Genomic DNA, 50,313 nt, shown 5'->3' with positions numbered 1-50,313 from the left:
CGAAGCCCACGCGGCAGCGTCAATCGCTACCGGGGCTTCCTCAACCGCCGCGGGTCACCCGGTGACCGGCGGGACCAAACCGTCTCAGGCGGTCCGAAGACGGACGAACATGTAGACCATAATGCGACACTACCAGCACCAACAGGGCGAGTTGATCACTCCGCCCTCCCGGCACATCATTCGCCTCGCCGTGGCCACGCGGGTTCGGCGGTCATGGGCGGCGGACGCGGTAGCGCAGGTGCATGACCTGCTGCGCGGGGTTCTCGGTCTCCGGAGTGGTCAGCCGGCGGATCAGGTCGAGCTCGACGTGCTCCGCCGGCAGGTCGTCGAACAGCCGCCGTCCCTGCCCGAGCAGGACCGGTACGACATGGAGTTCCATCTCGTCGAGTTGTCCGGCCCGTAGCAGTGCCTGCGCCGCCCCGGCGCCGTGCACCATGACCTCGCCGTCCCCGGCCGAAGCGCGGGCCCGCGAGGCGCATTCGCGCACATCGGTGACGTAGCGGACGCTGCCGGGCGGTGGGTCGTCCGGGACGTCGTGGGTCAGGACGAAGATCGGTACGCCGTCGTGGTGGTCACCCTGCCAGCGGCCGGCCAGTTCGTAGGTGCGGCGACCGGAGATCACGGCGCGGGTGGCCATCGCCTCGGCGAACACCTGGCCGCTCGGGCCCGGATCGTTGCGCCGGTCAAGCCAGTTGAAGAGGCGGAACCCGTCGATGCCCAGTGGGGCGTCGGCGTCGTCCTGTGGCCCGGTGACGTAGCCGTCCAGGGACATGGTCATGTAGAGCCGGATGATCGCCATCGGTCAGCCCTCCGACCGCGCGCGGTAGCGAAGGTGCTGCACGCCCGGAGCGTCCAGCGCACGGATCAGTTCGAGTTCGATGTGGTCGGGCGGCATGTTCTCGAACAGGCGGCGGCCCTGCCCGAGCAGGACGGGCACCAACTGCAGTTCCATTTCGTCCAGCAGGCCGGCGCGAAGGCACTCCTGCGCGGTCGCGGCGCCGTGCAACAGGATGTCGCGGCCACTGGCGGCGGCCTTGGCCTGCGCGACGCAGGACTCGATGCCGTCGGTGACGTAGCGCGCATGCCCCGGTGCGGGCTCGTCGGGTGCGGCATGAGTCAGCACGAAGATCGGGACGCCATCGTGGTGATCGCCGGCCCAGCCGCCCGCGAAGTCGAAGGTGCGCCGACCGGTGATCACCGCTCCCGTGGCCATCGCCTCGTCGAACACCGTCGCGCTCGGCCCGTCGGCGGGACGGTGCGAGCGCGGGTCCACGTCGCCGGCGCGCAGCCAGTCGTGCAGCCGCTCTCCGTCGACTCCGAGCCCATGCTCCATCCCGTCGTCCGGACCGGTGATGAATCCGTCCACCGACATCGACATGTACAGCACGACCTTGCTCATCGCGGGTCCGATCCGCCGGTGGTGAGGGCAGTAGCGGTCATCATGGAACGCGTTTCCTTTCGTGACGGACTACGAGGCGAATGCTTCGCCTCTTGTACGAGGTTCTTCCCGGCCCGCGCCGGGCATTGACCTGCTCATTCAGCATGCAAGATCGTGAGCCGGGGTTGTATCCCAGATTTCTGGGGGAACGCGCAATGCGATTCGCGTACATTTCGGTGCATGGCGAACGCAGCCGCACACGCACGCGTTCGCGACGACATCGCGCGGCTGGTTCACCGAGGCATGCCGGTACCGGAGTTCTCGCGGGCCGTCGGCGACGCGCTGAGCCGCGCCGTGCCCGCCGAGGGCACCTGCCTGATGACGATCGACCCGGCGACCATGCTTCCGACCGCGGAGTTCGTCGAGAACGGCCTGCCCGCCGCCGAGATGCTCCGGCTCGTCGAGATCGAGGTACGCGAGCCGGACTTCAACAAGTGGGTCCACCTGTCCCACGCGGACCGTCCGGCGGCCAGCCTGAGCGAGGTCACCGCCGGTGATCTCGACCGCAGCCTGCGCCAGCGGGAGATCCGCCGGCCCGGCGGCTTCGCCGACGAGTTGCGGGTGGTCCTCGCGGGCGGCACGGCGACCTGGGGCGCATTGACCGTGTTCCGGGAGGCGAAACGCCCCTACTTCTCGGCGGCCGAGGTGCGGTTCGTGTCGTCGCTGGCCGGGTTGATCGCCGACGGACTGCGGCGAGGACTCCTGCTCGATGCCGCGCGGGACGGTGACGCCGACACCGGCCTGTTGATCCTCGACGCCGACGACGGCGTACAGATGACGAACCAGGCTGCGCAACGTTGGCTGAACGAGCTGGGCACCGGCGACCGGGCCGGTGTCGAACTGCCGCTGGTCATCCCCGCCGTCGCCCGCCAGGCCCGTGCCGTGTGCGACGCCGCGGCGACCGCGGCACGTGCGCCGGGCGATATCCGACCGGCCAGAGCCCGAGCGCTCACCCGATCCGGTCAGTGGCTCATCGTCCGGGGCTCGCTGATGGGCGACGGCCCGGAATCGCCGGTCGCGGTGATGCTCGAAGCGGCCCGTCCCGCCGAAATGGCGCCGCTGATGGCCGACGCCTACGGCTTCACCAACAGCGAGCGGCGCGTCACCGAACTGGTGGCGCAGGGCTTGTCCACCAGGCAGATCGCCGACCGGCTGCAGGTGTCGTCGTACACCGTGCAGGATCACCTGAAGTCGATCTTCGCCAAGTCCGGCACCGGCTCACGCGGCGACCTGATCGCCCAGCTGTTCTTCGATCACTACGCCGCTCCCCTGACGCTGGGAGCCGCGGCGCACCCGTGAGGCCGCGGTATTCGCCCACCGATCACCGCGATCCAGAACTGCCCCAGAAACGCGACCCACAAAAGACGGCACGGCCGGTGACCCGCCAGGTGCCGAGTGGAGGTGTTCAGCGTAGTTCGACTGCGATGCCGTGTGCGGTGAGCATTTCCAGGAGAGTGTCGAGGATTACCGCCGGCAAATGTCGGTGGCGGTCGTGGCCGGCGATGAGGTGCCGGCGGGCCACCGTCGAGTTGTGCCAGACCAGTCGGAAGGGAGCGGCAGCGCCCCACTCCCCGCTCAGGCAGTCGTCGAGGGCGTCCAGGTTCCAGCCGAAATAGCCGCCCGGGCCGTTGATCGCCTCACCTATGCCGCAGTAGAAGCCCTCGATGTCGGTGACGAAGCGGCCGTCGAGGTGAAAGGCGGTTCCTGCCTGCTGGTCGGGGGTGCTGTGGCGGTGATGGGCCAGTGCCACGCCGGCCCACTCGTGTCGCAGCGTCCGGTCATAACGCGCCCACAGGTTGCGCTTGGTGGGCCGACCGGTGAACCACAGATCCAGGATGTCGCGGGTCGCCGCAGGGCGCGGTTCACGTGCGTCGCTGGCGATGGTGACGTCCAGGACGTCGGAGCCGAGCGTGGACGGGACGCTCGACAGGACTGTGCCAGACACGATGCCATCGACCAGGCGAACCGTTGAACCGTCGGCGGCGACGGCTCCCACGTCCGCCGACACCCGGCGGCGGCGCAGGCCGGCCTTGGTCGTCTGGTGTGCCGCGGCGATCGCGGTCATCAGCGGCGGCTCGGGCCGGCAACCGACCAGGGTGATGTGCGGTACCGGCGGCCCGGCGGGTTCACGGAACAGGCCGGTGATGTCCGCGCAGACACCGCATGGCGCGTCGTCCGGGCCGCTCAACACCAATCCGGTGATGTCATCGGGACGGGTGACTCCGTCGGTACGGTCGTGCACATCGACCAGGCCCTCCAGGTCGATGTCGAGATGTTGCGGGGAGGTCCGCGACGGCCGGTGGTCCAGGACGGTCACGTCCAGCAACTGCTCGCCGATCCAGCCGCGCCGTGCCGCAGGGTCATCGGGTCTGGCCGACAGCCACAGGTTGCCCAGCCACGCCCGTCCGGGACCTGCGGTGTTGGAGGGCATGGAGTTGAGTACCGAAGCAAGTACGCCGTCCGGCATGCAGCCCAGGAGGGTGAAGCGTTCCCGGGGCCGGGGCGGCAGATCGACGAACAACCCGTCGATGCCGGCACACAACGCCAGGGCATCATCGCCGGGAAACTGCGGTGTGCCGGTGAATCCGACGAGCAGCCAACGCGGCGGAAACCGCCGGTCCCATGTCCACCGCCGCTGCCACGGATCGTCGGCTCGGCCCAGGCGGTCGGTCACAACCCCCGACCGTACCGGCCGCCAACACGCGGACCCTGACGATCCGGCAGGGGCCGTCCGACCGGTTGCTACCGCCAATATCAGGGCTGGTCCTCCTCACCGGCCGCTCACAGCCTCGGAGCGGAGCAGCAACTCGGCGACCTGCCGATGTTTCCTGTGCTCAGGCTTCTTGCGGGTCGGGGCGGCGGGCTGCCCAGACGGTGCGCTCGGTGCGTACCGTCAGGTCGTCGCGGCGCAGGATGCTGTGCGGGCTGCTGGTGTCGAGGAGCTGGTCTAGCGCGGTGAGGTCCTCTAGGGAGATCCTTTCGGCGATGGCGCTGCGGATGCGCTGCAGGACGCGGAGGGCGTAGAGGCCGATCGCCTCGCTACGCGAACCTTCGATGTTCACGGCGATGGCGCGTTCGCCCTCGATCGTGAAGCCGGCGGCGGTCAGCATCGGGCCCCAGTCGGCGCCGCGGTGGGGCATGTGTTCGGCTTGGAGGCGGTCGGCGGCGGCGTGGACGCGTTCTTCCAGGCCGGGCCGGTCCTTGGGAGCGTTTTCGGGCAGGAAGCGGGGATGGCCGGCCAGTTCGACGACGGCGAACAGGCCGCCGGGCGCGAGCGCGTCGTGGACGGTCCGCAGGGCGTGGTCGGGGTGGGCCATGTGGTGCATCGAGGCCGACGCCCATACCAGGTCCGGTGAGCCGAGGTCGGGCCAGGCGGCTTCATCGAGGTCGGCCTGCACTGTGCGCACGCGATCCTGGACGCCGCGGGCGCATGCCTTGGTGTGCAGGCGCTGAAGGTGTTCGGCGGACGCGTCGACGGCGGTGACGTGCGCGTCGGGGAAGCGGTCGAGGAGGGCGAAAGTGCCCGCGCCCGTCCCACAGCCCAGGTCCACGATGTGGTGTGGGCCGGTATGCAGTGGCAGCCATGCGGTGATGGAGGCGGTGTGTTCGGCGAGGACCTCGGCGTCCAGGTCGAGGATCTCCGCCTGGCCGTCGGGTCCGTGGTGGTGACCGTGCGAAGCGTCGTGGCGGGTGGTGTGCGTGTGGGTTTGGTTCATGCTCTTCACACTAAGACGGCCATGCGTATATGGCATGAGCCCTTCCAGTTTACGCAAGGAAGTGGTCGGGAGTGCTGCCCGAGGCGCAAGAGGTCGCCGCTGCGCAGACCGTTGCGCGGCCCTGCGCCATTATTCGGGAGCGTCCTGAGCGTTGCCGCCGTCGCCGTCGCGCTGGTGGCTGCGGCGGGCGTCGCGGTCGAAGATGCCCAGGACCTCGCACGGGCCTGAGTCCGCTCCAATGGCGTGCGGCATCATCGTGGGGAACTCGGCCGCCTGGTTGGTCTCGAGGCGGATGCGGTTGTGGCCGAGCATGAGGATCGCCGTGCCGGACAGGACGACGAGCCATTCGTGCCCCGGGTGCGCGCGCATGCGCGCCGGGTTCTCTGGGGGCGGTTCGGTTATGCGCTGGCGCACCACGCTCATCCCGGGTTCGGCCTTGACGGTCCAGCGCATTTGACCGCGGGTGTTGTCGATCATCGGGCTGGTGACCACGTCGTCGGTGGCGGTCTCCACCAGCTGATCCAGCGTGGTGTCCAGGGCGCGGGCGAGGACGACCAGTTGGTCCAGTGCGAGGCGGCGCTGGCCGTTCTCGATGCGGCTCAGCGAGGACTGGCTGAGGTGGGCGCGGGTGGCCAGCTCCTCCAGGGACCACCCCTGCGCCACCCGCAAGGCGCGGATGCGTTTGCGTACGAGGCTGTCCAGCTCTCCATCTCCTTGCGTCATGGGCAACATCGTATGCCTCGAATGCAAGACCGGCTTAGCGTCGTCTGCAGATGCTCCGCAATACTGGCGTCCTGTTCGTCTACATCGCCCTCCGCGGTCCCAAGAACACACCCGCCGCGGTGTAATGCACGGTGCTACTCCGAACTGCTTGGCTTGCGGACGTGGTCAGTCAGAACGGTGAGGACGAGCTTGCCGCGGGTGCGGCCGGCCTCGCCGCGGACGTGGGCCGCGCTGGCCTGCTCAAGGGGGAAGGTCTCCTCCACCCCGACGGCGACATGACCGGCGTCGATCAGGCCTGCGATCGTGGTCAGCGCGGCGCCGTCCGGCTCGACCAGGTACGGAGCGACGTGCGTGCCGGCCGCCTCGGCGGCCTTGGCCAGTTCCGGGGAGACGCCGGCCGGGACGGCGACCAGCAGGCCACCGGGACGCAGGACCTTGAGCGAGCGGGTGCTGGTCTGGTCATGAGCGTCGCCCACCAGATCGACGACGACGTCGACGGCGTCGGCGGCGTCGGCGGCGTCCTCAAAGCAGGTGGTGGTGTAGTCGATGGTCTCGTCGGCGCCGAGCTCCTTGAGCCAGGAGTGGCGGGCTGCGCTTGCGGTGGCGATCACGTGGGCGCCCAGGTGCCGGGCGAACTGGACCGCGAAGTGACCCACTCCGCCGGCGGCGGCCGTGATCAGGACGCGTCGGCCGGCCCGCACGCGGGCGGTGTCGACCACGGTCTGCCAGGCGGTCAGGGCAGCCAGCGGCACGGCGGCCGCGTGCACATGGTCAAGGGCGGCCGGCTTGCGGGCCCACTGGCGGGCCGGCGCGGTCACGTACTCGGCGAAGCCGCCGACGGCACGCGGGAACCAGGGCATGCCGTACACCTCGTCGCCGGGCGCCAGCGTGGTGACGCCGAAGCCGACCTCCTCGACGACACCGGAGACGTCCCAGCCCAGGATCAGCGGGGACGTCTGCAGCCCCGCCATGCCCTGGCCTTCGTGGGTCTTCCAGTCCACCGGGTTGACGCCGGCGGCGTGCACGCGCACCAGCACCTCGGTCGGCAGCCCGGCCATGCCGCATCGCGTTGCCGTTCTCGCCCTGGACGGAGTCCTGCCGCTGGACCTGGGCATCCCGGCCCGGGTGTTCAAGGAGGCCTGCTCCCTCGGCGGGCGGCCGGTGCGCACGCACGAGGACTACCGGATCGTCGTCGATCACGACGAGTCGGTGCTGGAGACCGCGGACACCGTCGTGCTCGCGGCGGCCGGTCTGCTGGACGGTCTACGGGCCACCACGCACTGGGCGCTGTGCGACGCGATGGCACGGCTGTTCCCCGGCGTAGAGGTCGATCCGGACGTGCTGTTCGTCGACAACGGACGCATCCTGACGTCCGCCGGCGGAGCGGCCGGCATCGACCTGTGCCTGCACCTCGTCCGTCTGGACCACGGGGCGGCGGTGGCCTCGGCCGCCGCGCGGCGCTGCGTGGTGGCGCCGTGGCGAGGGCGGGGCAGGCGCAGTTCATCGAGCACCCGGTTCCGCAGGACACCGGCCGTTCCACTTCGACGACCCGGCAGTGGGCGCTGGACCGGCTGGCTGAGCTGATCACACTGGAGGACATGGCCCGGCACGCCCACATGAGCGTGCGCACGTTCACCCGGCGGTTCCGCAGCGAGGTGGGCAGTAGCCCGCTGAAGTGGCTGGCGCAGCGGCGGCTTGCGCACGCGCGCATGCTGCTGGAGTCCACCGACCTGACCGTCGCACGGATCGCCACCGCCTACGGCTTCGGCGACCCCGTTGCCCTGCGCAAGCACTTCCACACGTACTTGGGCCTGTCACCACTGGCCTACCGTCGCGCCCACAACGCACCGGAGCCGATGACGGCGCGGTGACCGACCACCCAGCCGCGACAACGTTCCGCCCGCCATCGAATGACCCGTTGACGTGTGGCCGCCGTATCAGGCGATGGACTCTCCGCGTTCGAGTTGGTCGTCGTATGCGCGCTGTCGCGACTGGATGACGTCCATGTTCCGCACCGTCCAGTCGTAGAACTGGCCTAGCGGTTCCTGGAGAGAACGACCCAACGGCGTCAGGGCGTATTCCACTCCAAGCGTTCGTCCGGACAGCACACGACGCGTGATCATCCCGTTGCGTTCGAGGCGGCGCAGGTTCTGGGTCAGCACCCGTTGGGTGATGCCTTCGAGACGTCGTTTGATGTCGTTGAACCGGCGAGGTTCGTCGAGCAGCACCGCCAGGATCAGGATCGACCACTTGTTCGCGATCTGGTCGATGATCGCGCGGCTCGGACAGTCGGTCCGGAAGACGAGCTCATCGTTCATGGTGGTATCCCCGAGCATACCTAGGATGGTGAAAGTGCGTAATTGACGCTGTATTTCGGCTCGCCATAGCTTAGGTATACATCAGGAACCTGTAGCACTCAACCGCTAGCCGCGACATGCGCAGGCGGGAGCGCAATGCGATCAAGGAGTAGGCGTGGCCGAATATTCCCTTCCGGCGGAGGAGTACTCGACTCTGCGGGTCTCGGTCGACCAAGGGGTCGCGAACGTAGTCATCGACAACCCGCCGGTCAACGTGCTCAGCGTCGAACTCATGACGGAATTGCTGCACTTCCTCAGAACGGTGCGCGACGTCCCTTCGGTTAAGGTCATCGTATTCAGCAGTGCCATCCCGGACTTCTTCATCGCGCATGTCGATATGGCACTGGATCCGCAGTCGACGGCGTTCGTCGAGCTGATGAATGCCGCACCGAAAGGTCTCAACGTCTTCCAGGCGATCTCTGAGGCCGTGCGGAACCAGCCTCAGGTCACCATCGTGAAACTCGCGGGCATCGCCCGTGGTGGCGGAGCCGAGTTCGTCACGGCGGCCGACATGACTTTCGCGGCGATCGAGACGGCAGGACTCGCCCAGTGCGAAGCACTGATGGGCATAACTCCCGGTGGCTCCGGTACGCAGTACCTCACGCACCGCCTGGGCCGGAACCGTGCGCTCGAGATCCTGCTCGGCGCGGACCTGCTCGACGCACCGACCGCTGAACGCTACGGCTGGATAAACCGGGGCCTGCCCGCCGCCGAAGTCGATGCCTTCGTCGACCGGCTCTCCCGCAACATCGCGGCACTGCCCGGCGGTGTCATCGAGGCCGCCAAGCTGGCCGTACCGCCGAAGGATCTCACCGAGGGTTTTGTACGCGAACACGACGCATGGGCAAGCCTTATCGCGCGCCCCGCGGCCGGAAAGCTCATCCAGGGCGGTCTGGAGCGCGGCGCCCAGACGCCAGAAGGCGAACTCCGTCTCGAAGGCCTGCTCCGGGACCTATGGGAAGACGTGAAGGAGCCGGCGGCAGGCTGACCGAAGCGAACATCATGTTCACTCGAGTCCGGTTGCACCGGCAGCGCGCCGGATGGCGCGCAGCCAGGCGGGCACAGGGCCGCGGTGCCGCCGAGTTGGCCTGAATCCAACTCGCGCCTCCCCCGCGCCTGGATCAGCCGCGGGGAAAGGCGGCCCATTCGGTAATGCCGAAGCCGTCACCGTTCTTGCGGATCTCGGCGGCTCCGTGTCCCGGCCAGTGGGCGGGGATGATGAGCTCTCGCAGCTCGGCCGCGCGGGAGAGGTAGGCGCGGCGGGTCTTGGCCGCGAGCTGGAGGTCGTCGCAGAAACAGCTGTTCCATCCGGGTTCAAGGACTTGGACGGGGCTGTGCAGCATGTCCCCGACGAAAACGGCGCGGTCGGTGCCCGAGCGGAGAGTGAGGACGGACGAACCGGGGGTGTGGCCCGGTGCGGCCTCCAGCAACAGGTTGCCGTCGATGCGGTGGGCGTCCTCCCACAGGACGACCTGTCCGGCTTGGTGGATGGGGGCGATGCTGTCGTTGAACACCAGCTTGCTGCCCTCCCAGCGGATGCGCTCGTGCTCGTCGCGCGGCGCCCGGCTGCGACGGGCGCTTTCCGGGTCGAAGTAGAGGTTGTCGGCGCGGGGTATCAGGTAGGTGGCGCTGGGGAAAGTGGGTAGCCATTGCCCGTCGCGCAGTTCGGTGTTCCAGCCGACGTGGTCGTAGTGGATGTGGGTGTTGACGACCATGTCGACGTCCTCGGGCGCGACGCCGGCCTCGCGCAGGCGGGCGAGGTAGTCGGTTTTCAGCCCGGCGAACTGCGGGACCTGCGGGCGCTCCCGGTCGTTGCCGACCCCGGTGTCCACCAGGATGGTTTTTCCCTCGCTGCGCAGGACCCAGGTCTGGATGTGGCAGCGGTAGGCGTCGTCGGCCGGGGTCCAGAAGTCCGGCGCCAGCCAATCCTGATTGTCCCGCCAGGTCTCCTCATTGCTGTCAGGGATGATGAAGCGGGCGGTACGGATGGGGCCGGACCATTCGACGACGCGCGTGATCTCGACATCGCCGAAAGAAATGGTGTCTGCAGGCATGACGGGTACTCCGGAGAGAGCCGGGGGCAGATCGGATACGGATGTGGTGGGCGGCTCAGGCAGGCCGCACCGGGCCGGCGGACGCGGGGGCGTAGCGGGCCAGGAAGCTGAGGACGGCTTGCTCGATCACCACGTCCGCGGAGGGCTGAACGACGACCTCCTCCTCGAAGGCCATGACCCCCGGCCAGACGAGGAACTCCTGGACGAGGCCCATGAACTGGCGCGCCGCGAGGTAGGTGTCCGGGCATCGCAGACGGCCGCTGCGGACCAGACCGTCGAGGCAGCCGACGAACGCGTCCACGACGGGCCCTTTGCCCACCCGGTAGAACTCGTCCGCGATCCATGGCAGGCGCCCGGATTCGGCCACCACGAGCCGGGCGAAACGGATCTGGTCCGTCTCGGTGGCGAAGCGTTGGAGCGATCTGGCGAAAGCACGGAGAACCTCCTCGGCGCTCGCGCCCACGTCGCACTCGACGAGCCGCCGGTCCGGGCCGGCGAACGCCGACCAGTGGTAGCGGACCATCTCCCGGAAGACCGTCTCCTTCGAGCCGAAGCGGTTGTAGACGGTCTGCCGTGACACTCCGGCGTGCTCGGCGATCCGCTCCAGACTGACCCCGTCGTAGCGGTCGGCCAGGAAGAGTTCCTTCGCCGCTGCGAGGATCTTCTCGTCGGAGGCCGACCTGCGGCGTCCGGGCTCTTTCCGCCGAGCCGACGGCCGGTCCACGTTCGACTGTTCGTTCACGCTGCTCCGCTCCCCGCTCGCATGCTGGTTCCCGAGTCGGCAGGAGACGTCATCGCGGTGCCGCCGAAGCCCATGTGGTGCTCGGACAGCCCGCACCACACGGACGGCGCCACCACGACGGGTCGGCCGCGTTCGGCCATCAGCACGGCGGTGCGGCGGCACACCTCGGCGGCAAGGAAGTCGTCCACCCCGGTCGGCAGGTGAAGGCCGTGCTGCTCGGTGACTCCGACCGGAAGCAGTACCGGAGCCCCCGGACGCTGCCCGCTGCCGAAGCGCGACAGCACTCATGCGGCTCCACATGTGGGCATCCATGCAGGTCCCTTCCTCGTCCCAAGTTAGACTTTACAGTACAGTCCAACTTTGGGTCGACCGAGCCCTCGCCCCATCCAGTTGGCGCTCGAGAACTAGGCGGCGTCGACGTCGTCGACGAAGCCGAGGACGGCCTTCGCCAGTTCCTCGGGGGCCTCCATCGCGGCGTAGTGGCCGACGCCGTCGAGTCGGACGGAACTGATCTCCGACGACGCGACCTGGGACATGGTCCTGGCCGTGAACGGGCCGCCGCCGGCCCCGACCGCGAGCACCGGCACGGTCAGCCCGGAGGACTCGGCGAGGGCCTTGAGTTCGGGCCCCTCCCGAAGCAGCGAACGGTAGAGGCCGGTCGCGCCGCGCCAGCCGTCCGGGCGTGCGTAGGTGCGGACGAAGTCGTCGATGTCGGCATCGGTGACCGCACCCGGGACGGCGGTCATGGACGGGAACGCGTACTGCCCGAGGAACTCGCGCTCGCGGCCGGCCAGGAGCATCTCGGGAATGCCGGACGCGGCCAGGACCCCGATGTGCCAGGCGCCGCCGTGCGCGACGTCGGCCAGCTTCTCCCAGCCGAAGCCGGGCAGGCTCGTCTCGATGGCGGTGAGGCTGAGCACGTCTTCGGGGTGAGTGGCGGCCAGCCGGAAGACCGTCGCCCCGCTGATGTCCTGCCCGGTCAGGTGGACCGGGCCGAGGCCGAGATGCGCGATCAGCTGGCGCAGGTCCTCGGCCGAGGCCTTGCTGTCGTGGTCGCGTGGCGCGATGTCAGAGTCACCGAAGCCGCGCAGGTCCACGGCGAAGACCCGGTGGCCGGCGGCGAGCAGGGGGATGAGCTTGCGGAAGGCCCGCCAGGTCTCGGGGAACCCGTGGACCAGCAGGATCGGGGACCCGGCGGTCCCGGCGGCGACGTAATGCAGGGTCGTTCCGTTGACGTGGGCGCGGTGGTGGGTGATCTCGGGGACGGTCACGCTCGCTGGTGCGGTGGTCATGTCTCTCTCCGTATTTAGACAGCCTGGCTGACCAAACAATAGACAGCCCGCCTGTCTTTTGTCGAGGGCCGTATCCTTCTCCCATGTCTCGCTCTGGCGCAGATCTCGCGCTGCTGCTGCTCGGGGGCTTCCGCACGCTGGTGGACGCCGCGACCGCCGAGCTGGCCGATCGCGGCTACGAGGACGTGCGTCCGGTTCACGACTTCGCCATACGCGCCATCGCCGCCGGAGCCGACAGCGCCTCAGAGCTGGCCCGCCGCCTGTCGATCACCAAGCAGTCGGCCGCGAGGACCATCGCGGTGCTGCAGGAGCGCGGGTACGTCGCCCGCGACACCGACCCGCGCGACGCCCGCCGCAAACGCCTCCAGGTGACCGATCTCGGCTTCGAGGTGCTGCGCCAGGGCGAGACGATCTTTGAGGAGCTCCGCGATCAGTGGGCGCAGCGAATCGGCGCCGCCGAGCTGGAGAGCATCGAAGAACACCTCACGGCGCTGGTGGGCGCGCAGCCAGTGCGCTTCGACACGCCCGCGTGGATCGCCCGCGACATCGGCGAGCCGGCCTGAGCCAGGCGGCGGACCACCGCGACAGCACTGCCCGACGAACCATGGCTTCGATCTGGGCATCGACGATGTCGGAGCGGCTGAGAGGAATGTCGTAGGAGCTGCGGGCGGCCGTGACGAGCCGCCGGTTCGGCGCCGCCTCGGCGAACTGAGCCTGGCCGTCCAGATCCGAGAGGGCGTTCTGGACCTTCCACGGGCGGGGACCGGGTCGCTGGCGCCCATCCCCTCCCGGTCGTAGGTGATGATCTCCGAACCGGTCTCCCTCGCCAGGGCCGGGACGATGTTCTTCCAGTAGGAGGAGTCGAGCCCGCCGCCGGCGTCCAGGACGAGCGCGGGCAGGCGGCCGGGGGTGACGTGGAAGGCCAGCCTGCGTCCCTTGTTCAGTAGCGGGTGATCGGCGCCCAGCCCTTGACCGCAAAGGCGCCGCCACGGGACTCGATCTCCAGGGCGCTGTGGCCGCTGAAGTGGGCGGGCAACACCAAGGCGCCTTCGTCCGCGGCCCAGCCGAGCAGTCTGCGGCGAGTAGTGCGGGCCTCCGCCGCGTCCTGGCAGAAGCAACTGCTGTGGTCCGGGTGCATCAGCTGCAGCGGGGTGTGCAGGATGTCGCCGGCGAACAGGGCCCGGTCGCCGCCGGACTCCAGCTTGATCACGCTGGATCCGGGAGTGTGGCCGGGGGCCGCTTCCAGGCGCAGGTTCGCGTCGATGGTGTGGCCCCGCTCCCACAGCCGCACCTGGCCGGCGGCGTGTACGGGGGCGACGCTGGCTTCGAAGACGTTCTCGTTGAGGCCGCCGGCGATCGCCGGGTTGTTCGTGGGGTCGAAGTACTCGAAGTCGGCCTTGGGCATCAGGTAGGCGGCGTTGGGGAAGGTGGGCACCCATGCGCCGTCGGCCAGGCGCGTGTTCCAACCGACGTGGTCGACGTGCAGGTGGGTGTTGACCACCAGGTCGACGTCCTCGGGCCGGACCCCGGCGGCCGCGAGGTTGCCCAGGTAGTCGAGTTGCAGGTGGTCCCAGAACGCGGCGCCCGGGAGGGTCTTGTCGTTGCCGATGCCGGTGTCGATCAGGATGACCCTGCCCTCGCTGCGCAGCAGCCAGGTCTGGAAGGCGCCGTGGACCACGGCGTCCTCGGCGCCCAGGTGGTCGGGCACCAGGCTTGCGCGGTGCTCCTGCCAGGCCTCGGCGGGCAGATCGGGAAAGAACTGGTCGGTGGGCATCACCGGACCGTGCATCTCCTCGATCCGGGTGATGGTGACATCGCCGAGCTTGAGCTCGTTCATGAGCGGTTCCTTCTTGTTTTCGGGCACGCCAAAGGCGCGCGTGCCGTGTGCGGGAAACGGGTGGGTGGGGCCGGCTACTCCGGAAGCACCGGGAGCTGCGGTTCCTCGACCGGTGCTTGAGCGCTGTGCGGGCGGGTGGCCGCGGTGTGCACCAGCAGTGTCATCGCGGCCTGCGACGGCGAGCCGGCCTCGGTGGTCGCGATGACGAGCACCTGGCCGGTTTCGGTGAGCAGCGTCTGCTGGGTGACGGTCATCGCTCCCACCAGCGGGTGGCGCATCCGGTAGACCGCGGCGCCGCCGGACTTGACCTTGTGGTCGGCCCACAGCCTGGCGAACTCGGAACTGTGCATCGAGAGTTCGCCGATTAGCGCGGCGAGCGCCGAATCATGGGGGAACCGCCCGGAGGCGGCCCGTAGCGTGCCCACCACGGCGCGGGCCTTGGCCGGCCAGTCCTCGTACAGCTCGCGTGTGTGCTCGTCCAGGAACACCAGGCGCGCCATGTTCGGGCGCTGCCCCGGGCGGTCGGGGCCGTCGAAGTCCAGATGCCCGGCGAACAGCGCGTGCCCGGCGGGGCTCCACGCGAGCACGTCGCTGCGTCGGCCGAGTACCACGGCCGGTACGTCCGCGAGGGCCTGCATCAGTTGCCGTGCCGCCTCGCCCACCCGTTCGGGTGCCGCCCGCCGCCCGGCCGGTCGGCCCTTGGAACCGGCGGCCAGGGCGTAAAGGTGCCGGCGTTCGGCCTCGTTCAGCCGCAGCGCGGTCGCGATCGCGTCCAGGACCTGCGGCGAGGCGTTGGACGACAGCCCCTGCTCCAGCCGCGCATAGTACGACGCGCTCACCCCGGCCAGCATGGCCAGTTCCTCACGCCGCAGCCCCGGAACCCGGCGCAGGTCACCGTACGTCTCCACGCCGAGTTCCTCGGGCCTCACCTGCGCACGCCGAGTCCGCAGGAACTCACCGAGCTGCCGTCGTCCGTCCATGGCCCCAGTATTCGCCGCCGCCCCCTAGCCAACCACACCCTGCCAGTGACAGGCAGCTGCGGGAGAGCCGCAGGGGAATACCGGTGACCAGGAATCAGCAGGTGTTCTTGGCGGGCTCCCCGGCGAAGCGGTTCGTCAGGAAGGTCATGGCGTCACCGTTCCTGGTCAGCATCTCCAGCGCGTGCTCGCCGACCGCGTCGCGGACGGTCTGCACGGTGGCGCCCTTGGCACACCAGTCCTTGGCGAGCTTGTCGGCCTGCCCGACCGGGACGATCTCGTCCGTGTTCGCGTGGTAGTTGAAGACCGGCGTCTTCGGCGCGGCCCCGCCCATCGTGTTGGCCTTCAGGACGGCTTGGACGCGCTGCACCGACAGCGGGTCCGGCACCGTGCTGTACTGCGACAGCTTCTTGAAGGCGAACCGGGTCAGCAGGTCCGTCAGGCACTTGCCCTTCGCGTCCTGGAGCGCCTTTTTGCCCTCGTCGTTCATCAGCGGGCCGATGTCCATCTCCGGGAACTCGGTGGCAAGGCTCGTGGCGGCGGCCGCCTCGAAACCGGAGAAGACCCCGCCATCAAGGGACCGCGCAACCGCCTCCGGGTCCGCCGGGGTGCCGCCCATTGCGGCGCCCTTCAGCTCGATTTCCGGTGCGTAGGACGGCTGCATTTGCGCGGCCCAACCGGTGGCCTGCGCGCCGCCGGAGTAACCGTTGAGCGCCCACGGATTGTCCTTGCCGACGCCGGAGATCCCGGTGAGGCTCTTCACCGCGCGGATGCCGTCGAGCACGGCGTACGCGGTCTGCGGGCCGGCCATGAACACCGACTTGGGGCCTTCGTGGTCGGGCATCGCGACCGCCCAGCCCTTGTCGAGCATCGACCCGGAGAGCAGGGCGCCCATGCCGGCGACGGCGTCCCCGGAGGCCAGCCCGTAGGAGGGGCTGCACTGCGTCCCGGTGGAGTCCTCGGGGGCCTGCACCGACACCATCGGCCGGGCGCCCGTCCCCGTCCACGCCTTCTTCGGGACGATCAGGCTGGTCACGTCCAGTTGCGGCGCCATGTGCGAGTCGTTGCTCCGGTAGGACACCTGCCACGCGTCGGCCTTGCCGTCCAGGTCGGCGATCTTCGGGGTGATCTTGCGGGTGCCGACGACCTGGCCCGGCGCGTACGTGCCGATGTTCGCGGGCGCGGCGTAGAACGGGTCCTGGTCGGGCGGGACGGACCCCGGCGCGGGATCGGCGGCGTGGGCGGGCGCGGCGAGCACGATGGCGGTGAATGCGGACGCCAGCGGCAGCGCCGAAGCGGCGACGAGCGCCCTCCGGGCGGCGGACGAGACGGGATGCATCGGCTCTCCTGGGGGTGGGAGACGGAATCGATGTCCCGAACTTTGTCCTGTGGTCCTTATCTTCAGATAGGTAGTCGACCGCAAATTCCGCGGCACCGGTAGGCAACTCGGTGACAACCGCGCGGCCAACCGGCGCGGTCACTCCGCGCCTGCCAAGGGAGGCCGGGAGGAACCGCAGGGACGACCGGCGAATGATCTGAGCGGTTGACCAGGGCGGCGATCCCATTCGGACCCACCAAGGCGCACACGGTCATCGGGGTCACCGTCCCGTTCCAGTATTACGCGCAGGTGGGGCCTTTCCACAAGCCCCTATGCGAGGTCCATAATTGCCGCCCGCAGGCAGGTGCGTTGAGCCGAGACCAGGGGGTACGGATGCGTGTTCTGCTGTCCACGATCGGGTCGCGAGGTGAGGCCCAGCCGGTCCTCGCGCTGGCCGTCCGTCTGCAAGACCTGGGACATGAGGCGGTGGTCTGCGCACCGCCGGATTTCCAGAAATGGGGGGAATCGCTCGGCGTGGAATATGTGCCGGTCGGCCCGTGGCTGCAGAACACGGGCAAGCCCGAAGCGGCCAGAATTCCCACGGCCGAGGAACGTCAGGCGATGATCGACGGGACGGTGGCCGAGCAGTTCGGCAAGGTGGTGCCCGCCGCCGGCGGCTGCGACGCCGTGGTGGGCGGCGGCGCTCTTGCGATCGCGGCGCACTCGGCGGCCGAACATGAGCGGGTGCCGTACGTGTACGCGGCCTTCGCGCCGATCACGCTGCCCTCTCCGCACCATGCACCACCGGCCTTCGGCATGCTCGGCCGCCGGCCCGATGGCCATGAGCCCGACATCACGACACTCTGGCGCGAGGAGCGGGAGCGGTGGAACACGATGTGGCGGCGGCCCCTGAACGTCCAACGCGCCGACCTCGGGCTCTCGCCCGTCGACGAGGTACGGCCGCACCTGTTCACCGCGCAGCCGTGGCTGGCGGCGGATCCGGCACTCGCCCCGTGGCCCGGCGGCGCCGGCCTGGAGGTCTTCCAGACCGGCGCATGGCTGCTCACCGACGACCGACCGCTCGACCCGGCCGTTGAGGAGTTCCTGGCGGCAGGGTCGGCGCCGATCTACTGCGGATTCGGCAGCGGCCGCGCACCACAGGGCATCGCCGCTGCGGCGATCTCGGCCGCCCGGTCGCTGGGCCGGCGCCTGATCCTCGCAGCCGGCTGGGCCGGCCTCGACCTATCGGAGCCCGACTGCCTGGTCATTGGCGAGGTGAACCAGCAGGCGCTGTTCCCGCACCTGGCCGCGGTCATCCACCACGGCGGCGCCGGCACCACCACCACCGCGGCTGCCGCCGGCGTACCGCAAGTGATCGTCCCGCAGGCGTTCGACCAGCATTACTACGCCGCCAGAGTCACCGACCTCGGGATCGGAACAGCGCTCACCGACACGCCCGCCCAACTACTGGGCGAAGCCCTGGCCACCGCCCTGACCGAAGGCACCGCCCGCCAGGCCCGATCCGTCGCCGCCACCATCGACACCAGCGGCGCACTGCACGCCGCCCAAGCCCTTCTCGATCTCTCATGACAGCCGCTTGGGTGTGGATCGGGCAGCGTGCCGGGCCGCGATCAGGTTTCGGTACCAGTGCGGCGAGCCTGACCGCAGCACAGGGCCGCCGGGCGGGCGCGTTGCCCGAACGGTGAACCGCTTCGCGTTGACGGGGTTCCGGCCGGCGTCCCAAAAGGTGCCGTCCACGGCTATCAGCCGCAGTCGGCGGCAGAACCCGGCATGTAGTTGATTTACTAAATCAACTACATTAGAGTGCGGCCATGCCACCACGCGAAGCCGGAGTCACACGTCTGATCGGGGCCCTGTTCGCGGTGCTGGACAACATGCAGCGCGCGCGTAAGGCGATCCCCGACGCCGCGGCGCTCGCCGTCCTGCAGGTCATCGGCGCGGCCCAGCGGGACGATCCCCGCGAGGGCGTCCGCCCTTCGCAGATCGCCGACCACCTCGAGGTGCACCGTTCGGCCGTCACCCACCACCTGCAGGCGCTGACCCAGGCCGGGTACATCACCGCGGCCCCCGATCCCGCCGATCGGCGGGCGTCGATCCTGACCCTCACCGATGCCGGGCGGGAGACGGTCGACCGGCTCACCCGGCAGGGCAGGGCCCGCTTCGCCTCCTTCGTCGCGGACTGGACCGACGAGGAGGTCACGGAACTGGCCCGCCTGCTGGAGAAGTTCCGCGCCTCCGCGCAGGCCGTCAACGAGACAGAACCCCCTCCCAGCGCACCTGGCTGGAAAAGTCGCTAAGGAACACCCTTGAAGCGTCTCGCCACCCTCCTCCCCCTCCTGCTGGACCTGGTGGTCCCGACCGCCGGCTACTTCCTGCTCCACGCCCTCGGCATGGACGACGTCTGGGCGCTCACCGTCGCCGGCTCGGCCGCCGGTGTCACCACGGTCGTCAACAGCGTCCGCAGGCGCCGTGTCGACCTGCTGGGCGCCCTGGTCTGCGCGGAACTGGTCCTGTCGGTCGTGCTCGCCCTGGCCACCGACAACCCGCGGCTCGTCCTGGCCCGCGCCGCGTTCTACCTCGCCATCGGCGGAGCGGCGCTGCTGGCCTCCAGCGCGGCCGGCCGTCCGATCACCTACCCCGCGGCCGAGCCGATGGCCACCAAGGGCGACCCCGTCCGCGCCCGCGCCTACGCGGCGACCTGGGACCGCTCCGCCGAGTTCCGGCGCATCCACACGCGCCTCAGCTCCTTCGTGGGGATCGGAATGCTGGCCTACGCGGCGCTGCGGCTGGTCATCATCTTCACCGCTTCGTCGGTCGCCGACGCGGTCTGGGCCCAGGAGGTGCCCGGGATCATCCTGCTCGCCGGAGCGCTGATCCTGATCCGCCTCCAGGTGCCCAAGCTGAGGCGCATCGTCGACGCCCAACAAGCCGCCCTCGCCTCCGGCGACCAAGACCCCCACGCGGCCGACACGGATGGCCAGGCGCGTCTCGCCAGGAATGGGGACAACAGATAGGCGGACCGTTGACCACCAGCAGCCCCGCACCCGACGGGCCTCCAGCGGTTACTGGGCGGCGGACAGAGGACAGTACAGGTCGACGCCGTTGCCGTCGGGATCGGCGACGGTGGCGTACCGCATCCCCCAGAACGCGTCCCAGGGCTCCTGGATCCCGTGGTGGCCGGCGCCGGTCAGCTCGGCGTACTTGGCGTCGACGTCGGCCGGCGCAGGGAACTCGAAGGCCAGGAAGGTACGGGGATCGCCCTCAGGACGCGTCCAGCCCGCGGTCTGGGCGGAGCCGCGGAACTTATCGGTGTCCAGCATGAGGTGCAGCCCGTTCGGCAGGTCGCAGCCCGCATGATCCGGAAAGGCGGGGTCGACGGTGAAGTCCAGGCCGAGGCGGCGGTAGAAGGCGATCGCCGCGTCGATGTCGGACACGATGACGTCGATCGTCTTCAGTGTCGGGGTCATCTCCGGCTCCTTTGCGTAGGCGGAACTCGTCACGGCCGACCCGGGAGCCGATGGGCGTCCGGGCCGTACCGCTTGTCACCACCAAGACGAACAGCGACTCCCCCGATCCGACACCTCGCGGAAGAGAGCGGAAATCTCTTCGGGCGAGCCATGAGGCGGCCGGTGGAGGGTTCGCGGCCAAGGCGGTCGGCGAGGTGACCGGCAGGGACCTGGCGATCCCCACAGCAGGGGGTAGAGGCCCTTGATCAGGCTGTCGGCGGTGCCCTGACCCGCTGAAGCCCGTACCGCTGCGGACCGGGCACTGCTCACAGCGCTGCGGCGGATGCCGCTCCTGGTGCAGCCGGACACGGTGCTGCAAACGTTCGGAGAGCGTCGGTGCAACAGCGGCACTGCGCTACAGCTGCTGTGTCGGTGAGGACCGCTAACACCCTTCAAATGTGCTGTGGGTGCCCGGCATGGCTGCCGGGCACCCACAAGGGACAGACAAGTGGATCGGATCCCACTGCCAGCTTGAGGATAGTGGCCGATGACCGGCCGGGTTGGGATGAGCGCGCGGGACAAAGCCGCATTCTTCGTCGCGATCGGCCAGGTGATCAAGGAAGGGCCGGCCGAGCGGGACGGTAACGGACGCTATGCCGCCGTCGTCCTGGTCGAGCTGGATCTCTGGCCCGGGTTTCCCGTTGTGGATCTTGCACGGTTTTTGGGAGCCGCCGGGCGTAGGCCGGCGCCGGTAGCGGCCAGAGCAGCTCGCCTGGGTCAGGCGCGTGGGACCGAAGCGGCTGCGCGCCCAGGACCATCGAACGCGGCTGACAGTTGCTCCGCCAAGGCGCGTAGACGGCGCGGCGGGGCGGCTGATGCGCCGGCACGGTCTGCAGGGTGTGGACCAGTAAAGCCCACCGGGCTCGGTGAAATCGGGGTATATCAGATGCGTCGACACCGGGGCCTGTTGTCGGCCATTCCCGTTCCTCCAGGTGAACCCATCCTTGTCAGTGGAGATGCCCCGGTACCGCCCAGCACGGGAACGGCATGATGCGTCCGGACAATTCCATCGAATCGCCGCCAGGCCCGCTGCTTGGCCACTGTGAGTCACGTCTGCTATACGTATAGCGACCTCACCTGATTCGAGGTGGGGAGGGGACATCCGGTGTCCTCATCGGGGGGATCCGGGCGTGACAAGAAGAAAAGGGAATCACATGAAGTCCTTCAGCTACACCGAGCTGGACAAGCTGGCCGGCGAGGTTCTGCCGGAGCGCGCCGTGCTGTCCACCCTTCTCGTCGGTGGCGGCGACAGCGACAACGACAACCTCAACCTCAACCACGGCGGCGGCGACCACGACGGCGGCACCACCGCGGTCGTCCCGAACTGCCAGAGCAACATCAACCACTCGCAGGGCGGCCTCGTGGGCGCGCTGGGTCTCAGCTCCGAGAACCCCAACACGTCCTTCACCTGCGCCGGCAGCTCGGTGGTCTCGGGTCACTGATCCGATTCGACGTGCTCGCGGGCTCCGGCCCGCATGGGAAGGGCCGACGTTCTCTCGTCGGCCCTTCCCCCTTTTCGTGGGGGGGCGCTTCCCTTCTTTTTGGTCAGCCGCTTTCGGCAGCTTGGAATTCGATTCCATCTGCAGCATTTTGGGGACTGAGATCAGCCGGTAGCGAATGGTGAAATCGCCGTCAAGGGCCGCCATGCCGACCGAAATGGTTGGGGCTGCCGATACGCCGGCCGTGCTGCCCGGCGGTGGCGTGGGTGCGTTGATCGGCGCGCACGCCGTTGGCCTGTCGTCCGCCGGTCACCACCGTCCGCCGGGGTCGCTGCTCGCCTGGTTCACTGCTTCCTTGAGGACGCCGGCGCCCAGCACCGGGTGCGGTCGACCACACCGCACCGGGAACACCGCTCTGTCCACGCCGTCGCTGGGCCTCGCTTCGACAGGCGCAGGTCGGAGCCGCTGGGAGAACCACACCATCTTCCCCGGCGCCGTCCGGTACCACCCGCAGGCGTCCGACAGCGCCGCGATCAGTACCAGGCCGCGCCCCCCTTCAGCGTCCTGGCCCGCGCGCACGGGCCGGGGCGGGAAGGGGCTTGCGTCGGCGACTCCGCACACCCCTTCGCTCCCGGCCTCGCCGAGGCCCAGGCATAACAGCACCCGGCCGGCGTCGCCTTCCGGCCCGGACGCGACGCCGTGCAGTACCGCGTTGGTGACCAGCTCACTGACCATCACCATGCCGACCTCGGCCAGCGGGTCCAGCCCCCACTCCAGCCAGGTCCGGTGCACCAGCTCCCGTGCCTGCGCCGCGGCGGCCGTGCCGGTCAACCGCCACCGCATCAGCCGTGCCCCATCGGGCACGCTCACCGAAACGGCCTCGGCCGCTGCGGCGTGCTGCCGGGCTGCTCCCTCCACAGCGGCGGTCATCACCCCGCCCGCCGGTTTCCCGATCAACGCGCCCGCCAGGCTCTGGCGGCCTTCCTCCTGGACGTGGGCGCGATCGCGTTCGGCGCGGTCGACCGCCGCCCGCCGCACGTACTCGGTCACGTTCACCCCGGCCAGCGCGGCGGCCTGCGACAGGACCTGCCGCTGATCGACGGTCACCGCCAGCGCCCCCACCTCCTCCGACGCCGCCAGCCCCGGACGGTCCACAACGGCGCGACCGGGGGCGGCAGGGGAGGGTGGATCGGTGCTTGCTTCAGCCGCGGCACTTCCGGCCGGACCGGCGGTCTCGGACGACGACGGCGGCAGGGCCGTCCGCGGACGATCCATCACGGCCTCACCTGATCTGAGAATTCACAGGCCAGGGCAAGACCGGGGTCTGGGGTCATCACCCCACGGGCACCCAACCGACGCGAACGACCTCGCCATCAGGCGCCCGAACACCCCCCGCCCTACCCTCCACCGCCCCGCCCCAACCACAGCGCAGCACCCGAGCCGTTCCGCGGCCCGATCGGTGCAGCACAGCGCCGGAAACCCGCACGAAAATCGTCACAACAGCTGCCGCGACGAGGCCTTCGCATGGGAAGTCGTCGGGTTCACGCCGGGGAGGTCGGATCGGGGGTGAATCTCAGGTGCCGGTGTACCACTCGCTGAGCCACTTGGGTGAGGGGGGCGTCGTGGGTGAAGGCGTAAGCGCGCAGTCGGACCAGTGCCTCCTCGACGTCGCAGTCGAGTTGCACCGACACCATTCCTGCGGCCTGGTGGATTTCCGGTCCCAGTGCCAGTGACTGGGCCGGCACGGCCCGACCGCCGTCGCCTGCGCGTTCGTTGAGCAGCAGCGTCAGAATCGCGTCGGCGAACAGCAGCGCGTCGGTGTGCTCCCCGGATTCCAGCACGCCGGGCCGGTCGCGGCCCAGCACCAGCGCGCCCACCCGCACGGCACCGATGGCCAGCGGGAAGGCGAACACCGCCCGGAGCCTGGCGGTGTGGGCGGTGACGGTGAACAAGGGCCACCGGCGGCCGGAGGCCGCGTCGGCCAGATCAGCCACCAGGACGGGCCCGCCGGTGGCCATCGCGTCCGTGCACGGCCCGTCCCCGCTGGTCAGTTCGGCCTCCAGCAGATCGCGACCGAGCTCGCCGGCCGCGTACAGCGGTTCCAGCCGGCCACCGTTGAGCAGTGAGACACCGACTCCGCCGAGAGTCAGCGCGGCCACGGCCGCCTCGCAGGCGTCCTGGGCCGAAAGGGGGGCGGCCCGCCGCCGCGCGCATGCGGCGATCAGCTCCCAGACCCGTCTCTCACCCTTGCCCAGCACCGCGACGACCGCCTACCGAATTGAGAGGACACTCCTCAACCTACGCCCGCGGCAGTCGGCCGAAGTCCGCAGCGGGCGGCCGGAGGCCGGGTCGTGAGCACCCCCGTGGTGTCGGCCGCGCGGGCGTAGGCTGCGGTTGTGGACACACCTCCGGCGCTCCCCCGGCCCCAGCGGGTGGCACAGGCCTTCGTCGCGCTGGCCGACACGCTGGTGACCGGGTTCGACGTCATCGAGTTCCTGCAGCAACTGGCGGAGCAGTGCGTGGAGCTGCTGCAGGTCGACACGACCGGGATCATGGTGACCGATCAGCGCGGTCACCTGCGGCTGATGGCGGCGTCCAGCGAGCAGACCCGGCTGCTGGAGCTGTTCCAGCTCCAGAACGAGCAGGGCCCGTGCCTGGACTGCTTCCACTCCGGCCGCCCGGTGCACTGCGCCGACCTGTCCGGCCCCGAGGCCGCCCGGTGGCCGCGGTTCGCCTCCCGCGCCCGGAACAGCGGGTTCGCCGCCGTCACCGGCCTGCCGATGCGGCTGCGCGCCGAGGTGATCGGCGCGATCAACCTGTTCCGCGCCGAGCCCGGCTCCCTGAGTGACCAGCACCTCGCGCTGGGGCAGGCGATCGCCGATATCGCCACCATCGGGCTGCTGCAGGAACGCGCGATCCGCCAGGGCGAGGTGCTCAACGAGCAGCTGCAGACCGCGCTCAACAGCCGCGTCGTCATCGAACAGGCCAAGGGCGTGCTGGCCGAACGGCACGACTGTTCCATGGACGAGGCCTTCGCCCTGCTGCGCCGGTACGCCCGCGCCCACGACCGGCTGCTGACCGACCTGGCCCACGCGGTGGTCTCGCGCTCGGTGGACGCCGACGAACTCGGCCGGCCCGGCCCCGCCTGACACCGCCCGTCCGGCCGACAACACCACCCGCAACCGACCCCCCGGCGGACGAGCCGAGGACGGCCGTGCCGGTGCCGTTCCGCCGTGTACGTCAGAGGCTCGGGCCCGGCTCCTGATCGCTGTCCAGCGTGAGGCGGCGTCCCAGAATCTGCCGGGCCAGATCGCTGAGCGGCTCGTCCTGCAGGAACGCATGGGCGCGCAACCGCAACAGCGCCTCGCCGACCTCCAGCCCCAGTTGGGCGGCCAGCATCCCGGCGGCCTGGTGCACCACCGGCGGGAAACCGTACGGCGGCTCACCACCCACCGCCGCGGGCAGCGCTCCCGGCGCCGGATGCGACCGAAAGGCCACGCCCGCGGCCACCGCCGCGAACGCGACCCCGTCCGCCACCTGGTCTTCGGTCAGCGGACCCGCCCGGCGGCGATAGAAGTCCACCACCCCCAGCCGCACCCCGGCCACCTGCAACGCAAAGGCGAACACGGCCCGCGCACCCCGTCCCGCCACCACCGGCGCGAACCCCGGCCAGCGGCCGGCCGCAGTCTCCAGGTCCGCAATCAACACCGGGACCAGACCGGCGTAGGCGTCGGTGCACGGCCCCTGTCCACAGGCCAACTGCACCTCTTCGACCAGCACACCCAACGGATCTGAGGCGCAGTGCAGCTCCCGCACCCCCGGCGCCGCCACCAACGTCACCCCGTACCCGTCGGCGCCCATCACCTCCGCACCCGCCCCGCACACCGTTTCCAACGTCACCGGCCCGCCCGCCGCTGCCCCGTGCTCCGCCGCCCGCTGCCAAGCCCATTCCTGCCGATCCATATCCGCACCGTAACCCCGTCCAGCCTCCACATGCCCGAATCCCGCCCACCGACGATCAGGGCCGCCGCCGGTAAGGCAGGCGGAGCACCCGGCCGGTGCAATGCAGAGGGGCCGGATCCGGCCATACCGTGGATGAGCTGGGCGAGTAAACGTACGTTTTGGTTATCCAAACGATCGATTGGACGCCCCGTGGCCGACGGTACCCGTGAACGGATCATCACCGAGGCGCTGCGCCTGTTCGCCGAGAAAGGATACGCCGCGACATCGGTCGGGGCGATCGAGGAGGCGGCCGGGCTGTCCCCGAGGTCGGGGGCCCTCTACACCCACTTCGGATCCAAGGAAGAAGTGATGGCCGCGGCGGTGGACGATGCCGTGCGGCTGGCCGAAACCGGTTTCGCCCTGGCGCCGATGCTGCCGCTGGGCGATCTGAAGGCCGAGTTGACGCTGGTGGCCCGCGGTTCGCTGGTGCTGATGAACAACTGGCGCAACCTCATCCGGGTCATGACGAAAGAGCGCGACCATTTCCCGGCCGTCATGGCCGACGCGCGGACCCGCCTGTTCGCCAAGTCCCATGAATTCCTGGCCGAATGGCTGGCCTCCAAAGCGCCCGATGCCGCGGGCCGCGACTTCGAAGCGATCACGGTGATCTGGCTCGGAGCACTGGAGAACTACTGGCTGACCTGCAACCTCCATGACGGCCCGCCCTTCGGGATGGACGAGGAACGTTTCGTCCAGCAATGGGTCGGCACTCTGCTGCTCGTCCTGGGAGACAAGCGATGACACCGACCCGATTCGACCTCAACGCCCCCGAGGTGATCGCGGACCCCTACCCCCACTACGCCTGGCTGCGTGAGCATGCGCCCGTCTACCATGACCGCGACCTGGGCCTGTGGGTGCTGAGCCGGCACGACGACGTGGCCACGGCGTTGCGCGACAGCGACCGCTTCTCCTCCGACACGGGCGGCCCCTGGTCGGACCTGTCGGCCAACCCGTTCAACCCGTCGATGAAGGTCGCCGCTCCGGTGGCCCGGGCGGCCCGGCGGTTGCCCGCCCCCCGGGTGCTGCTGACCAGCGATCCGCCCGACCACACGATGCTGCGGCGCAAGGTCAGCCGCGCCTTCACCCCGCGCCGGATCGCGTCCTGGGAACCGCGCATCAGGCAGATCACCGAACGGCTGCTGAGCCAGATGACGGCGCGGGGCGGACGGGTCGACCTGGTGCGCGACCTGGCCTCGCCGCTGCCGACCACCGTGATCGCCGAAATGATGGGGGTGCCGCCCGAGCGGCAGGACCGGTTCAGGCGGTGGTCCGACAAGGCGATCGACGGCCTGCTCACGAACGGCTCTCTCCGCAGCACGCTGCACGGCACGGCCGCGATGTCGGCCTACTTCGCCGCGGCCGTACGCAAGCGCCGCAGGAACCCGCGCGACGACCTGATCAGCCTGCTCGTCACCGATGGGGACGAAGCGCCGCTCAGTGCCGGCGAGCTCGTCACGTTCTGCATCCTGCTGCTGGTCGCCGGCAACGAGACCACGACCAACCTGATCTCCAACACGATGCTGGCTCTCATGGACAATCCGCGAGCCATGGAAATGCTCCAGGCCGATCCCGGTCTGGCCGGGGCAGCGGTGGAGGAGACGCTCCGCTATGACGGACCCGGCCAGGGGCTGCTGCGGCTGACCAAAGCCGATGTGACCTTCGGCGATGTCACCATCCCGGCCGGGCACCGGGTACTGCCGCTCATCGCCTCTGCCAACCGCGACCCGAGGCGCCATCCCGACCCCGACGCCTTCCGCCTCGATCGTGGCCGGACCGACCATCTGGCCTTCGGCACCGGCATCCACTTCTGCATCGGGCACGCGCTGGCCCGGCTGGAAAGCACGGTGGCGATCGAGTCGTTGGCCCGTCTCGGGCTCACACCGCGTCCGGCGGGCACGCCCGAGCGGATCAACAGCCCGGTGCTGCGCGGCCTGCGCACGCTCCCGCTGACCCTGACCTAAAGGTGCGGACGGCCTGCATCACCCACGCCGGTGGTGCAGGAACACCACTCGCCGCGCCCCGCCCGTAACCCCAGTTCGAGTTCTCCCGTCGTGGTGGGCGTGGACGAGGGGCGATCACGCCACAGGTGCGGCGCGGGCGGTGAGGCGTTCCCAGTTGCGGTGGGCGATGTCGGCCTTCTGGTCGTCGGTGAAGGGGGCGTCCTCCAAGAAGGAGCGGGCGGCGCCGTTGCTGGTGTCGACGTAGGGGAAGCCGCCGGGGCGGAAGCCGTAGGTGAAGGGGTAGTCGGTGGAGTACAGCATCCGGTCGGTGCCCATGACCTCGGCGGTCCAACGCAGGTAGCGGGGGCTGTTAGTACCGCTGCCGGCGACCCAGAAGTTCCGCTTGAAGTAGTCCGCGAGCGGCCGCTGGAGGCCGCCCGCCTCGGCGAAGAATCCGGTGTGGTCGAGGTAGAACATGACGACCTCGCCCCAGTGTCCGGCGATCACCTGCAGGTCGGGGAACCGGTCGAAGACACCCGAGAAGATCATTCGCAGGTACTGGACGCCCAGGTCGTAGTACCAGCCGATCGCCGCCCCGGCCAGCGGCGTGCCGATCTGGCCGATGTCGGAGTAGTAGGCGTCGATCACCGGCTGGACCGGCATCTGCGGGTGGAAGTGCAGCGGCACTCCCAGGCGCTCGGCGGTGGCGTACAGCTCGTCGTTGTCGGGATGGTCGGCCAGTTTGTCCCCGGTGCGGCCGTACAGCATGGCGCCGGGGAAGCCCAGCTCGCCCACCGCGCGCTCCAGCTCGGCCGCCGCCGCGGCCGGTGACTGGGTGGGGATGGCGGCGAACGCCTGGAAACGGTCGGGGTGCGAGGCGACGATCTCCGCGAGCTGGTCGTTGGCGTCATGGGCCACCGTGATCGCGTCGGCCTCCGGCAGGTCCTGCACACCCGGCGACGACAGGGACAGGACGGCGACGTCGATGCCCTGGTCGTCCATGTGGGCGATCCGCCGCTCGCCGACCTCGCGCAGGTTCTCGGCGATCGGGCCGTCCCCGAAACCGCGGGCGGGGATCCTGGGCGACCCGGCCCGCTCGTACGCCTCGTAGACGGCGGGCACGACGACGGTCTCTTCCACCCCGATGATCCGCAGACGGTCGGACATGGTGACGCTCCTTGCGCTGGCGGTTCCGACGGAACCGTGGATGCGTTATCAACGCTAACAATCTGAGGTTAGCGGCAAAAAATCAGTGATAGCAAATCGCTGTTAGCATGGATTCGTGGGGAGTGTTCCGACGACAGGGCGCGACGAGACGAGGGCGGCGATCGTCCAGGCCGCGGCCCGCCTGCTGCGCGAGGCGGGGACGGCCGGGGTCACCACCCGGGCGGTCTCGGCGGCCGCCGGTGTCCAGGCGCCGACGATCTACCGGCTCTTCGGCGACAAGGACGGGCTGCTCGACGCCGTCGCCGAGCAGGTGATGGCCGCCTACGTCGCCGACAAGAGCGCAAGGGCCGGCGCCGAGGCCGGCGATCCCGTGGCCGACCTGCGCACCGGCTGGCATCTGCATGTGGAATTCGGCCTGGCCAACCCTGACCTGTTCGCTCTGCTCGCCGCCCCGCAGCGCAGCCGCGGCTCCCGGGCCGTCCAGTCCGGGACGCAGGTGCTGCACCGCCGCGTCCAACGGCTCGCCGAGGCCGGCCTGCTGCGGGTGGACCAGCAACGGGCCACCGACATGTTGCACGCCGCCGGAACGGGCGCCGTCCTCGCGATCCTTGCCCTGCAGCCGCAGCGGCGCGACCCGGGCCTCGCCGATGCTCTTTTCGACGCCGTCTCAGCGGCGATCCTCGCCGACGCCCCGGCCGTCCCCGCACCCGGCTCCCTCGCCGTCACCATCGCGTTCTCCACCGCCGTGCCGGACCTGCCTGCGCTCAGCGCGGGAGAGAAGACCCTTCTCGGCGAGTGGTTGGACCGCTCGATCACTGCCCTGCGGGACGGGTGACCGACGCAGATGTGGCGCCCTCCTCACATGTGAGCACGTCGGCGAAGGCGAAGCTCGCCGGTGCGTGACTGCGGGCGGCGGGGATGTCGGACCCGACGTCGGAGCCCCACAGCGGGGTGCGCGCCATCAGGGATCACTTAGGCCCGGACCCTCGCGCCGACCAGGCCCTAGACCTGGTGCAGGTCTGGGGCCCGGTCGCAGCCGCCCGCGCAAGCTCTTCACGTGGCGTGGCGCATCAAGGACCACGGCGCAAGTGATCAAAGCGAAGCAGCGTCCACGCCACGATCAGCTCCATCTTGGGGTGCTCCTCAGAGGCGGGATGTGTGGCGGGTCAGAGGCTGCGGGCGGTGATGTCGCCGTTGGCGGTGGTGGCGTTGATGGTCAGGTCGGTGGTGCCGTTGTTCTTGAGGGTGTTGGTGACGCGGCCGTGGGGGGTGCCGGCGTTCAGGGAGGCTGAGATGCCGGGGGCGGCGGCGACGGTGATGTCGCCGGACTGGGTGCGCAGCACCACCGCGCCGCCCGTCGCGTGGTTGATGCAGATGTCGCCGCGTGCGGTGCTGATGTCCGCGGGGCCGGTGAGGTGGCCGACTTCGACGTCGCCGTCGGTGGCGGTGAGTCGCACGCCGGTGGCTTCGTCGATCTTGGTGTGGCGGTGGGCGCCGTCGAGGGTGGTCGTCACCGACCGCCCGGTTGCGTGATGCGTTCTAGCCATCGCTGCAGGAGGGCGGTCTCGGTCGGTTCCAGGGCCTCGGTTCCGGCGAGATCGAGTTGCGCGTGCAGGCGGAGCGCGGCGGTGTGCAGCGGGTCGGCGTCGTTCTGGGCGGCAGTCGTGGTCAGGACGTGCGAGAACACGGCGTCGCGCATGCGGTGGGACGGTGTGGGGTCCTCGAACAGGGCCGGTCTGGCGATGTGGTCCAGGGCGGTCCCGATGTTCGCCGAAAGGATCAACTGGGCGGCGGTTCGCGGTTCGAGCTTCAGCGCGCCCGCCGCCGCGCAGCGGGTGAGCGACGCCACTAGCAGGTCCATCACGCGATCTCGCGCCGTCGAGTGCGACCACGGCCGCGGAGTGAACATCAGCTGGTAGAGGGCCGGGTTGGCCTGGGCGAACGCCATGTGGCCGTCCCAGCCGGCGTGCAGGTCGGCGACCGGGTCGTCGGTCTGCTCCTGGGCGGCCTTGAGCGCGGTATACCGCTCGTACCCGTGGTCGGCGACGGCGTCGAGCAGCCCGCGCTTGTCACCGAACAGCCGGTAGAGCACGGGCTGGCTCACGCCGACCGCCTCGCAGACGGCGCGCGTCGCGATCTCGTGGTCCGAGGACGACGCCAGTTGCCGCTCCGCGGCCTCGATCATCGCCGCGCGCAGCGGGTCCGTCTCTGCCATGAGATCGATGATACCGCCAGCCGCTAGCGACGTTACGAAGCTGTGCTACCGTCGAAACGTAACACCGGTACGGCCAACTCGTATCCGCGATAAGACCGAGGGGTTTCCATGGGTGATCAGCGTGTTGCCGTCGTCAGCGGCGGCTCCCGCGGGATAGGCAAGGCGATCGCGGTGGCGCTGGCGGCGCGCGGTTGTGCGGTCGCGGTGGGGTTCCAAGGGGCGGCCTCCGCCGCGGCGCAGGTGGTCGAGGAGATCACGGCGTCCGGTGGGCGGGCGATCCCGGTCCAGGCCGACGTGGCCGACGAGCACGCCGTCGCGGAGATGTTCGACGCGGCGGAGAAGGCGTTCGGCGGGGTCGATGTGGTCGTCAACTCGGCGGGACGGCTGGCGCTGTCCCCGATCGCCGACCTCGACCTGGACGAACTGGACGCCCTGCACCGCACCAACATCCGCGGCGCGTTCGTGATGGCCCGGGAGGCCGCACGCCGCGTACGCGAAGGGGGCGCGATCGTCACCCTGTCCACCTCTGTGGTCGGCCTGCAGTTCCCGACCTACGGGGCGTACGCCGCGAGCAAGGGCGCCGTCGAGGCAATGACGTTGGTACTGGCCCGCGAGTTGCGCGGACGGAACATCACGGTCAACGCCGTCGCGCCCGGCCCGACCGCCACCGAACTGTTCCTGGACGGCAAGGACGAGGCGACGATCCAGCGGCTCGCCGAGCAACCGCCCCTGGAGCGGCTCGGCACCCCCGAGGACATCGCCGAGGTCGTCGCCTTCCTGGCGAGCCCGGCCGGGCACTGGGTCAACGGGCAGGTCGTGCGCGCGAACGGCGGGATCATCTGATGGCCGCCACACGACAGGTCATCGTCGTCACCGGGGCCTCCAGCGGGTTCGGCCGGCTGACGGCCGTGGCCCTGACGCGAGCCGGGCACGCCGTCGCCGCCGGCATGAGGCGGCTCGCCGACCTGGCCGTCGGCGCCGTCCTGGACCGGTACGGCCGCCTCGACGCCGCCGAGGACCTCCTGTCCTCGACCGCCTCACTCTGAATCACCACCACACGAAAGGTCGTCATCATGCCGTTCGCCAACCTCAAGGTCCCCGCCGACACCCTGACCCCCGAGTCGAAGAAGAAGCTCATCGACGCCGTCACCGACGCCTACGCCGACGTGTACGGCGAGCGCGCCAGGGCGACCACCCTGGTCCTCGTCGACGAGGTTCCCGACGGCGGCTGGGGCCTCGGCGGCAACATCCTCACCGCCGAGATGCTCGGCCGCAGCTGACCGACCCCCAACGCCGGGCCGGGCAGGCGACTCCCCGGCCCGGCGCACCACCCGCGTGTCGGGCGTTGTCAGGAGTTGGGGGTGGCCACCAGCCGGCCGACGACTCCGCCTGCGCGCAGGCGGTCCAGGGCGGCCGGGATCTCGTCGAACCCCACGGTCGTGGCGGGGATCTCGAGCTGACCGCTCGCCATGTAGTCGAGCACTGCCTTGATCGCATGCGGCGGGCCGCCGCGCGAACCCTTCAGCGTCACGGGCTTGGAGGTGAGTTCCGCGGTGGAGATGGTGGCCTCGCTGCGGCCGACGCCGACCTGCACGACCAGGCCGCCCGGGCGGACGGCGGAGATCGCCCCGGCGGTCGTCGTCCCGAAGCCGGCGAAGTCGACGATGGTGTCGAGCTGGAGGGGGGCGAGCTCCAGGACGTCCTCGACGATGTCGGTGACGCCGCGTTCCTTGGCGATCGACCACGTCTCCCGTCGCGGCTCGGCCGCATAGACGGTGGCTCCCAGCAGGGTCGCGAGGCGCGCTCCCGTCATCCCGAGGCCGCCCAGCCCGACGATGCCGATGCGGTCCCCCGCCTTCAGGTCGGCGGCGTGCACGGCACCGCCGTAGGACGTCGCGCCCGCGTCCACGGCGGCGGCGCCCTGGACGAACGAGACCGAGTCGGGCAGGCGGATCAGCGATGTCAGCGGGGCCAGGCACTTGGTGGCGAAGCCGCCGTCCGCGGTCCAGCCCGCGGCGTAGGCCTCGTCGCCGGCGAAGACGACGCGGTCTCCGACCGACAGCCCGTCGACCTCAGGTCCGATCTCGGAGACGACCCCGGCGGTCTCGTGCCCGAGGATCAGCGGAACGGTCGGAGGCGCGATCACACCGTCGAGGAAGCCCACATCGCTGTGGCACATGCCCGCGGCCGTCACGTCCAGGACGGCGAATCCCGGCCCGGGGACGGGGTCGGGCCTCTCGATCAGCTGCAGCGGCTGGTGCGCCCCAACGAATTGCCAAGCTCTCATCCGTGGCTCCTTCGCGACCGGGACCGCTCATCCGCCGGCGCGGCGATGGCGGGCGACTATTTTCGAGACGATCGTATCGTAAATAGCATCTCCGCACACCGGGTCATTCCGCGCACACCAGTACGGTGGTCGGCGTGACCGGAGCAGGAAGAGGGCGACCACGCAGCGAACGCTCCCGGATGGCGGCCCTGGAGGCGGCCCGGGACCTGCTGGTCGAACTCGGCTACGAGGCTCTGTCGATCGAGGCCATCGCCACGCGAGCGGGCATCGGCAAGCAGACGATCTACCGGTGGTGGCGGTCCAAGGCCGCGATCATCGTCGAGGCGGTCCTCGAAGGCATCATCGACCCGCCGGGCAGCGTGATCATCGACACCGGCCATCTGCGGGCCGACCTCGAACGGTGGCTGGACAGCGTCGTCGCCGCCCTCGCCCGGCCGGGCGGTGAGGCACTCCTGCGCGCGCTCGCGGTGGCCGGCGCGAGCGACCCCGCCGCCACCAGAGCCCTCACCGAAGGACTCTCGGGAGCAGAACAGGAAGCCCTGCTGAATCGGCTGCGCGCCGGCCGGCAGGCCGGACAGATCCGCGCGGACGTCGACCTGAAGACCACCGCCGACACCCTCACCGGCGCCGTGGTCGTCACGGTGCTCTCCCGAGCCCCCTTGACCACCGAGCGCGCCCGCAAGGTGCTCGATGTGGTCCTCAACGGCATTGAAAGCAAACCAACCGACCTCACTGGCTCCGACCGAGGCCTCGATTCCCACCCCGACGCCAGGCTCTAGGAGAAAGTCCGAGGCCGCGGAGAATCAGCTCACCTCGCGTCGCTTCTTCCATTCGGCGACGACGGCCTCGACGTGCTTGCGGATGTCGTCACTGCGGTCCGCGCTGCCGTTGACGTCGCGGCACGCCTGGTCGTACTCGGCCCACAGGGCGTCGTCGGCGAGACGAAATTTTCGTTGCGGGCTGCCTGGTGTAGGCATGTCAGCCGCCCAGCTTCACGACCAGCGAGCGCAGGTGAGGTGTCGCGGCGTTCTCCTGGCCGCGCTTCACCCACGCTGCGATGTGTTCGCTGACCAGCTCGGCGAGGCTCGCACGCTCGTCGTCGCTGAGCTCAACCGTGGTCGTGGTGTTGGTCCGGCAGTCGTAGGCCGTGAAAAGGATGTCTCCGACCGCCTGCTCGGTCGCAGGAGGCTTGCGGTTGTTCTGGGCATGCCAAGCGGCACTGTTGTTGACGACACCCCAACCGTGCAGGGCTTCATAGTTGGTGAGTTCGAGCCTCATGGGGCCGGTACCTCTCGCTGCAAGGGTGTGGCCACACCCTAAGCAGACACCCTACGCAGGTGTGGCCGCACCGACCGGCCGGACGACACGCCCATCACCGACCGTGAACGGCAACCGATCCAGGCCCTTCGGGACCAAGCCGACGAATTCACCGGAGCGATCGGCGCTTCTGCTGCGCAGCCTCGACTGGGGTCGCAAAACTGGAACGGAATGCTCTGTTCTGGTATGCTGAGGTCAACACCGAGGGCACGGGACTCGCTGGGCGTTCGATCCACCACTCACCGTCGGAGGCAACCATGAGCAGCACCGAGATCAGGCCGTTCCGTATCGAGATCTCCGAGGACGAGCTGGACGACCTGCGCGACCGGCTTCGGCGCACCCGCTGGTCCGGGGAGATTCCCGGCCAGGGCTGGAGCCGCGGCGTGCCCGTCGACTACCTGAAGGGCCTGGCGGAGTACTGGGCCGGTGCGTACGACTGGCGGAAGGCCGAGGCCCGGCTGAACGAGATCCCGCAGTTTCTGACCAGTATCGATGGGCAGGACGTCCACTTCGCCCACCTGCGGTCCGAGAACCCCGACGCCGCTCCGTTGCTGCTGATCCACGACTGGCCGGGGTCGTTCGTCCAGTTCATCGACGTCATCGAACCGCTCGCGGCCGACTTCCATGTGGTGGTCACCGACACCCCGGGCGTCGGCTTCTCCGGGCCGCTGACCGCACCGGGCTGGGACACCGGCAAGATCGCCGCGGCGTTCGTCGAGCTGATGTCGCGCCTCGGCTACGGCCGGTACGGCGTCCAGGGCAACGGAGGCGGCGCCTGGATCGCGGCCGAGATGGGCCGCCAGGCGCCCGACAGCATCATCGGCATCCATCTCAACGGCCTGATCACCTTCCCCTCCGACGACCCCGCCGACTTCGCCGACCTGACCGAACTGGAGCAGCAGCGCCTCGGCCGGCTGCAGGAGTTCCGCGACGACAAGATGGGCTTCAACCACATCCAGTCCACCCGGCCGCAGACCCTCGCCTACGGCCTGCACGACTCACCCGTCGGGCAACTCGCCTGGATCGTGGAGAAGTTCAAGGAATGGACCGACGCGGCCGCCGACCTGCCCGATGACGCCGTCGATCGCGACCACCTGCTCACCGACGTCAGCCTCTACTGGTTCACCGGCACCGCCGGTTCCTCGGCCAACCTCTACTACGAGATGGCACACGACCCCACCGCCTACGCCCCCAAGCCTCGCGGCACCGTCCCCACCGGCGTCATCGCCACCTCCACCACCGACGTCGCCATCCGCCGCTTCGCCGAGCGCGACCACAACATCACCCACTGGACCGAGATCGAACGCGGCGGCAACTTCCTCTCTCTTGAGCAGCCCGCCCTCCTCATCGAGGACGTACGCACCTTCTTCAGCGCGCTCAGCTGACACAACCTGGTCGGCGTATGAGGCCCTGGTCACCGACGTTTTCGTGGGTGGCCGGGGCCTTTGTCGAGCCTCTCGAAGCCGGGTCGTCGTAGCGCTGCTGGGCCTCGATGACCTCGGGAGTGTGGGCCGAGATCCAGCGGACCAGCTGGGCGAACGGGCGGGACAGGCCGCGGCCCAGCTCGGTCAGTTCGTAGCTGACCTGTGGCGGGGTGGTGGGTTCCACGGTGCGCTCCGCCAGGCCGTCACGGACCAGCGTCCGCAGCTTGGCCGACAGCACCTTCTCGCTGACGCCGTCGATGCACTCGCGCAGTTCGTAGAAGCGCATCGGCCCGGGCGTCAAGGCGGCCAGGATCAGCGGCACCCAGCGTCCGGTGACGTGTTCCATCACCTCCCGTCCCGCGCAGTCGCTGTGAAACGTGTCACTGATCCACCGAGCGTCGCGTTCGTCCACCTGCTCCCCTACCGCCCGGTCTCGGGCCTACCTCATGGTGCGTACTTACGAAAGGTAAGCCCACAACCTAACGTCTCCCGCGTCTTCGTAGGAGAGGTGAGGAGAGGCGAATGAACAGCAGGCAGGTGGCGCTGATCAGCGGGGCCGGCAGGGGAATCGGGGCCGCGACCGCGCGCGAGCTCGGACGGCTCGGCTATCACGTGATCGTCAACTATCGGCATGACGTGGAGTCCGCGGAGCTGGTGGCCAAGGAGATCGGCTCGGCGCAGGCGGTCCGGGCGGACGTGAGCGACGAGGCCGACGTGACCAGGCTGGTGGAGCGGGTGGTCGCCGAGCACGGGCGGATCGATGTGCTGGTGGGCAATGCCAACACCGCGCAGCCGCCGTTCGGCCCGCTGGAGCGGGTGCCGTGGGGGGCGTTCGCGGCGAAGGTGAACGCCGAGCTGGCCGGCGTCTACCACCTGACCCGGCGGGTGCTGCCGGTCATGCGCCGGCGGCGGTCCGGCCGGATCGTCTACGTCTCCGCCACCGCGGCCGACCTGATCATCGGCAGCGCGGCCCACTCCACCGCCAAGGGCGCCGTGAACGCCTTCGTCCGGCAGGTCGCCGGCGAGGCCATCCGGGACGGCATCACCGTCAATGCCGTCGCACCCGGCGCGGTCGGAACCGACGCCACCACCGCGGTGTTCACCGACGGCATCCGGCGCCACTTCGGCGAGCGCTCCGTGACCGGCACACTGCTGCGGCCGCAGGACCTGGCACGCCCGATCGCCGCGCTGGTGGACGGCGCGTTCGCCGCGGTCACCGGCCAGGTGATCCCCATCGACGGCGGCTATCCGCTGCTGAGCCAACTGCTGGACGGCCTGCCCGCCCAGTTCGCATCTGGTTCGTGAGCGCGCACGCAACGTCCGAACCGCGGCCCAACCGCCACGCGACGAGTATTGGAGCGGTGCAGGCCGGGAACGTCCGACCTCAACGCTATGGTGCGTCCTTATGAACACAGTCCACACCCGCCCCGATGAGAAGAGCCCGGCGTGAGCCGGTACAGGGGACCCGCCACCCTGATCAGCAGCGGCGGAGACGAGGTCGAGGTCTACGTCGATCTGCGCTCCAAGCAGCGGGAGTGGTCGGGGACCGCGACCATCGCCGACTTCGATGCCGACGCCCCTCACGACCAGACGTTGAGACTTCCCGACGGCCGCGAGGCACAGGTCACGCTCGGCGGTTCGGAAGCCTGGTCCGACGTCATCACGCTGGTCGGAAGCGGTCCGCCGCCCTTCGCCTGAGCAGACCGTCCCACTCACACACCCCCGGCTCCTGCTGGTGGCGAGTGGCAGGCCTGAACGCGGTTGGTCAGTTCGTGCGGGGTCGGAGCCGACCCGAACCCGGCGGGAACGAGCGGCCCGCTCGCACGGTGAGGTGGCGGACGAGCTGGACGTCGGTGAGCGTTCCCGTGGACGCGGCGAAGCCGAGCTTGACGGTGTCCGGGACCGGCTCGGGCGCGGGGAATCGGAGCACCTGCCGGAAGCCGCGTCCGTCCTGGAAGTCGATGTCGACGGTCGCCATCGGCTCCGGCGGGGGCGTCACCATGAGGCGGACGGTCCTTTTCATCGGTTCCAGCAATTGTTCGGCCCGTTCGGGAGTCGCGTCGGAAGGCATCTTCTTCAAATCTCCGTGCAGCCGGCCGGGGAGCGTCGACGGCCAGGGGCCCTTGGTCGTCGCGTTCCCGGTCGTGGCGGCGAGCAGGCAGTAGCCGTCGTTCCCGTTGCCAGGGCCGCGGGCGCTCACGATATTGGGTCCTGGAGCGGGCGGGCCGAACACCCTTCCGGCCGGAGAACCGCGCTCGCAGCCGTTTCCGCGCCTTTCCCCGTCGCCGAAGTAATCTCCCAGCACGTCGAGCCCAATACCGAGATATCCACCGCTGACCCCCGGGACGAACCTGCCGTCGGTGCTGCCGTCCGGCAGTTTCTGGGCGTAGCCGAGGCTTCCGCCGAAGGCGCCCGGCGTGGTGAGCCGCGCGGCGCCGTCGGTGAGGAAGAAGGAGATCCCGTCCGCGGGCGCAGGCGTGGTGTTCCCGTACTGCCACTGCTCGAAGGTCACCTCCAGCCCTTCCCCGGCCGGGATCGGCGAGTCGAAAAGCGCGGCGCCGGTCTCTTCGACATGGGCATCGGTGAGCTGCAGAAACCCGTGCATTGCCACGCCGCCCGGGGGCACGGGGCCGGCCGGATCTCGGCGGCACCCTCCCAGAGGATGGTTCGTGGACTCCGCCGGGGCCGCTCCGCGTGGCGCGCCCGTCAGGCAGGCCGACCCGTACCCGATGAAACGAGAGTCGGCGCTCGCGCCGGTGAACGTCTCGTCCACCAGCAGCGATCCCGGTTCCCGGTGCGGCCCCGAGCCGTCCGCGGTCGACGCGGCGGCCGTTGTGGCCGCGGCGACCGCGATAGCCGCGACGACGCGAAGCGCCCCATTTCTCATATCGCCGACTCCCCCGAGCGAGTTCCCGCCGCCGTTCGCCACAGTCATATGATCACGAATTCGCCCGGGAAGCCGCATATTGCCTTACTTATGGAGATAGGCAAGTCCGATCATGACGAAAACGCGTGTCATCCCATCGGATGGTCACATATTCGCATTCAGAGGTTGGAGGCGACCAGGCCCGCAAGGCAGACGGCGCCCAGCACCGCCGCCGAGCCCGCCGACAGGTAGCGCAGGATCCGCCCCGGCCGGCGGTCGGTGAGCAGGTAGTTCAGCCCCAGGGGCATGGGGACGAGCAAGAGCAGGCCCAGGGCGGGCAGGATCAGCGCGGACAGGCGGCCCTTGAGGTCCGCGGGCCGCGCCCGCTCGCCATCGGGCTGGAGCCGGGCCCGGAAGCTCTCGCCCTCGTCCGACTCGGGAGGCAGCCCGACGGTGCGGGCGGCCGTCCCGCGGTCGTCGGGGACGAAACGTCCGCGGCACTCCGTCTCCGCGTCCTCTCCCGAGCCGTGCTCGACGCAGCTCTCCACCGTCGCCGTGCCGGGCTCGCCGGTGAGTCCGAACGCCAGACGGGCGTCCGAGAGGCCGTAGAGCAGGGGGAGGAGGGCGACGGCGAGCCAGACCACGATCGTGACGAGGGCGCCGGCAGGGCTCGATCTCCGCTGTGGCATGAGTGTCCTTCGTGCGAGGGGGAGCCCCGGCACCCGCTTTGACGCACGCGGAAACGATCTCGTTCGCGCTGATATGCCGCCGCGCGAACACCACCGCGGCCCTGCGCCGCGTGCTCCTCGGCTCGCGCCCGGCCTTTCCCGGGGAAGCCCGGTCTTGGCCTGGCGCACGCCGTGTGCGAACGTCTAGGTCGGCCGCCGTGCTCACGGTGCTCCCAGGCCGGCGAAGGAGAAGGACGGCGACGTGTCCGACTTCGATGATCTGGTGTCCGCCGAGCGCAACAGGATCGACCAGCAGCAGGCGGCGGCGCGCGCGGCAAGCGAGAGCGCGCGGCAGTACGGCGAACTGTCCGAGTGGCAGCAGGTCGTCGCGCGCATCCGGGAACTGCTGGCGGCCTCGGCGCGCCACCTCAGGGACGCCGGCGCCCCGACCATTCCCGTCCTGGAAATGGGCAAGGTGAACCAGCGTCTGGAGCTCTGGGGGATGGTCCTCGCCGGCCGCGTCTCGATCATCGACCGCCGCTGGCCGCTCCGCCCCTTCGCCTTGAACGCCGAGGGCGTCGCATATCCAATGGGTCGTCGAGAGCCGCTGATTCCCGCGTACCCCTTGTCGGAGTCCCCGCCGCTCAACAAGAAGCTGCGCAAGGCGCGGCTTCGGACGGGGCTGGCCCCCGACCAGGAGGTGATGTGGACGGGAGGAGCCACGCCCCTGCGCGACCCGCTCCCCATCGACCCGGCCATGGGCCTCGAAACCGGTCGCATCGGCTGCTTCGGCAAGGGCGAGGACGGCACGCCGCTGCTGCTTTCGGGCGATCCCGGCGTCGGCGAGCCGCTGGACGCCTTCCTGGCGAAGGAGGTCGCCCGGCGCATCGCCGAGAACGGCGCGCGCTGACGCCCGCGCCGTCCCGCAGCGTCAGGTTCAGGCGGTCCGCTTGGGCAGCTTCCAGCCGGGGCGGGGGAAGTGGCACGTGTAGCCGTTCGGGTACTTCTGCAGGTAGTCCTGGTGCTCCGGCTCGGCTTCCCAGAAGTCGCCGGCGGCGGACACCTCGGTGACGACCTTGCCCGGCCACAGGCCGGAGGCGTCGACGTCGGCGATGGTGTCCTCGGCGACCTTCCGCTGCTCGTCCGAGGTGTAGAAGATCGCGGAGCGGTAGCTGGCGCCGATGTCGTTCCCCTGCCGGTTCACGGTCGTGGGGTCGTGAATCTGGAAGAAGAACTCCAGCAGCGCCCGGAAGTCGGTCTGGTCGGGGTCGTAGACGACCTCGATGGTCTCGGCGTGGGACCCGTGGTCGCGGTAGGTGGCGTTGGGCACGTCGCCACCGCTGTAGCCGACCCGCGTGGAGACCACTCCGGGCTGCCGGCGGAACAGCTCTTCCATTCCCCAGAAACAGCCGCCCGCGAGCAGGGCCCTCTCAGTTGCCATGTTCTCTCCCTCGTGTCCTTCGTCGTTGGATACAGCGGGCGCCGCGTCAGCGTTATTCCGTCTTTTGATCCGTAGGCCGCGGGGTCGAGTCCCATGCGGCCTCGTCACCGCCGACCAGGGCAAACGCCGTTCACAACGGTCCTGACGGCTGCCGCCCGGGGCCACGCTGACGCCGTTCTGGGACCTGTCCATTCCGGGCACACCGGAAACCAGGACGACTCGGGACGCAAGCGATGGTTCCTGGCACCACTGATGATCACGGGCCACTGGCCGCCCATGCTGCGGCGGGTGGCGCCCACGATCAACTGGACCAGCCCGGCCACGACCGCCCAGGCGCCCCACACCCGCAGGACCGCTGGAATGCCGGACGCGCAGGCGATCGCCACGCCGGCGGCGGTGAGCAGGCTGACCGCGATGTTCACGTACAGCAGCGTGGGCGATCCGGTGGTGCGCGAGGCGCGGGCGTCGATGATGGCGGCGGCCACGTCGAACAGCGGATACAGCACGAGCAGGGTGACCGCGAGCGGCCCCAGGTTCGAGGCGGTCGTGAACATCACCAGGGCCCAGACGATGGCGAACCCGAAGCGGACGAAGTACAGCCGCCGCAGGGTGGAAGCGGTCCCGGCGATGCCGTTTGCAGCGATTGCGGCCACAGTGGTCCTCTCAACGATGGTGCGGCGCGGGGAAGCGCGCCGCACTATGTCAAGACCGAACGTTCTACTCGCTAAGATGTCGCGATGAGGCAAGGATCCGAACGCCGGCCCTCCGAGGCGCGCTCCCGCCTGCTCGGCACGGCGACCCGGATCTTCTACACGGAGGGGATCCACTCGGTCGGGATCGACCGGATCGTCGCGGAAGCCCAGGTCACGCGGGCCACTCTCTACCGGCACTTCCCCGGCAAGGAAGACCTCGTCCTCGCCTATCTGAGCGAGGCCGACCGGGCCATGCGTGCCCAGGTGGACGATGCCGTCGCCCGGGACCTACCGCCGGCCGACACCATCCGCGCCCTCGGGGAGTCCATCGCGCAGGGCATTCAGTCCCCCGGCTTCCGGGGATGCGCGTTCCTGAACGCCGTCGCCGAGTACTCCGACCCCGATCATCCGGTGCACCAGACCGTCATCGCCCATCGGCAATGGTTCCTGGACACCGTGACGGAGTTGCTGGCGCGCATCCAGGAGACGCCTGCCGAGCTCGCCGCCCGGCACTTCGTGATGCTGCGCGACGGCGCCATGGCCGCCGGCTGCCTCTTCGACCCGGAGCTGATCTGCGAAACCTTCCTGCGCGGGGTCGACGGCCTGTTGGAGACCTACGCCGCCCCGGGCCGCCGGGGTCCGGCACCGACCTGAGGATCCTCGGTTCTCACTTGACGCTCGCGGCGACGCGCTGAATGGCCTGGACGGCGATGGCGGGCTGGTCGACGTAAATGTAGTGCTGGCTGTTCGTGGCGGTGCTCAGCTTGCTGCGGCTGGAAATCGCGAGCCACTTGTGCTGCCCCGCCGCCCAGTCCCGCTCCAGGCGCGGTCCGTATTGGGGAACGGCCGCGAGGTACTTCTTCCCATGCTGGATCACCTCCACCGGAATGTTTCCGGCCGAGCGGACCTTTCCGTCGGTGATGGCGAGCATTTCCGGGTTGTTCCCCGCGTCGACCGCCAGAGTCTGCGCGCGCAGCTGGGCCGCCGGGCCGGTCGCGGACGCGGGAATCCCCTTCTTGATGTCGGCGACCGAGTTCGGCGTCGTCGCGTCCAGCAGGACCAGTCCCTTGACCTTGTCCCGATGGTCGGGAGCGTACCTCGCGGCGATCAACCCGCCGAGCGAGTGTCCGGCCAGGACGACCGGACGGCCGGCGGTGACCCGGGCGAGCACCGCGGTCAGGACCTTCCCCGAGCTGGCGAAGGTCTGCGGACCGTTCGGCTTGTCGCTCTTGCCCTCGCCCAGCCGGTCGTAGACGCAGACCCAGTTCTTCTCACTCAGGGTCTTCTGAAGCGCGGCCATCTTGTCCATTCCGTCGCCCAGGCCGGGCATCAGGACGATGACCGGCTTTCCCTCCATCGCGTCACCCGTGCAAGAGACGTTCACCGACCGGCCCTCGACATCGATCTTCTTGGTCCCCGCAAGCAGACCCTCGTGGAACGAGCCGGACGAGCCGGAGTCGTCCTCGCAGGCGGTGAGGCCCGCACCCGCCACCGCGCAGCAGGCGGCGATCACGGCGGTCTTCTTGAGCTTGCGGATCACGATGTCCTCCAGTGAAGAATTCGCGCCGACCGGAATGGCGCGGCCACGTGGAGAACGCTATGGATCAGCCCACCCCGGCATCATCACCGCACGGTGGACATTCACGGGTAGCTCGGACGGGGGACGGCCCTACACGACGGCCGGCAGGACCCGCTCGTACTCGACCGTCGCCAGGGCCGGCGGCACTTCGCCTCGCCCCACTGACGGACCGGCAGCGCAGTCAGCGGCCGGACGGTGCTCTACTGCCAGGTCGCGGTGTCGGGGTCGATTCCGTGGGCGCGCGCGCCGGCGTCGATGATTCGGCGGAACCACGTGGCGAGGCCGGGGCGGATGCCGTCGTAGTGGGCGGCGAATTCCGGATCGGCCTCGAACATGCGGCCGAGACAGACCTGCATCTGCCTGGTGAGGGGAAAGTACGAGGCGAAAACCTCCCGGTGCCGCTCGACAAGTTGATTCGCTTCCGGGCTGCCAGGTGTGACGCCGGCGTCCATCGCGTCCCCGAGGGCGCGGTCGAGGGCGGCAATGGCGTCGGCGATGGCCTGCCATTCCTCCGGACCGCGAGAGGCCGACCTTTCGGCGTACTGCAGCCATTGCGCCGTGTCCCCGTAGCGCCGACGGGCCTGGGCGGGCCAGTCCGGGTTCCACTGGGGACCGAAGATCGCGGCCTGCTGCTCGACGGTCAGCAGCAGGCCGCGCTCGTGGGCGTCGATCATCCGGTCCAGTCCGGCGCCGAGCTGCTGGAGGCGGTCGATCCGTTCGGCGACCCGGGTGCGCTGCGCGCGCAATGCGCCGGTCACGTCTGCGGTCGAGTCGTCCAGGACGGCCTGGATCCTGTCGAGGCTGAGACCGAGCTCGCGGTAGACGACGATGCGGTGCAGACGTTCCAGGTCACCGGCGGTGTAGAGCCGGTATCCGGCGGCCGTGCGCAGCGACGGGTGCGCCAGGCCGATCTCGTCCCAGTGGTGCAGCGCGCGGACGGTCACGCCCAGACGCCGCGAGACCTGACCGACGGTCAGGCCATCGGCGTCAGTGGCATCAGGCATGCTCCTCATTGTCGCCGCGACCGACGCCCGGCGGAGTGATCCCGACGGCTTCAAGGTTCCGCGCCTCCTGACTGGCCGGGTCGAAGGGCTTCGCCGCGGTGAAAACGATCCGCGCGTTCTCGGGGGTCACCACCGCCACATCGCAGGTATTCCAGGGAGTGTCCCGTGGACCGTCGACCGAGTCCGGACGCAACGCACGGCAGGCCTCGACCAGGGAATCGACCTGGCCGAGCACGCACGCGAAACTGACGCTCATCGCCGGTGCCTGCTCCGGAACGCTCTCCACCCGGACGAGGAGTACGTCCTGGAACGCCCACCGGCGCAGATGTACGAGCCTGCCGGGGATGCCGAACAGCTCGAAGAACCCGAGCCCGCGAATCCAGAAGTCCACCGACGCCGCCAAATCGCTCGTGGGAATCGTCGCGAACGCGGGCATTCCATAAATGCCACGGAACGGCTCCGGCGGAACCGCATCCGGACCGGGATCGGGCACGGGACTCATCTCGAACGCGTTGTAGTAGTCGCTCATGCCCCCACCCTCCGGCCTCACGCAACGTGAGGGTCAAGCCGAGCCGAACTCGAACGTATCGGCCCGCGGCAAGGTGGACGATGCCGGTGGTCTCGTGGCGCTCATTCGAGCGTCCGTTCTGCGTTCGAGACGGTCAGCGTTTGACGGTGTAGTGCAGGTGCAGCACGCGGTCGCCCTGGACCACCGCGTCCGGATCGTCGAGGAGGACGGTTCCGGTGTGGCCGCCGAAGAACCGCACCCCTTCGCCCAGGACCACCGGGGCGACGTCCATCGCCACCTCGTCGACGAGCCCCGCCGAGAACGCCTGGCCGCCGACGTCGCCCGCGCACACGCAGACCAGGCCGTCCCCGGCGAGTTCCTTGGCGAGCGTGATGGCGGCCTCGACGGAGTCGGCGGTGTGGAAGGGCGCGTCGGGGAACCTGGCGAGCCATTCCTCGGGCAGCGGCCGGTGGGTGACGACGACGAGTTCGTCGCCGGCGGCGGGCACGCCCGACCAGCCGTCGGTGGTGTCGAACAGGTGGCGGCCGATCACCGTGACCTTGACGGCGTCCCAGAAGGGCTTGATGTGGTCCGCGGAGGCGCGGCTGACGTTGAACTGCCATTTGTCGTTCGCGCGGACCGTCACGTCGCCGTTGCCGTACCAGTCGAACAGCGGCCCGACCGTGTCGTCGGGATAGGCGATGTAACCGTCCACCGAAACCACGGCCTGCATGATGACTCTGGCCATTTCAATAGCTCCTTGACTCATCCGGAAGCCGGGATGCTCCGGTTACATGGAGAACGCCTCATGGTCCTCGCGCGACGGATACGACGCTAGTACTCCAGCCGTAGATCGTCACTGGTGTGACTGGCGCGGGGAGCTGCCCGGCCGGGTGGCCGGGCGGTTCCGGCGCGTCGAGCCAAGGCGCACCGCCGAACGGATGGTGCGCGGGCTGCCGGCGATGCGACCGCGCAAGAACCGCTGGACGCTGGCCCTAGCGTTATTGCCCCACCACGAACACCGGCTCGACGTTCAGTTCGCTGATCCGCCAACCGTCGGGCGTCCGGACGGCCTTGATGCGCGACAGGCCGTAGCCCCGGGAGGCCGGCACGAGACTGTCGGCGTGGCCGGACAGGGCGGTGATGTAGGCGCGGATCGTCGCGGTGTCGCCGTCGACCTCGATCAGCACGTTGCTGAACCGGTGGAGCAGGCGGGCGTAGTCCTTGTTGCCGGCCTCGATCTGTGCGATCAGGACGTCGCGGCTGGACCCGGTCCCGTTGCGGGTCGTGCCGGTGGCGTCCTGCGTCAGAACAGAGTTCAGGTCGTCGAAGCGGTGTTCGTCCAGGGCCCGGCACAGATGCAGCAGCAGGTCGTGAAGCTCGGCCCGGTCGGCCAGGGTTCGCAGGTCGTAGTTCATGAGGTGTCCTTTCGGGGCTGGTGGATGAAAGGAACCATGCGGGCCGCAGCGGGGGGCGCGCATCACTCCTGCCCCGTTCTTGCGCAAAGTCGCAACGGTGTCCGGCCTGCGTTGCCACCACTCGGTTGCCGGGGCAGGATGCAGATTCACGGGGTAGGACGTCAGGGGGCCGGCAATGTCCGAGGCGGCGTGGCTGAAGTCGCTGCGGGTCGGGCGCGGTGTGTGCCCGCTGTTCGGGGCCGATGCCGTGGTGGCCCGGTTCGCCGAGATCGTCTCCGTCGAGCGCAGCGAGCGACTGGTGATGGTTCCCGCGTCGTCCCAGCGCCCGCTGCTGGGCACGCTCCCGATGCCGCCGGATGTGCGTACGCGCTGGCTGGGGTCGGCCCCATCGGCCCATGACGCACGCCTGATCGCTACCGGCGCCGAACATCGGATCCTGCCGGCCCTGCCGGCCAAGATGGTCATCATCGACCGGGCGATCGTCATGACGCCCATCGACCCGGAGGATCCGCTGAAGGGGGTCTGGCAGATCACCGCCAAGCCGCTGGTACACGCCCTGGTCGAGATGTACCAGCGGCTATGGCGGCAGGCGGCCGAGCCGGTGCGGTGGCCGGCGGGGCTGTCAGCCAGGCAACGCGCCGTGGTGACGCTGCTCGCCGAGGGCTACACCGACCAGACGGTGGCCGAGCAGCTGGGCCTGAGCCGGCGCACCATCACCTACACGGTCGCGGACCTGATGAAGAAGTACGGAGCGCGCAGCCGGTTCCACCTGGCGCTGCTGCTGGCCGGTGCCGACGCCGACTTCGCCATCGCTTCGTCTCCCCGGCCCGGTCACACCAGTAACAATCTACGGCTGGAGTACTAGGCGGGGATCGGTCGCCGCTCTTGTACAGAACGGCCATACCCCGGCCGGAGCATCGGGACGTAGGACGCGGCCGAGGTGCGCCCGCCCGTCTCGCTCCACGTAGGAGGATTCTCCGGCCACGCGGCCATTCTGCCGAAAGACCGAGGTCGTCGCATACCCATTCCAACGGGACGGACCGAGCAGGTTCCGTCTGGGCGGCTTTCAGCCAAAGCTCTCTCGATGTTTCCGGTCATCTATACGATGCGCGGGATTCCCTATTTTCGGGGGGCCTGTATGGACATCGCGTCTCCGGTGGCGGCCGTCCGCTGGGCTCGCGTGGTCGCGGTGGGGGTGAGCTGCGGGTTCGCGTTCGGCGGGTATGTCGGGATCGTCGATGCGGAGCCCGGAGGCAAACCGGCGGCGTTCGCTCTGCTCACCGTGCTGCTGCTCCTCCACCTGCGGAACTGCATCCGCTGGTCGGACGACGTGCGGGTGAGGGGCTGGTGGTGGACGCTCGGCGTCCAGGCGGCCCTCACGGCCGCGGGCATGGTCTGGTACGCGAACACCTGGTACGGGAACTCCGGATTTCTGGCGGCGGCGTTTCTGCTGCTCATCCGGCGGCGGTGGGTGGCGTGGGGCGGGTTCGCGGCGGTGATCGCGGCGCAGTTCGCCGCCGCGCTGCCGGTCCGGCCGACGGTCGCGGAGGCGGCCTATCTGGCGATCGGGCACACGGCGTTCGTCGGGATCGCGCTGTACGGGGTCGCCCGGCTGGCCGACCTGGTCAGCGACATGCGCCGGACCAGGGACGGGCTCGCGATGGCCGAGGTGTCGCGCGAGCGGCTGGTGTTCGCGCAGCAGCTGAACGAGCGGGTGGGCGTCAGCCTCCAGCGGGTCATCCGGGACGGGGACGCGGGGGAGCCACCGGCGGTCAGGCGGCGGCTGGACGTGGCGCGGGCGGCGCTGAACGAGACACGGTCGGTGGCGCACGGGTACGGGCGCGAGCACCTCGCGGGCGCGCCGGTGGCGGACGACCTGACGTCCACGGCGGTGGCGGTTCTCGGGGCCGCGACGATCTGCCTCATGATCGTGCCCGTCGAGGTGCGGCGGTTCCTGCAGGTCGACATGAGCGCGGCGGAGACGGCGGTGTTCTTCGCGGCGCTCGTCACGTTCGTCCTGCTGTTCCTCCGTGCCTGCGCCCCGTCCGGCCGCCCGGTTTGGACGCTGGTCATCGTCGTGCCCGCGCTGGGTCCGCTGTTCGTCTTCGATCTGGCGCTGTGGCACGTGGTCTACTTCCTGCCGGGCGTCGTGCTGGTCGTGGTGCGCGGGTGGGCGCGGTGGGTCGCGGCGGTCCCGTTGATCTGCCTGGATCCGCTGCTCCTGATCTGGAACGCGCAGCTCGGTGATCCGACCGCGCTGGGGATGGCCTACGAGGTCGTGTGGTCCGGCGAACGGACGCTGGTCGTGTGCGGGTTGGTCCGCATGGGCGAGCTGGCGGTGCGGGTCAAGGAGGCGCGGGCGGAGCTGGCCCGGGCGGCGGTGGCCCGCGAGCGGCTCCGGTTCGCGACCGACCTGCACGACCTGCTCGGTCTGGGATTGTCGGTGGTCGTGCTCAAGAGCGAGCTGGCGCTGCGGCTGCTGGACCGGGACCCCGATCGGGCCCGCGTCGAGCTGTCCGAGGGACTGGCGGCGGCTCGCCGGGCCCTGTCGGACATGGAGGCCGTAGTGGCCGGACGCGGCGAGATCGCGCTGGCGGCCGAGGCCGAGTCCACCCGCGCGGCGCTTTCGGCCGCCGGCATCGAGGTGTCCGGGTCCGTCCAGCAGGTGCCGCTGCCCTCGGAGATCGACGCGCTCCTCGCCACCGTCCTGCGCGAAGGCGTCACCAATGTGCTGCGGCACAGCGAGGCCGACCGTTGTGAGCTGGTCGTCGAGGTGGTCGCGCAGAGCGTCCGGTTGCGCCTGGTCAACGACGGTGTTCCGGGTCGGGCCGCCGCTTTCGGCTTGGGGCTGAAGAACCTGGCGCGAAGGGTGCGGGAGCAGGGCGGGACGCTGACCGCCGGCAAGGACGGCGACAGCTTCCGGCTGGCGGCGGAGGTGCCGCTACAGCCAGCCCTGATCGGTCGCGATGCGGATCGCGTCGATGCGGTTCCTGGCGTCCAGCTTCATGACGGCCGATGACAGGTAGTTGCGGACGGTGCCGCGGCTCAGCGCGAGGGACCGGGCGATGTCGTCGGCCTCCGCGCCGGTCGCCGACAACCGGAGCACGTCGGCCTCACGTGCGGTGAGCGGATTGTCCGCCCGTTCGAGCTCGGCGAGGGCCAGTTGAGGGTCGACCACCCGTTCGCCCGCGACGGCCTTGCGGATCGCGTCGATGAGGTCGTCGGCCGGCGCGTGCTTGAGAAGGAACGCCGAGATCCCCGCGGCCAGCCCGCGGCGCAGATATCCCGGTTTGCCCAGCCCCGTCAGGACGACCGTCCGGCAGGCCGGGAGCTTCGTGCGGAGCTCGGCGGCGGCGTCCAGGCCGTCCATGCCGGGCAGGTCGATGTCGAGGACCGCCACGTCGGGACGGGTCCGCTCGGCCGTGGCGATGATCTGGTCGCCGCGCTCGACCGCGGCCACGACCTCGATGTCGTCCTCCAGTCCGAGGACGGTGGCCAACGTCTCCCGCAGAATGCGGACGTCCTCGGCGACCATCACACGGATCATGTGATTCCTTCACATCGAACTGCTGAACCCGGCAACTACCGGCGAATTCTCCGGATTGCGAGTCTAATCACGCCGGCACCGGCGCCACGGACTCGAATCGGAGGAAACCATGCGCAAGCTCATCGCCTCGACGCTCGCCACCCTCGACGGCTTCATCGACAACCCGCACGAATGGTCGCTGCAGTACAACGAGGAGAAGGCCCAGACCCACGCCTTCACCATGACCACGGCCGCCGACGCGCTCCTGCTCGGTCGCGTCACCTACGAGGGAATGGCGCAGGCCTGGCCGAACATGGGCGGCAACCCCTACGCCGACCACGTCAACTCCATGGCCAAGTACGTCGTCGCCACCGAGCCGGTGGACACCTCCGCCTGGAACCCCACCACGGTCATCGACGGAGCCGATCTCGCCGGCGCGGTGACCGACCTCAAGAAGCGGGACGGCGGCGACATCCTCATCTGGGGCAATGGCCGCCTGACCGACGGCTTGGCCGCCGCCGGGCTCCTGGACGAGTACAAGATCTGGATCTACCCGGTCATCAAGGGCTCCGGCGAGGCGCTGTTCCGCCCGGAGAGCGCCGGAACCGTCGAACTGGTCGACTCTGTCACCTTCCCGAGCGGAGTCGTCGTCCTCACCTACCGCCCCCTCAACACCTGAGCCGCCAAGCCGGCCGGGCGCGCCTCCGCTGCCTCGCAACAGGCGCGCCCGCCCGACGGGACGCTAGCCCCTCGACGCGGCTCAGGGACTGTCCGAAAGATCGTGTGGGTGGGGTGGTGATCCGGAAGGCTGGGGCCGATGCCTCGGCCGGGAAGGATCA

The 50,313-nt window shown here is 69.8% G+C and carries 60 protein-coding genes; 25 read left to right on the top strand and 35 right to left on the bottom strand.

Annotation, left to right across the window (positions count from 1 at the left end):
• Positions 1-211: 211 nt before the first annotated feature.
• A complete protein-coding gene (locus tag ABD296_RS34115) occupies positions 212-799 on the bottom strand; it encodes a dihydrofolate reductase family protein (RefSeq protein WP_344276913.1) in 588 nt (195 codons plus the stop codon).
• A gap of 3 nt (positions 800-802) precedes the next feature.
• Positions 803-1,399: a dihydrofolate reductase family protein gene (locus tag ABD296_RS34110; protein ID WP_344276910.1), complete on the bottom strand. Its 597-nt coding sequence runs from the start codon at positions 1,397-1,399 to the stop codon at positions 803-805.
• Positions 1,400-1,756: 357 nt separating this feature from the next.
• On the opposite strand from ABD296_RS34110, the gene ABD296_RS34105 reads away from it, so the two are divergent.
• Positions 1,757-2,737 (top strand): helix-turn-helix transcriptional regulator, encoded by a 981-nt coding sequence (locus ABD296_RS34105; protein WP_344276908.1) that lies wholly within the window; start codon positions 1,757-1,759, stop codon positions 2,735-2,737.
• 106 nt (positions 2,738-2,843) lie between these two features.
• On the opposite strand, the gene ABD296_RS34100 is transcribed toward ABD296_RS34105, so the two are convergent.
• From ABD296_RS34100 to ABD296_RS34085, 4 genes are all read right to left on the bottom strand, one after another.
• Positions 2,844-4,112, bottom strand: a complete 1,269-nt coding sequence (locus ABD296_RS34100; protein WP_344276906.1) for a barstar family protein — start codon at positions 4,110-4,112, stop codon at positions 2,844-2,846.
• Positions 4,113-4,272: 160 nt separating this feature from the next.
• Positions 4,273-5,154 carry a class I SAM-dependent methyltransferase gene (locus tag ABD296_RS34095; protein ID WP_344276903.1) on the bottom strand — a complete coding sequence of 294 codons (882 nt, stop codon included), beginning with the start codon at positions 5,152-5,154 and terminating at the stop codon, positions 4,273-4,275.
• Between the two features lie 129 nt (positions 5,155-5,283).
• Positions 5,284-5,877 (bottom strand): helix-turn-helix domain-containing protein, encoded by a 594-nt coding sequence (locus ABD296_RS34090; RefSeq protein WP_344276901.1) that lies wholly within the window; start codon positions 5,875-5,877, stop codon positions 5,284-5,286.
• Between the two features lie 134 nt (positions 5,878-6,011).
• Complete coding sequence (locus ABD296_RS34085; RefSeq protein ID WP_344276898.1) at positions 6,012-6,935, bottom strand: NADP-dependent oxidoreductase; 924 nt, start codon at positions 6,933-6,935, stop codon at positions 6,012-6,014.
• Between ABD296_RS34085 and ABD296_RS34080 the strand changes: the two genes are divergently transcribed.
• Positions 6,934-7,461 carry a type 1 glutamine amidotransferase family protein gene (locus ABD296_RS34080; protein WP_344276896.1) on the top strand — a complete coding sequence of 176 codons (528 nt, stop codon included), beginning with the start codon at positions 6,934-6,936 and terminating at the stop codon, positions 7,459-7,461. The two genes, ABD296_RS34085 and ABD296_RS34080, sit on opposite strands and share 2 nt — an antisense overlap.
• The gene (locus tag ABD296_RS34075; protein ID WP_344276894.1) at positions 7,353-7,748 is read left to right on the top strand and encodes a helix-turn-helix domain-containing protein; all 396 of its coding nucleotides are present in this window, start codon (positions 7,353-7,355) and stop codon (positions 7,746-7,748) included. Before ABD296_RS34080 ends, ABD296_RS34075 begins: the two co-directional genes overlap by 109 nt.
• A gap of 66 nt (positions 7,749-7,814) precedes the next feature.
• On the opposite strand, the gene ABD296_RS34070 is transcribed toward ABD296_RS34075, so the two are convergent.
• Positions 7,815-8,195, bottom strand: coding sequence for a winged helix-turn-helix transcriptional regulator (locus ABD296_RS34070; protein ID WP_344276892.1), 381 nt, complete (start codon positions 8,193-8,195; stop codon positions 7,815-7,817).
• A gap of 154 nt (positions 8,196-8,349) precedes the next feature.
• On the opposite strand from ABD296_RS34070, the gene ABD296_RS34065 reads away from it, so the two are divergent.
• The gene (locus tag ABD296_RS34065) at positions 8,350-9,222 is read left to right on the top strand and encodes an enoyl-CoA hydratase/isomerase family protein (protein ID WP_344276890.1); all 873 of its coding nucleotides are present in this window, start codon (positions 8,350-8,352) and stop codon (positions 9,220-9,222) included.
• 133 nt (positions 9,223-9,355) lie between these two features.
• On the opposite strand, the gene ABD296_RS34060 is transcribed toward ABD296_RS34065, so the two are convergent.
• The 4 genes from ABD296_RS34060 to ABD296_RS34045 form a co-directional block, all read right to left on the bottom strand.
• Positions 9,356-10,288 carry an MBL fold metallo-hydrolase gene (locus ABD296_RS34060; RefSeq protein ID WP_344276887.1) on the bottom strand — a complete coding sequence of 311 codons (933 nt, stop codon included), beginning with the start codon at positions 10,286-10,288 and terminating at the stop codon, positions 9,356-9,358.
• Between the two features lie 55 nt (positions 10,289-10,343).
• On the bottom strand, positions 10,344-11,030 hold the full coding sequence (locus ABD296_RS34055; protein WP_344276885.1) for a TetR/AcrR family transcriptional regulator: 687 nt from the start codon (positions 11,028-11,030) through the stop codon (positions 10,344-10,346).
• A complete protein-coding gene (locus tag ABD296_RS34050; RefSeq protein WP_344276883.1) occupies positions 11,027-11,314 on the bottom strand; it encodes a creatininase family protein in 288 nt (95 codons plus the stop codon). The genes ABD296_RS34055 and ABD296_RS34050 overlap by 4 nt, the downstream gene beginning before the upstream one ends.
• A 120-nt stretch (positions 11,315-11,434) precedes the next feature.
• Complete coding sequence (locus ABD296_RS34045; protein WP_344276880.1) at positions 11,435-12,322, bottom strand: alpha/beta fold hydrolase; 888 nt, start codon at positions 12,320-12,322, stop codon at positions 11,435-11,437.
• Between the two features lie 83 nt (positions 12,323-12,405).
• On the opposite strand from ABD296_RS34045, the gene ABD296_RS34040 reads away from it, so the two are divergent.
• Positions 12,406-12,885 (top strand): MarR family winged helix-turn-helix transcriptional regulator, encoded by a 480-nt coding sequence (locus tag ABD296_RS34040; RefSeq protein WP_344276877.1) that lies wholly within the window; start codon positions 12,406-12,408, stop codon positions 12,883-12,885.
• A gap of 377 nt (positions 12,886-13,262) precedes the next feature.
• Here ABD296_RS34040 and ABD296_RS34035 read toward each other — a convergent pair whose 3' ends face one another.
• The 3 genes from ABD296_RS34035 to ABD296_RS34025 all read right to left on the bottom strand — a co-directional run bounded on the left by ABD296_RS34035 (position 13,263) and on the right by ABD296_RS34025 (position 16,475).
• A complete protein-coding gene (locus ABD296_RS34035; protein WP_344276875.1) occupies positions 13,263-14,159 on the bottom strand; it encodes an MBL fold metallo-hydrolase in 897 nt (298 codons plus the stop codon).
• A 74-nt stretch (positions 14,160-14,233) separates the two neighbouring features.
• Positions 14,234-15,139, bottom strand: coding sequence for a helix-turn-helix domain-containing protein (locus tag ABD296_RS34030; RefSeq protein WP_344276872.1), 906 nt, complete (start codon positions 15,137-15,139; stop codon positions 14,234-14,236).
• A 94-nt stretch (positions 15,140-15,233) separates the two neighbouring features.
• On the bottom strand, positions 15,234-16,475 hold the full coding sequence (locus ABD296_RS34025) for a lipase family protein (protein ID WP_344276869.1): 1,242 nt from the start codon (positions 16,473-16,475) through the stop codon (positions 15,234-15,236).
• Positions 16,476-16,847: 372 nt separating this feature from the next.
• On the opposite strand from ABD296_RS34025, the gene ABD296_RS34020 reads away from it, so the two are divergent.
• The 3 genes from ABD296_RS34020 to ABD296_RS34010 all read left to right on the top strand — a co-directional run bounded on the left by ABD296_RS34020 (position 16,848) and on the right by ABD296_RS34010 (position 19,489).
• Complete coding sequence (locus ABD296_RS34020) at positions 16,848-18,044, top strand: glycosyltransferase (protein ID WP_344276866.1); 1,197 nt, start codon at positions 16,848-16,850, stop codon at positions 18,042-18,044.
• Between the two features lie 242 nt (positions 18,045-18,286).
• Positions 18,287-18,772, top strand: a complete 486-nt coding sequence (locus ABD296_RS34015; RefSeq protein WP_344276863.1) for a MarR family winged helix-turn-helix transcriptional regulator — start codon at positions 18,287-18,289, stop codon at positions 18,770-18,772.
• Positions 18,773-18,781: 9 nt separating this feature from the next.
• The gene (locus ABD296_RS34010) at positions 18,782-19,489 is read left to right on the top strand and encodes a VC0807 family protein (protein WP_344276860.1); all 708 of its coding nucleotides are present in this window, start codon (positions 18,782-18,784) and stop codon (positions 19,487-19,489) included.
• Positions 19,490-19,537: 48 nt separating this feature from the next.
• Here the strand turns inward: ABD296_RS34010 and ABD296_RS34005 are convergent, their stop codons facing one another.
• Positions 19,538-19,942 carry a VOC family protein gene (locus ABD296_RS34005; protein ID WP_344276857.1) on the bottom strand — a complete coding sequence of 135 codons (405 nt, stop codon included), beginning with the start codon at positions 19,940-19,942 and terminating at the stop codon, positions 19,538-19,540.
• A gap of 1,193 nt (positions 19,943-21,135) precedes the next feature.
• On the opposite strand from ABD296_RS34005, the gene ABD296_RS34000 reads away from it, so the two are divergent.
• Entirely contained in the window at positions 21,136-21,423 is a 288-nt protein-coding gene (locus tag ABD296_RS34000; protein WP_344276855.1) for a hypothetical protein, read from the top strand.
• A 306-nt stretch (positions 21,424-21,729) separates the two neighbouring features.
• Here the strand turns inward: ABD296_RS34000 and ABD296_RS33995 are convergent, their stop codons facing one another.
• Together ABD296_RS33995 and ABD296_RS33990 are read right to left on the bottom strand one after the other, a co-directional pair.
• On the bottom strand, positions 21,730-22,575 hold the full coding sequence (locus tag ABD296_RS33995) for an ATP-binding protein (protein WP_344276853.1): 846 nt from the start codon (positions 22,573-22,575) through the stop codon (positions 21,730-21,732).
• 386 nt (positions 22,576-22,961) lie between these two features.
• The gene (locus tag ABD296_RS33990) at positions 22,962-23,678 is read right to left on the bottom strand and encodes a GAF and ANTAR domain-containing protein (protein ID WP_344276850.1); all 717 of its coding nucleotides are present in this window, start codon (positions 23,676-23,678) and stop codon (positions 22,962-22,964) included.
• Positions 23,679-23,816: 138 nt separating this feature from the next.
• Here ABD296_RS33990 and ABD296_RS33985 point away from each other — a divergent pair, with 138 nt between their 5' ends.
• The gene (locus tag ABD296_RS33985) at positions 23,817-24,569 is read left to right on the top strand and encodes a GAF and ANTAR domain-containing protein (protein WP_344276847.1); all 753 of its coding nucleotides are present in this window, start codon (positions 23,817-23,819) and stop codon (positions 24,567-24,569) included.
• Positions 24,570-24,660: 91 nt separating this feature from the next.
• Here ABD296_RS33985 and ABD296_RS33980 read toward each other — a convergent pair whose 3' ends face one another.
• Positions 24,661-25,383, bottom strand: a complete 723-nt coding sequence (locus ABD296_RS33980) for a GAF and ANTAR domain-containing protein (RefSeq protein ID WP_344276844.1) — start codon at positions 25,381-25,383, stop codon at positions 24,661-24,663.
• Positions 25,384-25,572: 189 nt separating this feature from the next.
• Between ABD296_RS33980 and ABD296_RS33975 the strand changes: the two genes are divergently transcribed.
• Together ABD296_RS33975 and ABD296_RS33970 are read left to right on the top strand one after the other, a co-directional pair.
• Entirely contained in the window at positions 25,573-26,163 is a 591-nt protein-coding gene (locus ABD296_RS33975; RefSeq protein WP_344276841.1) for a TetR/AcrR family transcriptional regulator, read from the top strand.
• Positions 26,160-27,383, top strand: coding sequence for a cytochrome P450 (locus tag ABD296_RS33970; RefSeq protein ID WP_344276839.1), 1,224 nt, complete (start codon positions 26,160-26,162; stop codon positions 27,381-27,383). Before ABD296_RS33975 ends, ABD296_RS33970 begins: the two co-directional genes overlap by 4 nt.
• A 114-nt stretch (positions 27,384-27,497) precedes the next feature.
• On the opposite strand, the gene ABD296_RS33965 is transcribed toward ABD296_RS33970, so the two are convergent.
• Positions 27,498-28,529 carry an amidohydrolase family protein gene (locus ABD296_RS33965; RefSeq protein ID WP_344276836.1) on the bottom strand — a complete coding sequence of 344 codons (1,032 nt, stop codon included), beginning with the start codon at positions 28,527-28,529 and terminating at the stop codon, positions 27,498-27,500.
• A 115-nt stretch (positions 28,530-28,644) separates the two neighbouring features.
• Here ABD296_RS33965 and ABD296_RS33960 point away from each other — a divergent pair, with 115 nt between their 5' ends.
• A complete protein-coding gene (locus ABD296_RS33960) occupies positions 28,645-29,364 on the top strand; it encodes a TetR/AcrR family transcriptional regulator (protein ID WP_344276834.1) in 720 nt (239 codons plus the stop codon).
• A gap of 331 nt (positions 29,365-29,695) precedes the next feature.
• On the opposite strand, the gene ABD296_RS33955 is transcribed toward ABD296_RS33960, so the two are convergent.
• Entirely contained in the window at positions 29,696-30,043 is a 348-nt protein-coding gene (locus ABD296_RS33955; protein WP_344276831.1) for a DUF4097 family beta strand repeat-containing protein, read from the bottom strand.
• A complete protein-coding gene (locus ABD296_RS33950) occupies positions 30,040-30,744 on the bottom strand; it encodes a TetR/AcrR family transcriptional regulator (RefSeq protein WP_344276828.1) in 705 nt (234 codons plus the stop codon). The genes ABD296_RS33955 and ABD296_RS33950 overlap by 4 nt, the downstream gene beginning before the upstream one ends.
• 108 nt (positions 30,745-30,852) lie before the next feature.
• Between ABD296_RS33950 and ABD296_RS33945 the strand changes: the two genes are divergently transcribed.
• From ABD296_RS33945 to ABD296_RS33935, 3 genes are read left to right on the top strand one after another with little or no spacing between them, the layout of a single operon-like run.
• Positions 30,853-31,587 carry an SDR family oxidoreductase gene (locus ABD296_RS33945; RefSeq protein WP_344276824.1) on the top strand — a complete coding sequence of 245 codons (735 nt, stop codon included), beginning with the start codon at positions 30,853-30,855 and terminating at the stop codon, positions 31,585-31,587.
• Positions 31,587-31,790, top strand: a complete 204-nt coding sequence (locus ABD296_RS33940; RefSeq protein WP_344276821.1) for a hypothetical protein — start codon at positions 31,587-31,589, stop codon at positions 31,788-31,790. Before ABD296_RS33945 ends, ABD296_RS33940 begins: the two co-directional genes overlap by 1 nt.
• Positions 31,791-31,817: 27 nt before the next feature.
• The gene (locus ABD296_RS33935; protein WP_131760693.1) at positions 31,818-32,024 is read left to right on the top strand and encodes a 4-oxalocrotonate tautomerase family protein; all 207 of its coding nucleotides are present in this window, start codon (positions 31,818-31,820) and stop codon (positions 32,022-32,024) included.
• A gap of 68 nt (positions 32,025-32,092) precedes the next feature.
• Here the strand turns inward: ABD296_RS33935 and ABD296_RS33930 are convergent, their stop codons facing one another.
• Complete coding sequence (locus tag ABD296_RS33930) at positions 32,093-33,031, bottom strand: alcohol dehydrogenase catalytic domain-containing protein (protein ID WP_344276811.1); 939 nt, start codon at positions 33,029-33,031, stop codon at positions 32,093-32,095.
• 179 nt (positions 33,032-33,210) lie between these two features.
• Between ABD296_RS33930 and ABD296_RS33925 the strand changes: the two genes are divergently transcribed.
• Positions 33,211-33,810 carry a TetR/AcrR family transcriptional regulator gene (locus ABD296_RS33925; RefSeq protein WP_344276808.1) on the top strand — a complete coding sequence of 200 codons (600 nt, stop codon included), beginning with the start codon at positions 33,211-33,213 and terminating at the stop codon, positions 33,808-33,810.
• Positions 33,811-33,834: 24 nt separating this feature from the next.
• Here the strand turns inward: ABD296_RS33925 and ABD296_RS33920 are convergent, their stop codons facing one another.
• Both ABD296_RS33920 and ABD296_RS33915 read right to left on the bottom strand, forming a co-directional pair.
• Positions 33,835-34,008, bottom strand: a complete 174-nt coding sequence (locus ABD296_RS33920) for a hypothetical protein (RefSeq protein ID WP_344276805.1) — start codon at positions 34,006-34,008, stop codon at positions 33,835-33,837.
• 1 nt (position 34,009) lies between these two features.
• Positions 34,010-34,309, bottom strand: a complete 300-nt coding sequence (locus ABD296_RS33915) for a hypothetical protein (protein WP_344276802.1) — start codon at positions 34,307-34,309, stop codon at positions 34,010-34,012.
• A gap of 296 nt (positions 34,310-34,605) precedes the next feature.
• Here ABD296_RS33915 and ABD296_RS33910 point away from each other — a divergent pair, with 296 nt between their 5' ends.
• Positions 34,606-35,733, top strand: coding sequence for an epoxide hydrolase family protein (locus ABD296_RS33910; protein ID WP_344276799.1), 1,128 nt, complete (start codon positions 34,606-34,608; stop codon positions 35,731-35,733).
• Here the strand turns inward: ABD296_RS33910 and ABD296_RS33905 are convergent.
• On the bottom strand, positions 35,726-36,184 hold the full coding sequence (locus ABD296_RS33905) for a winged helix-turn-helix transcriptional regulator (RefSeq protein WP_344276796.1): 459 nt from the start codon (positions 36,182-36,184) through the stop codon (positions 35,726-35,728). The two genes, ABD296_RS33910 and ABD296_RS33905, sit on opposite strands and share 8 nt — an antisense overlap.
• Before the next feature lie 110 nt (positions 36,185-36,294).
• On the opposite strand from ABD296_RS33905, the gene ABD296_RS33900 reads away from it, so the two are divergent.
• Both ABD296_RS33900 and ABD296_RS33895 read left to right on the top strand, forming a co-directional pair.
• Entirely contained in the window at positions 36,295-37,077 is a 783-nt protein-coding gene (locus ABD296_RS33900) for an SDR family oxidoreductase (protein ID WP_344276793.1), read from the top strand.
• A gap of 141 nt (positions 37,078-37,218) precedes the next feature.
• Positions 37,219-37,470, top strand: a complete 252-nt coding sequence (locus ABD296_RS33895; RefSeq protein ID WP_344276791.1) for a DUF4873 domain-containing protein — start codon at positions 37,219-37,221, stop codon at positions 37,468-37,470.
• Positions 37,471-37,537: 67 nt separating this feature from the next.
• Here the strand turns inward: ABD296_RS33895 and ABD296_RS33890 are convergent, their stop codons facing one another.
• On the bottom strand, positions 37,538-38,377 hold the full coding sequence (locus ABD296_RS33890; RefSeq protein ID WP_344276789.1) for an L-type lectin family protein: 840 nt from the start codon (positions 38,375-38,377) through the stop codon (positions 37,538-37,540).
• Between the two features lie 440 nt (positions 38,378-38,817).
• The gene (locus ABD296_RS33885; protein ID WP_344276786.1) at positions 38,818-39,327 is read right to left on the bottom strand and encodes a hypothetical protein; all 510 of its coding nucleotides are present in this window, start codon (positions 39,325-39,327) and stop codon (positions 38,818-38,820) included.
• A gap of 241 nt (positions 39,328-39,568) precedes the next feature.
• On the opposite strand from ABD296_RS33885, the gene ABD296_RS33880 reads away from it, so the two are divergent.
• On the top strand, positions 39,569-40,216 hold the full coding sequence (locus ABD296_RS33880) for a hypothetical protein (protein ID WP_344276783.1): 648 nt from the start codon (positions 39,569-39,571) through the stop codon (positions 40,214-40,216).
• 27 nt (positions 40,217-40,243) lie between these two features.
• Here the strand turns inward: ABD296_RS33880 and msrA are convergent, their stop codons facing one another.
• Together msrA and ABD296_RS33870 are read right to left on the bottom strand one after the other, a co-directional pair.
• The gene (gene msrA, locus ABD296_RS33875) at positions 40,244-40,747 is read right to left on the bottom strand and encodes a peptide-methionine (S)-S-oxide reductase MsrA (protein WP_344276780.1); all 504 of its coding nucleotides are present in this window, start codon (positions 40,745-40,747) and stop codon (positions 40,244-40,246) included.
• A gap of 104 nt (positions 40,748-40,851) precedes the next feature.
• Positions 40,852-41,400, bottom strand: a complete 549-nt coding sequence (locus tag ABD296_RS33870; protein ID WP_344276777.1) for a hypothetical protein — start codon at positions 41,398-41,400, stop codon at positions 40,852-40,854.
• Positions 41,401-41,484: 84 nt separating this feature from the next.
• Between ABD296_RS33870 and ABD296_RS33865 the strand changes: the two genes are divergently transcribed.
• Positions 41,485-42,093 carry a TetR/AcrR family transcriptional regulator gene (locus ABD296_RS33865; RefSeq protein ID WP_344276774.1) on the top strand — a complete coding sequence of 203 codons (609 nt, stop codon included), beginning with the start codon at positions 41,485-41,487 and terminating at the stop codon, positions 42,091-42,093.
• A gap of 13 nt (positions 42,094-42,106) precedes the next feature.
• Here ABD296_RS33865 and ABD296_RS33860 read toward each other — a convergent pair whose 3' ends face one another.
• From ABD296_RS33860 to ABD296_RS33840, 5 genes are all read right to left on the bottom strand, one after another.
• Complete coding sequence (locus ABD296_RS33860; RefSeq protein WP_344276771.1) at positions 42,107-42,952, bottom strand: alpha/beta fold hydrolase; 846 nt, start codon at positions 42,950-42,952, stop codon at positions 42,107-42,109.
• 266 nt (positions 42,953-43,218) lie between these two features.
• Positions 43,219-44,022: a MerR family transcriptional regulator gene (locus tag ABD296_RS33855; RefSeq protein ID WP_344276768.1), complete on the bottom strand. Its 804-nt coding sequence runs from the start codon at positions 44,020-44,022 to the stop codon at positions 43,219-43,221.
• Positions 44,015-44,551: a VOC family protein gene (locus tag ABD296_RS33850; protein WP_344276766.1), complete on the bottom strand. Its 537-nt coding sequence runs from the start codon at positions 44,549-44,551 to the stop codon at positions 44,015-44,017. The genes ABD296_RS33855 and ABD296_RS33850 overlap by 8 nt, the downstream gene beginning before the upstream one ends.
• A 133-nt stretch (positions 44,552-44,684) precedes the next feature.
• Complete coding sequence (locus ABD296_RS33845) at positions 44,685-45,278, bottom strand: dihydrofolate reductase family protein (RefSeq protein ID WP_344276763.1); 594 nt, start codon at positions 45,276-45,278, stop codon at positions 44,685-44,687.
• Between the two features lie 253 nt (positions 45,279-45,531).
• Positions 45,532-45,948, bottom strand: coding sequence for a nuclear transport factor 2 family protein (locus ABD296_RS33840; protein ID WP_344276761.1), 417 nt, complete (start codon positions 45,946-45,948; stop codon positions 45,532-45,534).
• 175 nt (positions 45,949-46,123) lie between these two features.
• On the opposite strand from ABD296_RS33840, the gene ABD296_RS33835 reads away from it, so the two are divergent.
• Complete coding sequence (locus tag ABD296_RS33835; RefSeq protein WP_344276758.1) at positions 46,124-46,813, top strand: helix-turn-helix transcriptional regulator; 690 nt, start codon at positions 46,124-46,126, stop codon at positions 46,811-46,813.
• A 273-nt stretch (positions 46,814-47,086) separates the two neighbouring features.
• Positions 47,087-48,967 carry a sensor histidine kinase gene (locus ABD296_RS33830; RefSeq protein ID WP_344276756.1) on the top strand — a complete coding sequence of 627 codons (1,881 nt, stop codon included), beginning with the start codon at positions 47,087-47,089 and terminating at the stop codon, positions 48,965-48,967.
• Here ABD296_RS33830 and ABD296_RS33825 read toward each other — a convergent pair.
• A complete protein-coding gene (locus tag ABD296_RS33825) occupies positions 48,890-49,495 on the bottom strand; it encodes a response regulator transcription factor (RefSeq protein WP_344276753.1) in 606 nt (201 codons plus the stop codon). The two genes, ABD296_RS33830 and ABD296_RS33825, sit on opposite strands and share 78 nt — an antisense overlap.
• 109 nt (positions 49,496-49,604) lie before the next feature.
• On the opposite strand from ABD296_RS33825, the gene ABD296_RS33820 reads away from it, so the two are divergent.
• On the top strand, positions 49,605-50,153 hold the full coding sequence (locus ABD296_RS33820) for a dihydrofolate reductase family protein (protein ID WP_344276751.1): 549 nt from the start codon (positions 49,605-49,607) through the stop codon (positions 50,151-50,153).
• The last annotated feature ends 160 nt before the right edge of the window (positions 50,154-50,313 follow it).

The sequence above is a fragment of the Actinomadura napierensis genome, from assembly GCF_039529375.1.
GTDB classification, from domain to species: Bacteria; Actinomycetota; Actinomycetes; order Streptosporangiales; family Streptosporangiaceae; genus Spirillospora; species Spirillospora napierensis.
This window is presented reverse-complemented; position numbering and strand designations above follow the sequence as displayed.

Excerpts from the sequence above, each read along its gene's own strand:
- ABD296_RS34115 (WP_344276913.1), bottom strand. The coding sequence starts at position 799 with ATGGCGATCATCCGGCTCTACATGACCATGTCCCTGGACGGCTACGTC.
- ABD296_RS34110 (WP_344276910.1), bottom strand. The coding sequence starts at position 1,399 with ATGAGCAAGGTCGTGCTGTACATGTCGATGTCGGTGGACGGATTCATC.
- ABD296_RS34105 (WP_344276908.1), top strand. The coding sequence starts at position 1,757 with ATGACGATCGACCCGGCGACCATGCTTCCGACCGCGGAGTTCGTCGAG.
- ABD296_RS34095 (WP_344276903.1), bottom strand. The coding sequence starts at position 5,154 with ATGAACCAAACCCACACGCACACCACCCGCCACGACGCTTCGCACGGT.
- ABD296_RS34090 (WP_344276901.1), bottom strand. The coding sequence starts at position 5,877 with ATGACGCAAGGAGATGGAGAGCTGGACAGCCTCGTACGCAAACGCATC.
- ABD296_RS34080 (WP_344276896.1), top strand. The coding sequence starts at position 6,934 with ATGCCGCATCGCGTTGCCGTTCTCGCCCTGGACGGAGTCCTGCCGCTG.
- ABD296_RS34085 (WP_344276898.1), bottom strand. The coding sequence starts at position 6,935 with ATGGCCGGGCTGCCGACCGAGGTGCTGGTGCGCGTGCACGCCGCCGGC.
- ABD296_RS34070 (WP_344276892.1), bottom strand. The coding sequence starts at position 8,195 with ATGAACGATGAGCTCGTCTTCCGGACCGACTGTCCGAGCCGCGCGATC.
- ABD296_RS34060 (WP_344276887.1), bottom strand. The coding sequence starts at position 10,288 with ATGCCTGCAGACACCATTTCTTTCGGCGATGTCGAGATCACGCGCGTC.
- ABD296_RS34045 (WP_344276880.1), bottom strand. The coding sequence starts at position 12,322 with ATGACCACCGCACCAGCGAGCGTGACCGTCCCCGAGATCACCCACCAC.
- ABD296_RS34040 (WP_344276877.1), top strand. The coding sequence starts at position 12,406 with ATGTCTCGCTCTGGCGCAGATCTCGCGCTGCTGCTGCTCGGGGGCTTC.
- ABD296_RS34035 (WP_344276875.1), bottom strand. The coding sequence starts at position 14,159 with ATGAACGAGCTCAAGCTCGGCGATGTCACCATCACCCGGATCGAGGAG.
- ABD296_RS34030 (WP_344276872.1), bottom strand. The coding sequence starts at position 15,139 with ATGGACGGACGACGGCAGCTCGGTGAGTTCCTGCGGACTCGGCGTGCG.
- ABD296_RS34025 (WP_344276869.1), bottom strand. The coding sequence starts at position 16,475 with ATGCATCCCGTCTCGTCCGCCGCCCGGAGGGCGCTCGTCGCCGCTTCG.
- ABD296_RS34020 (WP_344276866.1), top strand. The coding sequence starts at position 16,848 with ATGCGTGTTCTGCTGTCCACGATCGGGTCGCGAGGTGAGGCCCAGCCG.
- ABD296_RS34015 (WP_344276863.1), top strand. The coding sequence starts at position 18,287 with ATGCCACCACGCGAAGCCGGAGTCACACGTCTGATCGGGGCCCTGTTC.
- ABD296_RS34005 (WP_344276857.1), bottom strand. The coding sequence starts at position 19,942 with ATGACCCCGACACTGAAGACGATCGACGTCATCGTGTCCGACATCGAC.
- ABD296_RS34000 (WP_344276855.1), top strand. The coding sequence starts at position 21,136 with ATGAAGTCCTTCAGCTACACCGAGCTGGACAAGCTGGCCGGCGAGGTT.
- ABD296_RS33980 (WP_344276844.1), bottom strand. The coding sequence starts at position 25,383 with ATGGATCGGCAGGAATGGGCTTGGCAGCGGGCGGCGGAGCACGGGGCA.
- ABD296_RS33970 (WP_344276839.1), top strand. The coding sequence starts at position 26,160 with ATGACACCGACCCGATTCGACCTCAACGCCCCCGAGGTGATCGCGGAC.
- ABD296_RS33965 (WP_344276836.1), bottom strand. The coding sequence starts at position 28,529 with ATGTCCGACCGTCTGCGGATCATCGGGGTGGAAGAGACCGTCGTCGTG.
- ABD296_RS33950 (WP_344276828.1), bottom strand. The coding sequence starts at position 30,744 with ATGGCAGAGACGGACCCGCTGCGCGCGGCGATGATCGAGGCCGCGGAG.
- ABD296_RS33945 (WP_344276824.1), top strand. The coding sequence starts at position 30,853 with ATGGGTGATCAGCGTGTTGCCGTCGTCAGCGGCGGCTCCCGCGGGATA.
- ABD296_RS33940 (WP_344276821.1), top strand. The coding sequence starts at position 31,587 with ATGGCCGCCACACGACAGGTCATCGTCGTCACCGGGGCCTCCAGCGGG.
- ABD296_RS33935 (WP_131760693.1), top strand. The coding sequence starts at position 31,818 with ATGCCGTTCGCCAACCTCAAGGTCCCCGCCGACACCCTGACCCCCGAG.
- ABD296_RS33930 (WP_344276811.1), bottom strand. The coding sequence starts at position 33,031 with ATGAGAGCTTGGCAATTCGTTGGGGCGCACCAGCCGCTGCAGCTGATC.
- ABD296_RS33925 (WP_344276808.1), top strand. The coding sequence starts at position 33,211 with ATGGCGGCCCTGGAGGCGGCCCGGGACCTGCTGGTCGAACTCGGCTAC.
- ABD296_RS33920 (WP_344276805.1), bottom strand. The coding sequence starts at position 34,008 with ATGCCTACACCAGGCAGCCCGCAACGAAAATTTCGTCTCGCCGACGAC.
- ABD296_RS33915 (WP_344276802.1), bottom strand. The coding sequence starts at position 34,309 with ATGAGGCTCGAACTCACCAACTATGAAGCCCTGCACGGTTGGGGTGTC.
- ABD296_RS33910 (WP_344276799.1), top strand. The coding sequence starts at position 34,606 with ATGAGCAGCACCGAGATCAGGCCGTTCCGTATCGAGATCTCCGAGGAC.
- ABD296_RS33900 (WP_344276793.1), top strand. The coding sequence starts at position 36,295 with ATGAACAGCAGGCAGGTGGCGCTGATCAGCGGGGCCGGCAGGGGAATC.
- ABD296_RS33890 (WP_344276789.1), bottom strand. The coding sequence starts at position 38,377 with ATGCACGGGTTTCTGCAGCTCACCGATGCCCATGTCGAAGAGACCGGC.
- ABD296_RS33885 (WP_344276786.1), bottom strand. The coding sequence starts at position 39,327 with ATGCCACAGCGGAGATCGAGCCCTGCCGGCGCCCTCGTCACGATCGTG.
- msrA (WP_344276780.1), bottom strand. The coding sequence starts at position 40,747 with ATGGCAACTGAGAGGGCCCTGCTCGCGGGCGGCTGTTTCTGGGGAATG.
- ABD296_RS33865 (WP_344276774.1), top strand. The coding sequence starts at position 41,485 with ATGAGGCAAGGATCCGAACGCCGGCCCTCCGAGGCGCGCTCCCGCCTG.
- ABD296_RS33855 (WP_344276768.1), bottom strand. The coding sequence starts at position 44,022 with ATGCCTGATGCCACTGACGCCGATGGCCTGACCGTCGGTCAGGTCTCG.
- ABD296_RS33850 (WP_344276766.1), bottom strand. The coding sequence starts at position 44,551 with ATGAGCGACTACTACAACGCGTTCGAGATGAGTCCCGTGCCCGATCCC.
- ABD296_RS33845 (WP_344276763.1), bottom strand. The coding sequence starts at position 45,278 with ATGGCCAGAGTCATCATGCAGGCCGTGGTTTCGGTGGACGGTTACATC.
- ABD296_RS33840 (WP_344276761.1), bottom strand. The coding sequence starts at position 45,948 with ATGAACTACGACCTGCGAACCCTGGCCGACCGGGCCGAGCTTCACGAC.
- ABD296_RS33835 (WP_344276758.1), top strand. The coding sequence starts at position 46,124 with ATGTCCGAGGCGGCGTGGCTGAAGTCGCTGCGGGTCGGGCGCGGTGTG.
- ABD296_RS33830 (WP_344276756.1), top strand. The coding sequence starts at position 47,087 with ATGGACATCGCGTCTCCGGTGGCGGCCGTCCGCTGGGCTCGCGTGGTC.
- ABD296_RS33825 (WP_344276753.1), bottom strand. The coding sequence starts at position 49,495 with ATGATCCGTGTGATGGTCGCCGAGGACGTCCGCATTCTGCGGGAGACG.
- ABD296_RS33820 (WP_344276751.1), top strand. The coding sequence starts at position 49,605 with ATGCGCAAGCTCATCGCCTCGACGCTCGCCACCCTCGACGGCTTCATC.